Consider the following 40,782-nt stretch of genomic DNA (forward strand, 5'->3'; position numbering starts at 1 on the left):
GGAATCACAATGGGCAACTGTTACAAACTCTCCAAGGTCATAGCAGTTCGGTTAATAGCGTGGCATTTAGCCCCAACGGTCAAACCATTGCCTCTGCCAGTAGTGACAAGACGGTGAAGTTGTGGAATCACAATGGGCAACTGTTACAAACTCTCCAAGGTCATAGCAGTTCGGTTAATAGCGTGGCATTTAGCCCCGACGGTCAAATCATTGTCTCTGCCAGTAATGATAAGACGGTGATCCTGTGGAATCTCAATTTGGATGATTTAATAATTAAGGGTTGTGCTTGGGTGCGCGATTATTTGCAAAACAACCCCAATGTGAGCCAGAACGATCGCCATCTATGTGATGATATTGGCACACGCAGGTGATACCATTTTAGATTTTGGATTTTAGATTTTGGATTGGGAATTACCTTGGTGCGTCACCGAATAGTGCGTCATAGCGATCGCTTTTGCTGTAATCTGAGGAAGTGCGATCGCTTGTATGATTAGCCCATTGTTGCGTAGGCGTAGCCCGTCGTAGACATCGCTTATTAGTAATTCTGCTATACTAACTTTGATTTTGCGCTAACCAAGCTTCTAAATCGGTTAAACCCGAAAAATCAAGTAAAGCCTCTGCTAAATCATCCAACTGTGTTGAGTCTAAAGCTTGAATTTTCAATAACTGTGCAGGTGAAACAGTTCCGACCTTACGGCGAAGTAGCCGCATAACAATCGATAAAGCTTTTTCCTGCTGGATATCCTGATAAATTACAGACTTGCGCATAGCATCACTAACCTTGATTTTGCGCTAACCAAGCTTCTAAATCGGTTAAACCCGAAAAATCAAGTAAAGCCTCAGCTAAATCATCCAACTGTGTTGAGTCTAAAGCTTGAATTTTCAATAGCTGTGCAGGTGGGACAGTTCCGACTTGACGACGAAGTTGTCGCATAACAATCGATAAAGCTCCTTCCTGCAAAATATCCTGATAAATTACAGACTCGCGCATAGCATCACTCCTTGACACTCCTCGCTCTAAAGAGACGAGGATTCTTGCTTCATCCGTCCTCCCTGGAAACCTGAATACAAGTATTCAAATTTCCCCGTTTAGATACGTCCACAAGCGCACACGGACTGCCCGACCGCGTTTGAAAAGGTTTTTAATTTCTGACTTTACTCCCACATTTGTACAAGATTTAGGATTTATACTACCAGGGTTCCGGATCAGGAGTTGTCCGCTTGACCTACTTCGTTTTTGATTTGTGCGCTTTACCACTAGAGTTATACTACCACAAAAGCCGCTCGCTTATGGGCGGGGCTTTAAACCCAATTTTTCGGTAATAACCTTTTAATCAGTTCCTTGTTTAATACTAGCCCAGCTAATACTGCCGTTGACGCAGCAATATTACTTTGTGTTCGGGTATCGTTTATTTGCTCAATAGCTTCAGCAACCTATGGTGCGTCACCCAATAGCCCGTCGTTGCGATCGCTCTTGCTCTAATCTAAATACAGCATTTCATTAATTTGTAGCAAATTAAATTTTGCAATCCCCTGCAATGCCATTGTGTCGCCTGACAATGCCATTGTGTTGCCTGACAATGCCATTGTGTTGCCTGACAATGCCATTGTGTTGCCTGACAATGCCATTGTGTTGCCTGACAATGCCATTGTGTTGCCTGACAATGCCATTGTGTTGCCTGACAATGCCATTGTGTCGCCTAACAATGCCAATGCGTTCCCCTGCATTAAAAACGCTACGCTTTTACGCAAACCTGTAATAAGAAACTGCGTAGGCGTAGACATCACTCATTCATTACCAAGACTACAAATACTTCTGCAACAATAACCCTAACTTTTCCTTCGTCGCTGCTGGTGCTTTATCCAACTGAGTCAAAATCGCATGTTGCAACGCCGAATGCGCCTCACTCGGCGGTGGATTTTCACTCAAGCGCCGCACAGTTTCTTGAATCACCTTTTGAGCATTCACAGCATTCCGCAGCAAATTGCCAATCACCATCTCCACCGTCACACTGTCATGGCCTGGATGCCAACAATCGTAATCTGTCACCAGCGCTAAAGTTGAGTATGCAATTTCCGCTTCCCTTGCCAACTTCGCTTCAGGTAAATTCGTCATCCCAATGATTGTTGCATCCCAACTGCGGTAAAGATGCGATTCTGCCTTTGTGGAAAAAGCTGGCCCTTCCATGCACACATAAGTACCACCGCGATGGAGAGTAACATCTGGTAAATTGAGAGATGCGATCGCATCTGCCAATACAGCAGCTAAGTTCTTACAAATTGGATCGCCAAAGGCAATGTGAGCAACAATTCCCTCACCGAAAAACGTTGAAATTCGATTTTTCGTTCTGTCGATAAACTGATCTGGCACCACCATATCCAGTGGTTTCGCCTCTTCCTTCAAGGAACCCACAGCACTAGCTGAAATTAAATACTTCACACCCAATTGCTTCATCGCATAGATATTAGCGCGAAACGGTAACTCAGAGGGTAGAAGCGTGTGATTGCGGCCATGACGCGCCAAAAAAGCTACCCGTGTACCATCCAATGTCCCCAGAATCAAAGCATCAGATGGTGAACCAAAAGGAGTCTCGACTCGCACCTCTTCGACATCTTTGAGGGCATCCATTTTGTAAAGACCGCTACCACCAATAATTCCAATACTAGCTTGAGCCATGATTCTGAACCTGTTCTTTACCGATCTGCTCAGTTATTTTATCGAAAAGGGGAGTAGCAGAAAACAAAGCGATGTCTACGATGAGATATGCGATCGCATTTCGTACCACTAACACTATTGAATTATTACCCATTAATTGTTTGTTTAGGTGTAGATAGAAATCATCACCCAGTTATTCGAGGGTTAATTAATAATTTTTAGCAATCAAATTTCCGATAATTTTTGGAGATTAAATGGTTATGATTAGCCCTTAAGTTAATCGTCACCATAGTGTGTAATCAATGCTTAATGTATACAAATATTAAGTATAGGCACTCCTACACAGGGAAACAAAGCAAGCGTTATACTTTTGGGAAAAGGCTTATTTTAACCCCTGCTTTTAACATTTTCATAAATCAATGACTCTCAATTTTCGCTTTGCGGTAGTCAGCGACTTACACCTGGCACTTCCTCACACAATCTGGGATCATCCCAGCCGATTTCATCTGGTAGAAGTAAGTATCTCAGCATTTAAAAGTGTACTAGAACATTTAACACAACTCGATTTAGATTTCTTGTTATTGCCAGGAGATTTAACCCAGCACGGCGAACCAGAGAACCACGCCTGGTTGCAACAATGTTTAGCCCAGCTACCTTTTCCCGTCTATGTTATTCCTGGTAATCATGACGTTCCTGTGCTGTTGGCTGATCAGCAATCAATTGCTTTTGCAGATTTTCCCTACTATTACACGAAATTTGGCTACGAAGATCCACGCCAGATTTACTACATTCGTCAATTACTGCCTGGAGTTAAGCTGATTGGACTAAATTCTAACTCCTTTAATGACCAGGGAGAGCAAGTGGGGTGTTTGGATGGCAAACAGCTACGGTGGTTAGAAGAGGTGCTGGCGGCATCTGGTGATGACTTAGTTTTGGTGATGGTGCATCATAATGTAGTGGAACATTTGCCTAATCAATCGAACCATCCACTGGCAAATCGTTATATGTTGTCGAATTCAGCAGAACTGTTGCAGTTGCTGAGGCACTACGGAGTCAAGCTAGTGTTTACTGGACATTTGCACATTCAGGATATTGCTTACTCAGATGGAGTATATGATATTACCACTGGCTCTTTAGTGAGCTATCCTCACCCTTACCGAGTGCTAGAGTTTCATCGGGATAACCAAGGTAAAGAATCGTTGCAAATTTTATCCCATCGCGTAGAGTCAGTGCCAGAGTTCCCTGACTTGCAACAGTTATCACGACAGTGGATGGGTGATCGCTCTTTCCCTTTCCTAATTAAGCTACTAACTCAGTCTCCATTAAACTTACCATTATCACAGGCAAAAAAATTAGCTCCTGGTTTGCGCGACTTCTGGGCAACCATTGCCGATGGAGATGCGGTGTTAGATTACCCTCATTTTCCCCCAGAAGTGCGGCGCTACATTCAGACATATAGTGCATCACAGCCCCATCCAGGCATCGCCACTGGTGGAACTTTGACTCTGATTGATAATAACAGCACACTTATGCTGAATAAGAGTTAGGAGTGATTCAATTTTGGATTTTAGATTTTAGATTTTAGATTTTTAGTTCAATCCAAAATCCAAAATTCAAAATCTAAAATTGGTTTAGCACTGATTACTGATTTTGGCGACAAATTCCAAATGCTGAAGTGTAGGCGTGTAAAAAGGTTCTGCCACCGACAGGGCCGATTTCACCGCCACAGAAAAAGCCACCTACAGGAATATCGTTAAGGTAGCGCTGAAATAATTCAGAATCGAAGTTGGGTTTACCATAGAGTCCTTCACCTCGTCCCAGACAGGAAAACATTAAAGCAGCTACAGCAGAGGGTTCAGATTCTCGTTGGTGTTGATAACTTTGGAGGAGTAATTCGAGGTCTTCAGCAGAGGCTTGGGCATCGCGGAGGTGGAATTGCAGCCTTTGACCAGGACGGACGCGATCGCCAATTGCGATCGCCCCAGCATTTGGATCGACTCCAAGAATACCACGAATTAAAAAGTCTCCTTGCTGCAAAGCTAGCTTAAATTCATCCATTGCCACACCAACAAACAGAGAGTGCTGTGCTAAAATCCGTTCTTGTTCGCTGAGACTAGCAATCAAATCTCGCAACACCACCAAAGGCACTTTATCATCTAACTCTAGAATAATATTGCGATCGGCTTTTGTAACTTGCAATGGCTTGCCAATCGGTCGACATCCTTGGGCGACAATCGTTTCCAAAACAATATTGCCAGTCAAAGCTATACCAACAGTGCCCTCACGATATAAGTTTTGCTGTTCCTCACCGTTAGTATCGTTACAAAAAAGGGCAACACGACCACCCATACCTCCACCACTAGCCTGTCCCCCCACGATCGCCGATCCTGGATAAGCAAAATCCAGCCCCTGCAACAAATCGTTGATTCCAGAGGCAAAGGAACTAGACAGCAAGATGAACTGCGGTGTCGGTGATGGTGGCACACCGATCAAATCAAGCCAAGCATCTGGTGAACTGTCTAAGTCAGGTAATTCTTCAGCAACAACATGAAAAACTTGAATCTTCACTCCTGGAAGGTATGCTAAAGTCAAGCTAATAGCTGGTTCAGCTTCTAATTCTTGGGTTTCTCCGCTAACTGTCGTCCCAATTACGCCACCACCACTACAGCCAATTAGCACAGGCACAGAAAGTTTTTCAGCTAACAAGGGTAACAGTCGGGAATACTCACTCGTAAAAGCAGACGAAATGAATACCAGTCCTAGATCCGCAGGTGCTGTTAACGATGAAACAGCTCGTTCTACCACATCTGTAACAGCGGCTTCCAGAGAATGGCGGGTTGATAGGGCATTTGCCCACTGCATTTGGTCTGCCATGAGTTTTGAGCTTCTTTCTCTTTTTAGGCTAGTAGATTTTGACTTTTTATTTTGGGAAGAATTGCATCTTACAAGAATTGATGCCAGCCCTTTGTCTCCTCCATCCCAAGAAGCTGGGGTTGTCATTCCCTAATATAGGCATCTAAATATATTGTATGATTATTTATCTATGCTACTAATTCCACAAAATCTTAAAAAATAAAGGTAAATCCATTATAGATAGGGTAGCTTGCTGTATTGGTTATAAATCAATAGGCTAAAAACTAACTTACCATCGGCTAAATGGTTAGAATGGTTAGTAATCAAGCGAAAAACTACCATTTCTGAACATTTTCTATACTAGTATTAACAACACACAACGAGATTAAAGCAATGACCAACATCCAAGAAACAGCAAAAGGCGACATCCAAGAGAAAATCCAAGAAGAAGTGGAACAAGCGCGTACTGTCTGTGATATTAACGGTAGCAACTCACCAGAGTGTGCTGCTGCTTGGGATGCAGTAGAAGAATTGCAAGCCGAAGCTTCGCACAAGCGCCAAAGCAAGCCAAAAAATTCTTTAGAACAGTATTGTGATGACAACCCAGATGCAATTGAATGCCGGGTTTACGACGACTAGGAATTGAGGCAACTGGATTTTCTGTTGTTTGGTCAGCAAACAACCAGCATTGACTAAAGAAGACGCCTAGAGTGGAGGACGTGGAAACTCACCAATGTCCTCAACTCGCAAGCGTTTTATTTAGAGCTACCGATTTTAGTCGTGGAAACAAAAAATAAATTCCTTATTTGAATCAATATGCTTCTTCCAAAGGGATAAGTTGCGATTTTCATAAATTAAACAACCAATTAATTGGCAGTAGGGGCGTACAGATGTACGCCCCTATAAATTTTTTGTAATACTCGTGACTTCTAGTCATACGAGGTTCAATAAACTATTATCAAGAAGAATTCAGGATGAATTGCAGTCCGACTGACTCCTGAATAAAAGGGTTTAATACCCCTGCCTGATTTAGCAGTCTACAATCAAGTAGTGGTATAAAATCCCACTTTATTTATTCGGACTCCTGACTTCTTTTTATCTATTGTTTGAGAAAAAATATGGACTATGATATTTGGTTTCGACCTTTCGTCTGGATTGATTACCGACTGGCAGTATTATTCCTGGTAATTATTCCGCTAATTCTTCTGATTTGGGCATTTGTACAAAAAGCAGAAGGCATACAACGCTTATTGGCTATATACTGGCGAGTATCAAGCTTGGTGGCAATCACGATTTACTTAATGATTGCCCAGTATCCAGTTAGCTTTATCTCTGGGTTGATAGCTCAGATTTTGATCCCGATTTCGCTGTGGTTCTGGGTGGATATCAACGATGAAATTGAGTATCAAACCAGTGGATCTTTGAAATTTATTTTTACCTCTTGGCGCTGGGCGACAACTGTTTATTGTTTTTTGGGCACACTCGCCTTTATCCCTTTTTTGGGTTGTGCTTTTTCTGGCAATATGCTGAAGACTCCCTATTGTCGTGTCTGGTTCGAGGCTCCGTTGCTATTCAAAGAATATTTTCATGCTAACAGCAAGGCTGAGTTCTTAGGTTTTCTTGGCATAACTAGTTTAGTAATTTATGTGCTTTACTTGAGCTATTTTGTTCTGATTAAGCTGGGCAAGCAGGGACGTTCAGCCACACCACAGTAACTGTCGTTGCACCACCATACGCCCTACTCTTAAAAAAATGGATTCCATTGGCAAGCGACTAGAACAATACACCGCTAAACGCCCCCAAGAAGTCCTAATTGTAACGGTGGAAATTGTCGATGAGCAAGATACAATTGCTATTTTCAAAGGCTTTTCCAGTTCTTTGATGCGCCCAACGGCATTTGATGCAGATGTACCAGTTCTACCAGATGGGGCAAACATCCTCAACATTGACCGAGTAGCCAGTCCTTACAATCCTGAAGCACCCCTTTATATTCAACAAGGACTCTCTTGGGAAGCTATGGAAGCTCTATTATCAGAAGTAGGTGTTTAACTAATTACTAATTCGTAATTCGTAATAATCTTCTCCAATGAAAAGTAATTTATACGAAAAGATTGTGTATAATCACTAGCCACACCACTGAATTTATCAGTTAAAGTGGTTTCGGTTAAGTCTTCTTTACACCAAGTAGTTGGGTATAGTATCAATGTTTGAGCGTGATGCACTAGTGGCACAACTGGGCGATCCGTACACTAACCAGGTAGTTTCCCGCTTTACTCGTTTTGCATACATTCGTGATGAGTTACTTGAGAAGATAGGAGCCAGCGCGCTCAATGAGACTTGGGGCAATAACAATTTTGTGTTGAAGTTCTACCTTGCGGTTCACGTTCTCTGGAGCATCGAACAAGGTAATTTTACCCATAGTGCTAATCAACTATATGTAACGGCAGGTCATTTACAAACAAGGTACGGCACTCCGATTTATTTAGTTTTTGAGCAAAATAAAGTCAACCAACCACCTTGGTATTTAGTGACTGCTGGTTCTCAAATTTCTGCGTCTGAATTGCCAGTTCCCCCTGAAATTCCAGAACCTTTGATGATTAAACCAGGCGCGGAAATTGTGATGATGCATGATCATATCCTTACTGATCATCCAGATCGCATTCCGTTTCTTGCTAAAACACCCAGGGTTGCTCAGATGTGTGCTATTGCAGGATCTATACAATGGTCTATCAATCGCAACTTGCAGTTTTCATACTGGTACTACGGCAAGATGCACTATCTAGTACCGCTCTATCTACAGACCCGCGAAGACATAACCCATGCCCCTGATGCAATTGCGCCGATACAAATCAATGCCAATAGTCTATTAGTTCGGACTGTGCTAGAGCCACACATGGCATATGCAAAAGCTCGTGTAGCTGTCAAACGCCATGATCAACTTCCTTCTTGGTTACTATCAGCATGGCAGCAATACGCAGAGCAAACGTCTGAGGCTACGCTTGAAGATCCCGAAAATGCAGATGGAGTATCTGTTGAGAGTGCAAGCGCGGCATAACAACCTCAATGCGGCGGACTGACGAAACTTGTTGATGCTGACTTCAAGACTATTTGTCGCCGCTGATTGGGAACGTTAGCCCAGTAACTCTTCTGTTGGGGCGTAGTGAGAGGTTATCTGTAAGTTGCAATGCCTAAATCGTGCTTATCCCCTCGAAACCTTGGGATCAGCAGACCAAGGTTTGCTACTATCAAAGCAATGAATTGAAAGGCGTTCATGACACTATCAATTATTGCCGAACCTGCTCCTCTAAAATCGAATGAGGATGGTGTAGTTCTTGTCGGCAAAACCCGCGTCACATTGGACACTGTGGTTGCTGTCTTTAAGCAAGGCGCGACAGCAGAGGAAATTGTTTATCGCTATCCGTCGCTCAATTTAGCTGACATTTACGCTACGATCGCCTTCTACCTCAATCATCAACCGGAAGTAGAAGCCTACTTGCAACAGCGATGGCAGCAATCACAAGAGATTCGGGCAATAAATCAAGCGAATTTTGACCCACAAGGCTTACGCGATCGCTTGCTTGCGCGCAAAGCAGCACAGGAAGCATGTTAAAATTCCTTGCGGATGAAAATTTCGATAATACGGTTGTTAGAGGATTATTCCGCCGTAGCCCGGAAATCGACGTCGTTCGTGTACAAGACCTTGGGTTATCAGGCAAAGATGATCCAACTATCCTGGATTGGGCAGCCCAAGAAGGACGTATCCTGCTTACCCATGACGTTTCTACAATTACTCGCTATGCATACGAGCGAGTTAGGCAAGGTCAGACCATGCCAGGAGTTATCGAAGTCAGCCTAGATACACCGGTCGGACGGGTCATTGAAGATATTCTTGTACTTGTAGAGTGTAGCCAGGAGGGAGAACTAGAAGGTCAAGTTCAGTATCTACCCTGGTAAAGCGGTCTAACAAAGCGATGAAGCGGACACCAAAAGCCGTTGGTGTGGATGCAAAGAATATCTGCTGCCGATCATCTTAGCCGTTATTCTGAAGAAAGCAAGCTATCTGAAACTATCTTCTCTACGAGACGCTGCGCGAACAATTTTAAATAATTATTTTGACTTTTAAATTTACAAAATGTCCCGTTCTGGATACACACTCCCAGTATTTGCCTGCGCTGCGGCCGTTGCAGCTTTACATTGGTTACGCGATCGCCAACCCCTAACTTTAGCATCTATAGATTTGATTGAACCCGCTCAAATCGCAGAAATCCCCATTGAACAGGTAGCAGGACTATCTGAGAATACAGCTTTAGCGATCACTCGCAGCGATCCTGGTGATAATCTCGATTTAACTAAAGATACACCGATTTGGGCATTGGTGGAATGGCGAGAACAGGGTGATGATGCAGTAATTATTAAAGGTGGGGAAGGAATTGGCAGACAAATGAATGCTGACGACAAGCCTGCTATTTATGCATACGCTCAAAGGCTTTTGCAAGAGAATTTGCAACGGATGCTAGCACCTGGGGAAAAAATCACGGTGACAATTATTTTACCCGAAGGGCGATCGCTTGCTGTTCGGACTTCAAATTCTGCTTTTGGTGTGGTTGAAGGACTTTCTCTTTTAGGCACAACCGGTATTTCTCAACCTTTAAGTACACCAGATCAGCTTGCAGTTTTTCGGGCGGAATTACAAAATAAAGCCAGTCGTTTTGAGAGTTTAGTATTTTGTATCGGAGAGAATGGCCTAGATTTGGCGCGTAAACTAGGGATTAATCCTGAACAATTAGTCAAAACTGCTAACTGGCTTGGCCCAATGTTAGTAGAAGCTGATGTGCTGGGTGTAAAAGAAATCTTATTATTTGGCTATCACGGTAAGCTGATGAAGCTAGCTGGGGGGATTTTTCACACCCATCATTACTTAGCTGATGGACGGCGGGAAATTTTAGCAGCCCACTGTGCGATCGCAGGTTTAAAATCACTAGATATCCAAGCTGTGTTTAACAGTGCAACCGCTGAAGCAGCACTAACACACCTAAAATCCCTAGATGCTGCAACTGGTAGTGATTGGGTAAATAAAGTTTACAGTGCGATCGCCGAAACTATCGATGTTCGTTCCCAAGAATACATCCAAAGTCATAGCGAAAGCGGCACAAGAGTAACAGTCTGTGGCTCTATTCTCTTTGATCGCGATCGCAAAATTATCGTGAAGAGTAAAACTGCTGGTCTGTTGATGGGAAAATTATGTTAATTTATTATGAATAATCGTAAACAATCCAAAAAAATAATCCTTTAAGTAACCACTCTCGGGTAGATTTATCGTTTTAATACCATCTCCAACTTCGGGGTTTGACAAATGCACGTAAACGAGCGTTTGTCAACGCTTTCTATACTATTGTCAGCCTATCCAGGCTGGATAATAGCATCACCATAGACCACAAAGCATCTATTTATCCTTAACAGATATAACACTCCCGTCATGAATACAGCGGTGACTCTACCAACAGAACAAGCGCCCCAAACATTAGAAACTTTTGGGCGGCTTGATCGCCAATTGATTGTAATTCTGGATTTTGGCTCTCAATATTCTGAGCTGATTGCCCGTCGCATCCGCGAAACTCAAGTATACTCTGAAGTTTTGTCCTATCGCACTACTTCTGAACATTTGCGCCAACTCAATCCTAAAGGAATCATCCTCTCAGGTGGTCCAAGTTCAGTTTATGGTGATAAAGCTCCCCATTGCGATCCAGAAATCTGGAATTTGGGAATACCCGTTTTGGGTGTTTGCTATGGGATGCAGTTGATGGTAAACCAACTCGGTGGGGAAGTGGCAAAGGCCGATCGAGGTGAATACGGCAAAGCCTCATTATATATCGACGATCCCACAGATTTGCTCACTAATGTTGAAGATGGCACTACCATGTGGATGAGTCATGGAGACTCAGTTATCCAAATGCCATCAGGGTTTGAATTGCTGGCACATACAGAAAATACTCCTTGTGCTGCCATTGCTGACCATAAAAGGAAACTTTACGGCGTTCAGTTCCATCCAGAGGTGGTACATTCTGTTGGTGGTATAGCATTAATCCGTAATTTTGTCTACCATATCTGCGATTGCGAACCCACTTGGACAACAGCGGCTTTTGTCGAAGAGGCAATTCGAGAAATTCGCGCCAGAGTTGGTGAAAAGCGGGTGCTGTTGGCGCTGTCTGGTGGAGTGGATTCTTCTACCCTGGCTTTCTTACTATACAAAGCAATTGGCGAGCAACTGACTTGCGTGTTTATAGATCAAGGCTTTATGCGAAAATATGAGCCAGAGCGATTAGTAAAGCTGTTTCAAGAGCAGTTTCACATTCCTGTTGAATATGTTAACGCCCGCGATCGCTTTTTGGCTAAAGTTGCTGGGATCACAGATCCTGAAGAAAAACGCCGCCGCATCGGACACGAATTTATCAGTGTATTTGAGGAAACATCCAAGCGCCTCGGTCACTTTGACTATCTAGCTCAAGGAACTCTTTATCCAGATGTGATCGAATCTGCGGACACCAATGTTGATCCCCAAACTGGTGAGCGGGTAGCGGTGAAAATTAAGAGTCATCACAATGTTGGTGGTTTGCCCAAAGACTTAAGATTTAAATTAGTGGAACCTCTGCGGAAACTATTTAAAGATGAAGTCCGCAAACTTGGGCGTTCCATTGGTTTACCAGAAGAAATTGTTCAACGGCAGCCTTTTCCTGGGCCTGGTTTAGCAATTCGTATTCTGGGGGAAGTTACATCTGAGCGGTTAAATATTTTGCGTGATGCCGATTTGATTGTGCGGCAAGAAATTAACCAACGCGGTATGTATCATGATTTCTGGCAAGCATTTGCTGTATTGCTGCCAATTCGTAGTGTTGGCGTTATGGGGGATCAACGTACTTACGCTTACCCCATTGTTTTGCGGATTGTTACCAGTGAAGATGGCATGACTGCTGATTGGGCGAGAGTGCCTTATGATGTCCTGGAAGTGATTTCCACACGAATTGTGAATGAGGTGAAAGGGGTGAATCGGGTGGTTTATGACATCACCTCTAAGCCACCTGGAACCATTGAATGGGAGTAATCAAGTTTTGATTGGACTTAACTAAAAGCTCATTACTTTTTGCTATGGTTCGGATTACTTGCAGGAGTTTAGATTCACATACAGCAGTTTGCAAGTTAATAGTTAGGTGTATTACTTCTGACTCATAATTCCTGACTGGATCTGGAGCGTCTTCGTCTCCGTTTCAATAAGCTTGCGTTAAGGGTTATTGGTGTAGATAATTGGTCTTTCAAGACGCGCTTGATCGCGTCTCTACATCTAGGTTTTGAACTTATCTGAACTATATTCATTTAAAAATGACAATGCTGACCTGACTCGTTTTAAGACTCGGCATTGTCTATTTTTTTTTACTTTTTTCAAGCTCCATCAAAATCCAAACCTGTTAGTAATAAAGCAGTCAGTAGTTAGCAAGATTATTTTTGAACTTAAACTATTCGTTAAAGTTCATTTTTTAATGTAAAGGAATTTAAACATTAACATAATTTTATCCAGTCAATAATTATAAATGCCAGTGAATAATTAAGCATCAATTGGATGGTGACTAGACAAATTGAGTTATTTTCTAGGAAAATCGGCGCGATCGCAGTAAAATTACCAATGGTATGGTGACAGAGAAAAAACAAGCAGCTCAAAATTAGAAATACATTTCATTCGATCAACATTAATGGAGGTGTTATGGAACCTGCCCTTCCCCTTGCTAGCTTAAACATCCTCGTAGTTGATGATGATGATGATAGCCGCTTTTACATTACTACTGTGTTGGAAGCTGATGGAGCCACCATTATGGCAGTTGAATCGGCAGCGGTAGCATTGAAAGTATTAGCTGAGTTGCAACCAGATGTCTTGATTTGTGATATTGCTATGCCTGATGAAGATGGCTACACCCTTATCCGCAAGATCCGGGCACTAAAGCCTGATATTTATGGAAAACTTCCAGCGATCGCCTTAACTGCTTATGGTGATAGCGAGTATCGTAGCCGCGCTTTGGAAGCGGGTTTTCAGACTCATGTGGCTAAACCAGTCGATCCAGGAGAACTAGTTGCGATCATCGCAGATTTGGTTGCTTCTTATAAGAATTAACACAAAGATGCAGTTATTTGTTGGTCGTTATTTGTTATTTACCTCATCTCTTATTATCGTATTTTTTAAACGAAGAAATCAAGGTTATAAAACATCACTTTTGGCAAGGTATTGGTTTGTGAAAAAAATGTCAGTAATAATACAATATGCTTGGGTTCAGGCTAGATCCCCCCTAATCCTTCTTTTTAATGAGCGAATTAGAGCAAGTCTTTTTTATTCTCTAAAAGGGGCTGTTTTACACTTAAACAAGGCGTGATTTAGAATTTATAAGACTACTTTGCTTCAGTTTCAAAGCTAATTTGCTCAGACTTATATGCTGGTGGCTCGACGTGAATTAAAATTCTCACTGGACGAAATCGTTCTTCTAATCGGCTTTCTACTTCTTCGGTGATGTGGTGGGCGGTTTCTACGTCTGATGCATCCACTATTAAATGCATTTCAATGAATACTTGACGACCAAGAACGCCGCGAGAAGCGATCGCATGACAGTTAATTACGCCTGGAACAGAAGTAGCGATCGCATGTATTGCTTCTGGTGCGATCGCCATTTGATCCACAAGCCAAGGCAAATTCTCTTTTAAAACTGACCAGCCACTCCAAAATACCAATAAGGCGACAGGAAAAGCTAACACCAAATCCATCCATTGATAACCTAGCCAAACTCCTATCAAGCCACCAATTACAGAGATTGTTACCCAAATGTCGCTCATGGTATGTGTCGCATCAGCTATAAGAATTGAGCTACCTACCCGCTTACCCACAGCACGTTCATAAAAGGCCACAAAAATATTCACACCCAGCACAATTAGTAATAACCACAACTCAGGTGGCGATATTTTTATCGGTTCACCACCACCTTTGAGAATTCGTTCGATTGCTCCTTGCAGAATTTCAAAACAGGCTATTCCTAAAAATGAGGCTATTCCTAGAGCGCCCACAGCTTCAAACTTGCTGTGTCCATAGGGATGCTCGCGATCGGGTTGTGGAGAAGAAAATTTACTCGCAATTAATCCTAAAACGTTGTTGGCGCTATCTGTCACACTATGCAAGGCATCAGCTAGCAAACTCAAAGAACCTGTCCAGTAGCCCACAAGTGCTTTCAATCCCATTACAAACAGGTTGAGCAATAGAGTAATAATTAAAACCTTTTTTACTTCAGCGCGGTTATCGTAAGTCATAGATAATTTATCACATCAAGTTCTATGACTTCTAATGTAGACCTCAAAATCCAAATAAACACAAATAAAGTGTATCAAAGTCTTACGCAGTAAGAGCTAAGTCTCTCTATAGCCTCTATGTTTTAGATCGATTTCTTGAGATTCTTTTTAACTAACAACAGCTACAAGTTGGATAGACATTAGTAATGGCTTTATAAATAACCGCGTATTTTTAGCATTAATTTTTAAGTAATATTTTAATGAACTTTGTTATTAATACATCAACTGAGATCGTATTGAATTGTCTTCAAAGATATTATGACGATCATGGCATCACTGTGCCATTTAACTGAGATTTTGCGAGATTTACTGAAAACTGGATATTTAATTACTCGTGAAGATGTAGCGGCGTTAAGTCCTTACATGACGAGTCATATCAAGCGTTTCGGCGACTATCTGATAGATATGGAGACTGTGCCCAAAATGTTGGATGAGGTTGGGTTTTTTGCTCTGGCTTGGAGTGTGAAAGGCAAAGACGGTAGGTTCGCAGTTTTCAACTTGAATACGCCTGATGTCTGTGGTGCTTTGGGATGTCTGTATACTGGTTACTGGCTCAGAAAGGACAAACCAATTACTCAGGTATTCTTGAGTTACTTGAATCCCAACCTGCCACCAGATAAGCATTTGTTGTCAGTGGGAGAGAACCGAGGTCAGGCATTACCGTGCATTAAGGTACTACAAACCGAGCAAGAGCAGCTACGCCAATTGAATTTTTGTTTCAATGGCACCGGCTATCAACTTGCTGATAGTCAGCTTTTCACTAATAGTAAAAATTCTCAAATAGGTGCGCCTGGGTCTGGTAAAACCTACTCAACCATAGACTGGATGTTAGAAAGTGCTATGCAGCAAGGTTTTCCGATTTTACTCTACGACAAGAAGGGCGACCAACTACGACTCCATGCACCCCTAGCTGCACGTTATGGCTATAAAGTACGAGTATTTGCCCCCGGTGAATCCTTTAGCGGTGTGATCAATCCTTTGGATTATATGCGTGATGCACGCGATGGGGTAATGGCAGGAGAAATTGGACAAGTGATTAACCGCAATGTTTCCAGTGGTGGTAAAAGTGATGAGTTCTTTGCTAAAGCCGGGGACTTGTTAGCTAAAGCACTTTTACAGTTAGTCAAGGGTTCACCTTACCCAGATATGGTGATGCTTTATGCTGTGCTGCGGTTGCCAAAACTTGTACAGCGCCTTGACCATGCGGTACAGTCCAAAAGGTTGGATGAATGGGTGGCGACTTCATTTATTCAATTTTTGAGTGCCAAGGATGCAGAGAAGACTATTTCGGGGATTTTGACCACAACAGCAGGTACTTTCTCATCTTTCATCCAAGCTGATTTGCTGAGGGCATTTATAGGGAAATCGGATATTCCCACTAAGCTTGAAGGTAGAGAGATGGTGGTGTTCAAGCTAGATGATGAACGCCGCAGTGTGGTTGGGCCTCTGCTGGCGGCGGCAATGCACTTGATGATTGTCGGTAATTTAAGCCGTCCCCGCAAAGACCCGTTGATTATTTCTTTGGATGAATTGCCATCAATTAAGCTGGACAGATTACCGCAGTGGATTAATGAATATCGTTCCAACGGTGCCTGCTTTATTCTGGGTATCCAAAGTTTAGAGCAACTTTACGATATTTATGGGGATAAGATGGGGAGTGCGATCGCTTCTGCGTGTAGTACTCATGTTTTGTTCAATCCTGGTAACTACAAAACGGCTGAGGATTACTCAAAGCGTTACGGTGAGAAGGAAGTGCTGATTAAAAATCGTACCACTGGGCGATCGCTTGGCGGACAAATGAGCCGTTCAATTAGCTGGAGTGAGAATTTACAAAAAATGCCCGTAATCAGTGCTGACGAAATTTTGAAATTTCCTCAAGGTAAGTGCGTAATTACCAGTCCTGGTTATAGTTCCGAGGGACAAGCTTCTATTCCTTATCCTTTAATTATTCCCGTGTCCAAAGCCGATGAAAAACGGGCGCATGATAGTGAGGCTCTTTGGGATACACAAGTTAAACCTGCTTTAGAAAGTCAGGTGATAATTCCTGATATTAAAACGCTAACACAAGCATTACATGAACGGATTGAGTCAGCAGCGCGGATGTTGCCATTACCAGAGGAAGATGTAGCACCTGCACAGGAGTCTAGTAGCAGTGAAACTGATGTTTTAGAAAATTTCCCAACACGAGTTTATCAAACACCCGGATTGCAAGGATAAGAGGCTGGTAGCTTTTAATAAGCGAAATATTGTTGGATATCTTGTTGCTCACTGCGTATAATCTTCAGTTGTTTGCTGGTAGATTTAGGCAGCCTTCCTTAGCTTTTTTAGGTTGTGTTAACCCCGTTTAACTAAGTATTATAAAGTGCCGCGGCTGTAATTTTCTAGAGCATTAAAGAGTTACAATGTTGCAGAGCCTAAAAAGTGTAATTTATACGCGCAACAGCTTACTCCTTCGGAAATTGACGAATGTATTGAAATTAATTTGTAAAAAATTAATGCTGAATCTTAGCAAGACAATATCACCTTTTACCCTTAACTTTTTTCAATGCCGCTTGTCGTACTTCTGCATTGAGCAAATAACCAAAACCCACCTTTTCTAAACGCAGCACAAATTCCTCTCGTGTATTGCCCAATTTCCTAGCTGTAGCATCCAAATTCCAATTATGATCTGCTAACTGACTCAGCAAATAAACTCGGCGAGTCTGCATTCCTGATAAGCGATAAGTCTTCAAATACTCCAATTCACCATTCTCTCGAATAATCGCTTCCCCAATATGATTTTCTTCGTTGGGGTTGAGGTCAGTAATAAATCTTTGTAACATGAACGAACCAGCAGTATAGACTTTTTGGGAAATTAACTTGCGTCCTAACAGTCCCTCTGCCATGAAACCCTGAAACGATGCCCAATCTGAACGCATATTTTGTACTGCTGCTCTCAAAGCTGTTAAATCATTAATTTTTGACTCATCTAAAGATACACTCATAGTCAAAGTAGTATCGTGCAGTAAAGCGTATTGGTACAATAACTCACCATAGAAATCTTCTAACAAGCTATTGTGCAAAAGTCGATAGTCCTCTGGTGTCGGTACTACAAAAGCTGATGCTAATGCTTCGGCAACAAATACCAATACCCCAACCTGTCGAGAGTGAATTTCAAATACCCGCAAAGCATCTTCAAGTCCAGCAATGTAACGTCCACTAAAAGAGCTTTCCATTCGGCTACCCAGCCCATGAGAAAGGGCATACTTAGAATATTCACTCCAGGCGATATCAGGGCCAGAGAAAAACATTGATAAAAAGCCTTCCATTGCCAAGTGCAGTGGCAAAAATCTCAGTTGATTACTAGATTCCCGCTTCACCATCCGGTGCATTAAGCGGACACTGGCGCAACCATAGTTTAGCTGTTTACCATCTGTTTTAAAAAGCTGTCCCCCAAAAGCCCCCACAGGACTGCCGTCATTAGTCCAAGACAACACTAGTCCGTGAGGAACATAGGAAAAATATTTCATTCCTGGTGCTGTCATTTCTCCTGTTAAGGAAACAACTGTTAAATCCTCATCGTAGCTACGACGCAGCAAGCGCAAGTCGTTACGTACTTGATGGCGCAATAATGGCACAATCCGCACTGCTCCCCGTATTTGAGAAGGAGCAATTTCTAGTCCTTTAAGTGATATGTCTGCTAACAGATTGCTTTTGGATGCCATAAGATGGTGTGTCTATTTTTATTAACTTTAAGCAACACCGTATTTGGTATAAGGACGTTTGTATGGGGGATGCAAGCCTAAAACAATATCTGAAGCTGGAACTCCTCTTTCCACTAGCTCTTGAGCAATATCGGCTTCTGTCATGTTGTGCTGAATCCAAATTTTATTATCTTTAATGTCTAAATGAATGTAACAGGCATAAATACGATTAAACTCTTGCCAACCAATATCTAGAATTTGATAGTGATCGTGTTCTGTATCAAAAATGAGTTGACATTCAATATTTGGTTCGTTTGGGGGGTTTGGGGTGGCGTGGGCGATTAATAATTCGCGCACAATTTGGCGATATTTGGCTAGTTTTTCCATTCGATTATCTCCTCTGTATTCGGTTTATATGCTATTATTTTTAGGGCATAATGTGATATTGCCGCTTGAGTAAAACGCTCCTGAAAAAAAGTATTAAAAATATCAATAGGAACAGCTAAATAGAGGATGCGATCGGGTTCAGTCATTTCTAAGGCAAGGCGATAGTTGAGAAACTGGCCTAGTGCATTATGAAAGTCAGTAATGACGGAGGGATTGATAAAGCTTTTAACTTCTACAGCAATTTTCTGCTCATCTTTTTCAGCAGCAAATACTTTTTCAGCAGCAAGATCAATCTCTAGTTTAACGCGCTCGATGCGAATGATTAATGGATCGCTAGTAATTGTCCATCCGTCTTTGATTAAGGCTTGCTTGACGGCTTGGTGGAATAGGTCTTTGGCCATAGTGGAATATTGACAACGGTTTTCAACTATATGAGGTACACCTATACCTTACAGCCTACACCCTTAACATTTGCTTGACTCGCTCTGCTAAATATGCTTCCAGTTCAGCTAAAGATGCAGAACCTTCAGCAAACCGGGCAAAGCCCAACATCGTAGGTAAATCTTCTGCATCTCGTAATCCTACTGTGGGAATTGCGGGACTCAGGGGGTGTAAAGAAAAGTCATCGGCGTTGTAAACAGGATTGCAATGAATAATGGAAGTTTTTTGTTTCGGGTCTAAACGATCGCGATATACACGTAGAATTTCCGATGCTCCACAGGGGGGGTCGTTTTCCCAACCATCGGTGACAAGTACTACTAAATCTGCGCCCCAGTCCAAAGCATCCAGTAGGGGAGTAGCTAGGTCTGTTTGTCCACGAGGTAGAATCAGCAGTGGATCGCTGGTTGATGCTGTCCAAAAAGCTTGGTATTCCTGGGATGCTGCTTTTAGTAAGTAATGAGTAGCTAAGGCTACCCCTAAAGGACGACGATGTTTTTCGGCTGAACCGGAACTGGAGTAGCTGCAATCTAGGATTGCGGCTACTCGTCCTAGTTTTAGAGGTGATTTTCTTAATGTGAAGGCAGCAGATTTCTCTAATGCTTGGTTTAAAATATCCCACTGCTGTTTGCGAGTCTCCAATGGCAAAGATAGGATATATAGTGCCAAACGAGTTAGGGGGAGACGACCTAAATTAATGTCGATTTCTACTTCTGTGCGGTTGGCTGAACTTTGAAATCGCAATTTTTCATTCAAGGTCATTTGTTCTTGAATACGGGATAAAAAGACCTCTCGTTTAATTCCGTGTTTTGCTGCTAAACCTTCGGCAACTGTAAAGGGTAACTGATAAACTGCTTGAGCGCTATAGTGTGCTTGGCGAAATGTCTCGAATAGCTCTGTTTGATAAACTTGCTGTTTCCATTTACCAAAGAGAAAATTACCTAATTCCCCTGGTAGGGTGAGGTGAGCATGGGAGGCTATAGCTCGAAATTTAGAGCGATACTTCACAGCATCAAAGTTAATATCACGTTTTTGCTGGAGATAATCACGAGCGATCGCTCTGCTACGACGATTATTAATACTTCTTTTCCGTAATTGTTGCAATACTTCCCAACCCCGTTGTGGTGGTAAGGCTGTTAATGCTGCGGCAATTAATGCACCTTCTTCTTGTCGATGTTCAGGGGGTGTATGTTTTCCTGTTGCTAGTAATTTGAGGATAATCTGCGCTTGGTTGAAGTGGTTAATTCCTGCTGCCAATGTCCGGGTATAGAGTAAGCGGTAATTACCTAAAATATAGTCGTGCAAAAAGTCAATAGATACGCGCTGCCCGTAACCATCACCATAGAATTCACGCTGTCCTGTGCAGGAGAGGCAGGCATTAATAAACATGACTAAATCTTCCCTTGCCACTTGCTGATGCTGGTTCGCCCGATTAATGTCCATTGTTGGCATAGTGGCTTTTTTGAAGGGGGTACTGTTCGGGGAATGACGACACGACAAGCTAGGATAGCGTTACAGGCTAGGTTCGGAAGTCGCACCAAAGTCCCGCAAACAGTATTAACGACTATTTTAAGTTCTAGATTAGAAAATAGCTAGAGAAATCCGACTTAAATCTTACTCAGTATACTGAGGCTCTAACCTCTATGACGTAAAGCTTCGATTTTCTCAGCTTTTCAAAAATTAAATAGGAATCCTATAGTAGTTAAAGTAAGTCTGCAAATTCATGAGACACGTCCTGAATTTCCTTATATACAACTTGCATAGGTAACTTTGATGGCGCTAATAGACAGCAAGTGCTATTTATCGACATTATTTTGCCATACCTCTTTGATAAACTTTTTGAACTCTTCTAGAATCAGAGGTAAATCACTATCAATTTCTTGGGTTTGTTGCCCATTTGTAATTGAACGAAACAGACGACGACCTCGACTATCAAAACCAATTTTATTCGCAACTGCCATAAAGATTGAGTAATCTTCTGGTACTGGTAAATCTCCACCTTTGCGCTGAAGAATCAAAAAGCTGGTGATAATTCCCAACCCACATTCTACCTGAAAGTTTTCTGTAGGTAACTGAATGGAAGCAATTAGCAAAGCCATATCTTTTAATAGCCATTGGCGAAAGTGTGCTTGGTTAGATGAAGACAGAATTCCATTAGATACCAAGATACAGACTATTTCACCAGGTTGCAATTGATTTAAACACTGTTCTACAAATAAGCACTCTTGTTCTACTTGGGTTTTCAACTTGGATGTAATCACGTAGTTTCCATCTCCGTGTTTTATCCATTTATAAGCCATCTCAAATCGGGCTAGTTCTGAATCGGAAGTGAGATTAATTTTGCAATAGGGAGGATTGGCAATGGCTACAGTAGGCAAGGAAATTGGCAGAGGAGGATTACTGACACAATTTTGAAATAGTTGTTGCCATTCAGCAATTTGAATTTTCATCAAAATAAACTTCCTTGCAACATATTTTCTGCTTTAGTATTTTCGTATTTGATACCATTAATTAGCAAACTATTATTTAGCTTCGGTTTAGGTGTTGATGCGGGAGTTTCATACTTTAAATTTGGTCGGATAAAAGAAATCCCCTTGCCAGTCAGGGTGTCTCCGATGACTAAATCTCCGCCCAAACTAGGAATAGGCAATGCCAAGTAGGGAGCGTAAAGCATGAAGTTTAAACTTGCTATTTTTATTAGTAGTGAATCCCACTCCCAGCCTGTTAAACTGATAGCATAATTGGACATTTCCAATGCTAATCGTCCTGTACCAAGTGCTGGTTCATATATATGAAATGGTGCTATTGCAGCAGAACTCTCAACTACTGCAATAGCCATTATCCTGGCTGTCCAAGTAGGAGTAGGATAGAATTTAGCTCTTTGCCCGTAACGATTAGCAGCTAACAAATGACCAAAGTAATCGAAGGGACAAGAAATCAAAAGCTTCAGTTCTAGTTCTTGAATAAGACGATTACTCGCACCGTTACATCCCTCTGGCTCATAAGGCAATTTAGCAATGCTGGGATGCCCTAGAGCATAAAGTAACCAGTCAGTGAAATAGGGAATAAATCTGGAAGGACTGCCACATCCACCTGTAGGAATAGATTGCAGACAGCTTGAGAGCATCTGTAAAACTTGAGGATGTCCTAAGTCTAAAAAGTCAGTTTGTGGTATTTCTTTAGGTAGCTCTCCAGTTTCCATTGTCCATCGCCATTGCTCCCACCTACCTTGATATTCATCATCTAATTTCAGTAGTTTTGATAATAGCCATCCATGTTCAAAATTTGATTTTAGTACCATTGGGATTATCTGTAACAAGCATTTACCAATGGCAGAGGCATTAGCCTCTTAAATCTTGACTTCTGGAATAGCTTCTAAATTGACCATTGACGATAACTCAGGAATGACTATGTTTGATTGTGATTTTTCATCTTGAGGTTTAGTCAGTAGTTTAATTAACCATTTTTCAGTCTGCATCTGATCCTTTTTATTCCAGCGTACATTTAATCTTTGGGCTGGTTTAACAGGATGTAATGCTAAAACTACGAGTTGTATTTGGTTAGGAGTAACTGAGTATTGTCTAGCCGTAGTCCACAACTTTACCCGGTCTTGCCAGCTTAAATATGGATGGCGTATAGCCCATTCATAAAGCCTGGGAATACCTTGCTTAAATGCTATATTTGTTAATACTTGAATAAAGTGCTTGTTGTCATTAATTGCAAGAGGTGCAATAACTGGATTATCGACTAGTAACTTTTTCCGAGATTTAAAAAGTTCCGGTGCAAGTTCCTGTATTTGATCAACCCACTGAGCAATTTGAGGATAGGCATTTAATAAAGGTTCTATAGTCAGTCCTAAAAATAGTTGTTTCATCACCAAAGAGAAGTTATCTGCAACTATAGAGTCAAAGCCAGAGCGATTTGGATGATATTTTTGACTGGGTAATAGGAGTTGTTGCTGTGTTTTAGTAATTTGTTGAATATCGGCAAGATTAATTACTGGCATGGTGGAGAGAATATAACATCTCTCCCATGCAGCGGTAAGCTGCAAATTAATTATACGTACAGCCAAGATACAAGAATTAGCTGTCAATCAAGGACATACATCTATTCGTCAGGCAGTCATTGATTACAGTATATTATATTTAGAGATCGATCAGATTGTTCGGCGGTTGATTGCTATGCACTCAGCGATAGTACGGCTAATATCAGGTAAATAAAGCACATCTAATAATAACTGTAAAATTACTGCACTAAATCTGAAGCAGTATTGTATTGTCACTTTGGATATTATTCAGTCTATTAGAGCAACAATTATCGTTAGCCAAAGGCTTTGGCGTACCCTTACAGGGAAGCAAGCTACACGTAGCGTCTCTAAGAGTTGCCATCGCTCCGTTTTATTTTTATTGCTCTCATTACTTCTTTATTTGTTACAAATGTTGTTTTTCTGCGAAAGGCGATCGCCAACTCCATATCTTGAGGAAGATATTGTGGATGGAGTGTCAATATGATCAATCCTCTACTTCCGGCTCACCAATTGTCTTCTGTGCGCCATGACGAATATGGAGAATTCTCACCGTTGGAACAGGCTGATCTTCAAGAACCGTAAATAGAATACGATAGGTTTGTTTTCCTTGCCCGTAAAGAAGCTGACGAATTTCTTGACTAAAGAAGGCATCCTCTCGAGCGATTGGACAGCGCCGAGGCATTTCTTGCAGAGAGACGATTGCTTTAATCAGCCCTTGATACCAGAGTTGGGCGCGTTCATCTGTGGTAAACTGAGAAAAACTTAAGAATGCAGCATCCGCTTCGGCTTTCGCAATGCTAGAGAAATCAATGCGGTACGTCATGCTTCAAGAGACAACCCATATTTCTGATTTTGTTCAGCAATGAAGTCCTCTAAACTCGAAAATTGTCCTTGCTCAAAATCATCAAGCCCACGTTGGATTCCCTTTAAAGCCTCAAAAAAATCTTGATCGTCCAAACTCAGTCCTAAAGTCAGCACCGCTAGCGCCATTTGCGAAATATCTTGTCCAGTACTTTCAGCACGCTGTCGCAGCAGTGCCTCAACTTTCGGTGGCAGATCAAGTGTAATGGACATTGTGAGTTTTCCGAGCGTGATACTGGTTTTATTATAGCGATGCCTGCGGCGGGCGTAGCTGCGGCATCTCATAGATTGGGTAAAGCGGACTGCTTCTTATTAAAACATTAATCGTTCAATGAAAATTATAGACGTTAAGATTAAACAAATTGTGTCCCAAATTCTTATGGAGTTTCTGGGATGAATAGTGGCTTAACTTATGAGCAAGAAACCTTTGTGCAAGATAGTATTCCTGTTAGATTGGGAAAATTGGCAACTAATTTAGCACGGATAAGTCAACTTTTCAGTGACTCTACGGATGAGGATGTGGTCAAAAGCCTGATTAGAGAGACTATGTATTTTATTGAGTGGATAGGCCCAGATATAGATATTGACAATGCTTTTGAGTTAGCAAACTACTCTAGCCACCAGCTGTAACGCTCTCATAATTTGATGCCCAAAACTGTGGATAGCAATCAAGGGACTGGAATATTCCCACAACTGTTGATAGCCTGGTGGAATTGGTTCTCCACTGCGGGTTAAATTGGTTCTAGTTTCCAAGGCATTGTGCTGGAGGTATTGCCGCGCACTTGAGTTAATCGCTACTTTTACCATTGGTGCTGAAAATTGAGTACGGAAAGGCTGCTCAAACTTTTCTTCTGAGAGGGTTTTCACAATTACAGCTTTGCGTGTGAGTTTGCTACAAAGTGGACAACGACGTTCTTTAGGTAGCGGCTCTTTGTAGTTAAGACACCGTTTGTTCAAACAAGTCTGCTCATAGATTTGGGTCATTAAACTGTAACCACTGGTAATATGTTTAACTTCACCAAAACTAAGTTCTAGGGTTAAGTATTCCTGACAGTCATCAACTTCACTGACTTGAGAAAACAGCAATGGTAACTTCACCGGATCTGTTAGCACTGTTAGGCTGCTGGTTTCTGATTCTGTAACTGCAACTGTAAACAGTGGGCTATCTGCTGTCTGTTTTAAAATTGCTTGCTTGCTGTTCAAGTCAAGGGAGATGCACTGATAAGTCAGCATTCGTCCATTGGCATCTTGTCGTTTATAGATGGCTTGGGGATGGACTTCCCGGTGAGCAATATCCTCTGAGATTTCCTCTAGTTCTTCCCCAGATTCTGCATCTACTAGCTTGATGGTAGTTTGGGATAAGCCACCCCGAAAGTTAACATCTTTATGGGGATAACCCTTTGCCCACAGCCCATTACGACCTTTATTTAGATGCCCTTGGGCTAACAGGAGTTTTGCTACCTCGTAAGCTGCTGTGCCAAAGTAGTGCTTGATTTTATTAGTAGGAATACCAGTTTCTGCGGCTGCACACATCAAATGTTTAGCAGCAAAGATGGGATATTCGTCATTAAAGAAGACTTCCTCAGCTTCTGGCGATACCAGCATTTCTGGATGTTCTGCTACATAGCAGTCTATGGGATTGAGAGCATTGGGAAGCAGCACTGTCAGTCCAGACTGAGAACGTCCGGCGCGACCACTGCTTTACTGGCTTCGATTACTGGTTTTAGTTTCTACATCCATGTAATCGATACAAGCAACTCTGACTCACGGTCAACGACTATAAAGATAGGAGTTGACCTGACACTGAGAGGAGGTTTACCTAAGTCTAAATAAGTAGTTACGCCCTTAACTGTTGGATACAACAGTTAAGGGTTTATTTTATTGTTTATCGCAACGCCGAGATGAAGAAAGGTTAACGCCCATCTCTCCCAAACTTTTTCGTTCTCCTGTACCATTAAAGCCAAAAAGACCTTTGCTGTAAATAAACCAAAGTTTGTCAATCTTGACTGTTGGAACATCACTTTTGTTACCCAGCAGCGCGAATAGCAGCAGACAATTTCGCCTCCCCGTAAATATACTGCCCTAAAGCATTAGCTTGACGAGACGGTGCAGCTAAATAGGAATTAATTCTAGCTTCCTTGAGCAGACGTTGAACATCGTCCCAGAAGAATTCACCACCCCCACCTGTAATAATTACATCTGTCACTCGCTCTGGCAACAAAGCTAGTACGCGACGACAAATTTCCCTAGAAAACATCTCTGTGAGATTGGGGAGAAAATCGTCTAAGTTAGTGGGTTTGCTTGCGCCTTTAGGAAGATAAAAACGCTCACCTCTGGGTTTGTTTACAGCAGAAATCAGTCCTAATGATTGACTATCAGCGTCTTCTATTTCTGCCGCAATAAGCTTATAAAAAAAGTTCATACCAAAGTATTCGCTCTTAGAAGCATCTTTAACAAACCGGAAGTTATCTACCATGACCATATTAATGTTTTGATGACCAATATCAAAAATAGCCACGGGAATTTTTGTAAAATCGGGACTGACTCTTGCTTTCTTTGGTTGAGCTTCAGTCCAGAGCAAACTACCATAACCTTCTGGCATTACGCATACCTTAGTAATATTCAAATATATGGATTCACCACGAAAGGTTATTAAATGGGGACCAGCAATCATACTAATTAACTGTGCTTTATCTAGCTCAAATTCTTTTAAGGAGAAGAAAGGTAAACCTATCACTACGGATATTTCATCTTTAAGTTTAAAATAGGCAGCACTTGCCAAAACTTTGATCAATGCAGATTCAAGCTTATATTGTCCAACACAGAGATTTGCACCAAAGTCAGATGCTAATTGACCAACAGCATAACCACTACCTTGATGTTCCATCCACAAATCCATTAAGGGGTCAGTAGCTTTAGGTTCAAAAAGACCCCCACGAGTTTGTTCAAATGAGATTTGCTTCACATTGGCAGGAATAAACACCACATTATTAGGTTCGCGGCTCACACAAGTCTTTGTGCTGGTTCTGCCTAAATCAACACTGAGAACACTGAGAATAGTTTTATTTTCAACATCGTTGGGTTTTACAGTGTTGATTTGTTTAGTTGCTTCTATTGCTTTTAAAAGACGTGCATAGTAGTCATCAGGAACAAGAATTAACTCCTCTTTTAATTGGTAGAGAACTTGGTTAGTTTGTTCCACTGCTGTTTGAAATCTATTTAAAGCATCTGCTGTTGATTCTCTATCAATCTCCCACATTAAGGAAATGAGATTTTGTTGCAATCGCACTGCCAAACGCAAACAGTCTTTTTCTACTTCATTTAATGCGTGTTGACGAGTTAAATCATTAATATGCCTTTTGCTTTCATCAGCAAATTCATAATATTTCTTCTCTAAATTTGCGTATTTATCCGTTAATTCATTTGCAACTTGTCTATGATGCTTGGCTGCTTGTCTGTCTTTTTCGCCAGTAGCATGAGCAGTAAAAGCACCTGCAACAGCACCAACCGCCGCCCCTAAAGCACCGAATAGAAGAGGAATTATAAAAATCATATAATTTTTGACTAATTATCTAGGAATGAGGAGGAAGGCAAGGAAGTTGAGAATTAGGCAACAACTTACTATCTGCTGATGTGAGTCCTAAAGATTGAGCAATAGCCACTGATTCACGTAACCGTTGCATAGCCCCTTCTATCCCCGGTGCAATTGGACGATTGCTAATTTCTTGATTAATTGCTTCTGCTTCGGACAAAAATTCTAGATTTTTCTGATGTTCATAAATCAGTTCATTTTCAATTGCTTGCAAATTCGCTAGTTCTTGCTGAGTTAAAGACTCGAAATATACTCTTACATCCTGTTTATGGTCATCAAGGATTTTGAAAAACTCGTAAACCATACCCACAGCACCAACAACACCTAAAACTGGTGCTGCTGCGGTTAAAGCGATCGCAATTGGTGGACAAGCTGCTACTACTGCTGTAGTTGCAAATGCCGTTGCACCCCCAACTGCACCACCCATGACGGTATCTTTTAATGTTGCTGTAGTCGCTTCCTGTGCAGAAATTTCGCCTCGGACTACACGCAGTGCATTAGCTAGAAGCGAAAAAGGTGCGGCTGTCACTGCACCAACAGCAGCCCCCAAAGGTGCAGCTTGAAAACCTGCTTTAACAGCACCTGCCAGGTTGTCAAACTGCAATTTGGCATTCAGTCTCATTTGTTCCTGCCAACTCATGGTTTTATCACCACGAGTGATGTTGTCTTTGGCATTCTCCCATTTGATATTGTTGGGGTTATTAGACCCTCCTTTGCTGTGGGGTTTGATATGACTAGCGTGTTTATCAGATAGATATTGTTCGGCATTACTAGCCGCAGATTTGCCGTCAACACCTGCGCGTTGAGATGGGGGAATTTTCTCTAACATTTCTTGGGCTTGCACCCTGCTTCTTGTCGGTTCACCAGGTCGAATCCCACCTTTATATAATCTACGCGCCGCACTTAAAGGTAAATCCTGTAAATTAGCGTGGTGAATGTTGGTTGTAGCAGCAGCGTTGACAGCAGAATTAGGGTGGGAATCGTCAGACATGAGTGATTACCTTTCGTATCTAGTTTATTCTTTGAAATTTGCTAATACGCTTCCATCCAATTTGACAGAAGCGTTTAGTAACATAAATTATACTCAAGACTGAAAGTTTCTACTAATACTGAGAATTGTTGGCAGTAAATTTTTACCTGACGCTCGATTACTTGAAGAGGTTGCGCTATCAACACCTTTCTTGATAGACATCTCTAAATCCAGCACCATAATCACTGCTTTAGCTAAAGCGTTAATGCTTGTATTTGCTACCTCCTGACGCAAGTAGTAAATGCGATTAGGATTGCTGATACTGCACAGTTGAGCTAATTCACTATCTTTCTTAACCCCAGAAACAATCGCAGACTTAACCCACAGCCAAGTTCTAAACTGTGTTAAGAGAGTAGCAACAATCACCATTAATGGTTCCGAGCGTGACAGTAAATCATCCAGCAGGTGCAAAACTTGATTGCTTTCTCCTTGGCGAATAGCAGATGCCAGTTGTAGGCTATTCTGAGTCTGACATGGCACTAACTCTTTTACTTCTGCAAGTTCAAGTTGTCTGCCAGTACCATAAATATACAGTTTGCGTAACTCTGTGGCTGCACGAGTCATGTCGTTACCAATTGCTTCTGCTAGATATTCCACTGCATCCTTTGACAGCACCAGCTTGATTTTTTTAGCCTGAGTAGCGATCGCCTTCTCAATCAAATCAGTACGCCAAGGTGGTATCAATGAAAACTCAAAGAACTTGGCATACTTGACAAGATGTTTGTAAATCTTCAGGCGCTTATCTACATTAGTGGCGACAAACACCAGAATTGTGAATTCAGGCACTTGAACAAGCTGCTGCAAAGTTTCCAGCTCAGTATCACCCCACTGCTTGAGGTGGCAATTTTCCACAATCACCAGTTTTTTACCACCTGTCAGGGAACGAGTGCGAGCTACACTGATAGCTTGGTCAAGGTGAGCGGCTGGAAATCGGTGATAGCAAAGTGTGAGCCATTGGGCATCAATCTCTGCTTTGTATTGGTTCAGTCGTTCCTGAATAGCGTGTTGGTCGTCGCCTGTCAGCAAGACAATCATGCTTTTACCCTCCCATTACTGCTCTTGTTGGCAGTTTTAATTAATACAGTCATTGGTTGTTGACTTTGGGTAGCTCGTTGCAGCATTTTAGCGATCGCCTCTTTACTACTCTCAAACTTCTTGAGGTAAGCTGGTGTAACCTCTAAAATTGCCTTGTCACCTTGCAATTTAACGAGATTTGCATGAGCCAACAGCTTTTGATTGCTGGGTTTAGCTGTATCCATCACAGAAAGCCAAATTTGAGCCAGGTTAGTAGTCTGGGGTGCAACTGTTGGTAACAATTTGTCATCTACAGGTTTAGCTGTCACCTTGTTTGTAGTGTATACTCCAACTGTCGGTAGCAACTTGCCGTCATGGACAGGTTTAGCAGTTAGCGTCTTGGTTGCACTGACAGGCAATAAACTGGGTATCAAGTTCAGTAAGCAAACTTCTAGCCACACAGCAGCATTTACTGTGTACCGCAGATAGTTTTCTGCTTTTTGTAACTCTGCTAGAGACAAATTCAGCGTCTCGAAATTCCAGTGATTTGCTAAAACCTTGAGTTGAGCATAGTTAATACAACCAGTTAGCAGGGATTGCTCTTGGGGTGCAGACTTGATAATCAGTAAATCTCGGTATGTTTGCAGTAAGTTGGAGAGAATCAATTTGGGCGTTTTTCCAGAATCTACTAAAACTTTTGCTACTCGCAGCAAGTTAAAGGTGTTGTTAGTGGATATTGCCTGTAAAATTGACATTAATTCTGTTTCTGTCACACCACCAGCGATTTCCATGACATGATTGGCAGTGATATCTTCATCTAAAAGACTCACCTGACCCAGTAATTGCAGTGCATCCCGTAGTCCACCATCGCTGAGTCGTGCGATCGCGGTCAGTGCCTCATCATCAATAGAAATAGATTCTGCATCTGCTACAATACTGAGGTGCTGCACAATTGCCTGAACAGACAAAGTGCGGAAATTAAACACCTGACAACGGCTGACAATGGTAGGTAACACCTTGTGCAGTTCTGTTGTGCAGAGAATGAAAACAACATGAGGTGGCGGTTCTTCAATACACTTAAGTAAGGCATTGAAGGCGTTACCAGTTAGACAATGGCACTCATCGAGAATAAAAATTCGATAACGTCCTGCAACAGGTGCTAAGGTACTGCGCTCAATTAAAGCACGGGCATCATCTACACCATTATTAGAAGCAGCATCAATTTCACTGACATCTAGGCTATTACTGGTTTCAATTGAACGGCAGGATTGACAAATACCACAAGGTTGGTCAGTTGGTTTTTTAGTGTTGAGGCAATTAAGGGATTTAGCAAATATCCGAGCAGTTGAGGTTTTACCTGTGCCTCTAGAACCTGTGAATAAATAAGCTGGTGCAATTTGCAGGTATTTGACAGCATTAGTCAGAGCAGTTTTGATGTAGGGCTGTCCAACTAATTCGGCTATTGTCTGGGGTCTATATTTTTGATGTAGGGCGATTGTAGACATAGGATTCATTAACCTTAAGTTGTCGCCCTTACCCCTGTTAAGGGGGTGTAATTTTGACTCTAAAATAGGCTGATTGGAGTCACCGTGGTCGGGTAGCAGGATTTACCATACTCAGTGCTGAGTCCTGAGTGAATTAAAAAGTACGACTGACTTATGTATTTGGTAAGAGCAACTCCCCTTGTGGGCGGAATCTTTTTATCAGGAGAAGGTTGATACTTCCCGAATTGTGAACGGTCTTTCAACTCAGCACTTGGAACGGGCTAAACGCCCCGCTACCGCTAACAGCACTCTTCATTTGCCTCCTTAAGCAGTAGCGAATTCTGTTAAACCTCGTTTACTGGGATGATGGAAACCCAAAACAATATCGGCTTGGGGTATTCCGGCTGATAGCAAATCATCAACAACGCATAAATTAGTTGCATCTTCTTCCACCCAAACTTTGCCGTTTTTAATGCAGAGATAGATGATAATATACTGTATCTGCTTTTTGTCATCCCAGCCAAACCGAAACCAAAGATATTGATCCCTTGTTTCATCAAAAGCCAAGCGATCGCTTACTTCAATTCCCGTATCTTTTATAACTTGAGTATTAGTAGTTTCGTAATACTCAGTCAATATCTTCTTGATAGCATTGCGGTATTGTTCTAGCTTATCCATTGCCGAATTTCCTCTTTTTAGATTCTAAACACACTTTTCTCATTTCTCGCATTTTTTGATAACGTTGTTTAATGTTCAATAATTTCTGTAAATTATTTGTATAAACCATTTTCTCATTTCTCGCATTTTTTGATAGAGTTGTTTAATGTTCGATAATCTGTGTAAATTCCTTGTAGAAAATTTTTCCAGCGACTTCGCTACTTGGTTGTTAGGTGAACCAATAGCCCTAACAGAGTTAAGTCCCAAAGAACTATCCATAGAATCAATTCGTGCTGATGCTCTCATCCTACGGCAGTCCGAAGAAATAGTCCTGCATATCGAGTTTCAAACTCAACCAGACAAGAATATTCCCTTTCGGATGACAGATTATCGTTTGCGGGTGTATCGTCGTTTTCCGGGCAAGCGAATGCGTCAAGTAGTAGTTTATTTACAAAAGACTGATTCAGAACTGGTTCAGCAAACTACATTTACTCTGGAAGAAACATTTCACCGTTTCCAAGTAATTCGCTTGTGGGAACAACCAACGGAAATATTTTTGCAAACTCCCGGCTTATTGCCATTTGCCGTTTTAAGTAACACTAGTAATAAAACCAACACCTTACAGAAAGTCGCAGCCCAGATAGATAATATTAGCGACAAAAGAACCCAAAGTAACCTTGCGGCATCTACATTTATTCTGGCTGGGCTAGTATTAGAAGAGGAGGAAATTCAGCGTTGACTACGGAGAGATATTATGCGCGAGTCAGTAACTTATCAATCAATCAAAGATGAAGGAAGTCAGGAAACTACTCAGAAAATTGCTGTTAAGATGCTCCAAGAAGGACTTTCCCCAGAAATGGTGGCGAAAGTGACTAGTTTGACGCTTGATGTGGTACAACAATTGCAAATTACAGAAGCGGAAAATCAAGGGGATTGAACACCAACCTTATGCAAAACACGTTACAAGAATTAAGCGGGATGTATGAAAGCCACTTGATTGACGTGAAAAGTAAAATCCAATAAAGTCCTTTTTATACCGTTTATTTATGAGGCTGCGCCAAATAAATCGGTCAAATAAGGCTTGGCACTTTCCTCAAAACCGATTATCTTTTTGGCGCATCTTCACACAGAATTTGTATCAGAAATTGGCTGTATTTTCAGCAACCAATCCTACTTTAGTTAAGTATTTAGAGTATATAGTGGCAATAAGAATTGACGCATGGACATTTGCAGTTCTGGATTTGGTCTATCTCCATAAGGAACCAACATGGCAGGATGATCTGATTGTTGCAAGTGCATTTTGATAGCAGAACTGGGAATTGCCTTGGCTGCTTCTACTAAATACTTGAGGTTAAACTGAATATTCAATGACATTTCTGATGGTAAATGAGCAGCAATAACCTGATCGCCTTTGCCAAACTCCCGTTCAATTGATAATCGTAACTGCTGCAAACTTCCATCAAACTGTAAGTAAATACCTTTCTCTTTTTTATCTGTTAATACAGATAAGCGTTCTAATGCTTTGACTAAGAATGCTTTTTCTAGGATTACTTCTCGGTCAAAGCTAAATCTTGCCAATAGCTGTTCGCAGTCAGGGTAAGTTCCTTCGAGACATTGACATCTAAGGATAATATCTTGCCAAGCAAAACCCAAGCGATTACTTTGGGCATCATACAACAAATTAATGAATTCGACAGAATCATCCAAGTTACGCGCTAGTTCCTTGAGGACTCGACCGGGAATAGTAAATTGTATCTCTGAAGATTCTACTTGTTTGCGGGGTTTTCTACCAATTCCTTGAGTTGAAAGTTCAGTGGTTGCGACTCGATGCCCATCAGTACCAATAAACTTTAACCTCTCCTGTGCAATTTGAATATGAACTCCGGTCAAGATATATTTATTTTCATCAGTGCTTACAGCATAAATTACACCTTTCAAACCATCTTTGAAAACTGTTGTTGGCAGAGGAATGGGAGTAGCATCAATTGTAGAAGTAGGTGGAAATTCTTCAGCACTAATGCCTCTAATTTCATATTTTCCATCAGCATCAGATAAACTGAGAGAGCAGACTTTTGTTTGCTTCTCTTCATCAATAAGCTGTATAATCTGAGTCTGACTACTGAGAGTAATATTACCATTAGGGCAATGCTTAACTATTTCAAATAGCATTTCTACTGGCACAGTGATTTCACCCTTGAGCAACACCTGGGCTTCAAAACTTGCCTGAATTGTTAATGCTAAATCAGTAACAGTTAAATGTATCTGTTGTGTTTCGATATCTGCAATGATTAGAGCATTAGCAAGAATAGGATGGGTAGGTTTAGCTGGGGTAGCACAACTAACTAGAGAGAGTGCATCGTGAAATTTAGTTTGTGAGCAGATTACCTCCATTCCTGATTCTATAAGTGGTTGAGAGTTTAACTCTGATTTGGCAGAACGTTTATTAGTACGCTTATTTGAGATAGGCTCAGTTGAAGTACCAGCATCTGGAGATGTAGGTTTTTTCTTTTTACCTGTGGATATTTCTGGGATATTTGCTGATACTTCATTTTCGCCTTTAGGAGTAGCTACACTTGTTTTCTTGGTCTGATTGGCAGGCTTTACCCTTTGTTTCGATGCTGTTTGAGTCATGATAATTTATTTCTGGTTGCGTCATTGTTAGAAAGGTGACTGCGATAGCAGAAAATGAAGGATGTGAAGTTTTGAATCAGATGCTTTTACTCTGTGAGACATACGGAAGTTTATTGATATATCCCATTTAACCGCTCTCAGGTAAGGTTAGGGGAAACGCATCTTATTTGCTACTAAAAACTAAGAGAAATTTCAAAATGACATAGATAATTGTAAAATTGATTCAAAAATAAAAAGTTAGGTTCTTTAACAGGCAGCCGACAGCTGCCTTTACCCCCCTATACAATGATTATCATTACCATATAAGTGAATATTTAATTTTCTCAAAGCCTTATTTGATTAGGGTTTTGCTCAATTACACTCTGCAAAAAGGCTCGTCAATATTTAGATGCGTTTGCCCTGAACATCTGTGCCGATTTCAACCGCTTCACGGAGACGTTCCACATCACGCATCGGCGTGACACCAAAGAGGCGTTTGTACTCGCGATTGAACTGCGAAGCGTCATCATATCCGACACGATAACCCGCCGTCGCCGCGTCCAACGCTTCCCCAATCATCAGGCGCTGCGCTTCTTGGAGCCGCAACTGCTTCTGAAACTGTAAGGGACTCATGGCAGTGACTTCCTTGAAGTGGTGGTGAAAGCCGGAAACACTCATGCCGATCCCGCGTGCTATCTCCTCGACATAAAGCGGCTGATTGAACTCCCGGCAAATCTTCTCAACGGCCTGAGCAATCCGATGGGTGTGTCCGCCCAATATCGTCATCTGGCGGAGCCGGTGGCCTTGTTCTCCGACGAGGAGTCGGTAGACGATCTCCCGCGTGATAAGGGGTAAGAGAACTCGTGCTTCGCCCTGAGAATCAAGCAGCCTGACCAGTCTCACAGTCGCGTCCAGCAGGGTGGAATCGAGCGGGCTAACTTCGATGGCCTTCACAGCCTTCTGATTTTGCGGCGGGACTTGGCCGATTTCCACCATGACAGCGCCGACCACAGAGGCATCGAGACACAGTTGCAGCCCCAGATACGGCTGCTCCTCGGACGCTTCGAGAACCCAACTCACGATGGGAAGTTCCGCTGTGGCGAGAAGGTAGTTGTGAGGGTCGTACTGATAAGGATTCCCGCCGAGATAAACCTCTTTGCGACCCTGAGCAATCACGCAGAAGGTGGGGTCTGACACTCCGTACACCTTCTGTCTCATTTTGGAGGAACGGGCCAGACGAAGACCCTGAAGAGGTTGGATTACCCCATCTGCGGGAATGGCTCGCGCCATCCGCTCTGCCAGTTCCGCTCGCTGGTGCTGCTCCTGTTGTGTTTGTAACTCTTTCTGGTTCATAGAGTTCATCTTATCTGTTGGACGCGACGCTACACAATTAATTTCTAAAAGTTTGGAGAATTTACCTATCGTTTTCCAGAATCTTCATATCGCCATCCGTTTCATGAATCATAGAATATTTGTTGTAAGCAGAAGTTACTCTCGACGGTTTAACGCACCTAGCAATTCAACCGCAAGGGAATGCAAGGAGATATTTGTGAACAAGAACAAACGGGAAACCGGATCGAATCTTAGGGATCACCTAGTAATCGGTCGTCGTGACCTTTTGGCTACTACTGCCCTTTTCGGGGCAGGATTGGCCGTCGCGCCATTGACGCGAGCCGCATCAGCGCAACAGCCGCGCGTTGGAGGAGAAAACAAAATGAAAGCACGAAAACTCGGGCAGTTGGAAGTCTCGGAATTAGGCTTCGGCTGTATGAGCATTAGTGCCAACTACGGCCCCGCCGCAGACCGAAATCAGGGCATTAAAGTCATTCGCACAGCCTATGAAAAAGGCGTCAGGTTCTTCGATACAGCCGAAGTTTATGGCCCCTTTACGAACGAAGAACTGGTTGGAGAAGCGCTCGCGCCTTTCCGCGACAAGGTAGCTATCGCAACCAAATTCGGTTTTGACGTTGCAAATGGTTCAGGTGGTCTGAATAGTCGACCGGAGCACATCAAAAAAGTGGTTGAAGCCTCGCTCAAGCGGCTCCAAACCGACCGCATTGATCTTTATTACCAGCACCGAGTCGATCCCAAAGTGCCCATCGAAGATGTGGCTGGTGTGATTAAAGAACTCATTCAAGCGGGAAAAGTTCTGCATTTCGGTCTCTCTGAGGCGAGCGCACAAACAATCCGTCGGGCACACGCGGTTCAGCCGGTCGCAGCCACCCAAAGCGAGTACTCGTTCATGGAAAGAAGTCCCGAAAAAAACGGCGTCCTGAAAGCCTGTGAGGAGTTGGGAATTGGCTTTGTTCCGTGGGGGCCGGTTGGCATGGGCTATTTGACCGGGCAAATCGACGCTCTCAAAAAGTTCGACCCGAAAGCCGACCTTCGATTCGCGATGGAGCGCTTCTCTCCAGAAAACTTGGCGGCCAATGCTCCGATTGTGGACGTACTCCGAACCTTTGCGGATAAAAAATACGCGACACCGGCGCAAATTGCCTTGGCTTGGCTCCTCGCGCAGAAACCCTTTATTGTTTCTATTCCAGGCACACGCAACCTCAATCACTTGGAAGAGAATATGGGAGCTATCAATGTTGATCTGACGCCTGCGGATATTCGTGAACTCGAAGCAGCTTTCGCCAAAATCAAAGTGCATGGTGGCCGACTGAATGAAATGCATAGGCAGATCATTGAGCTGTGACCAGTCGTTGAGCAGCAAAATGAGGATGCAAGGGCGCTTGATTCAATCGCTTGCGCCCTTGTAGTTCAACTTGACCACCCGCGACAGAACAAGGCGCTGCACTCGACCGCCTACAGTCCGCTCGTTCCTCGCTCCCTTTCGGCGGCGGGTGAGCTTGATCGTTGTGCAGCAGCGCGCGGCTTGGCTGTGTGCGGGAGAATCGTGCAAGATGAGACGAGCGACTTAACAGGAGAAACGATGCTGGTAAACTTGCTTTAGACTAAACTTTCCTTTAGCGTCGCAAATAGAGAAGCAGCAGCAACCAGCAGCAAGAATGCACCTCGGATGAGGTTGAATATCAAACCAACAACGTTGGCATCCAAAGTGCCAGTGGAACCGCCTCCTGCTTGGGAACTTTGTTGGGCTAAATTGTTGAAGAAGCTTTCCAACCCGCTTAAGAAAATAGCTTGGGCTGGAGTTGTAAAGGTATCGAGAAAAGCGGTAACAGTGATAATGGCGGCAACAATATGCCAGAAGCGAATTTTTCTACCTAAATACTTTTCTAGAATTGGTACTGTCCGAATTACGTACCCAATACTCAAGAAAACAATGGTGGCACATCCCAAAATAGTGACGAATATGGGTTTGGTAGCCAACAAATAAATTCCAATCGCAAGACATAGGAAAATGAAAAGTAAGTCTGTGCTGTTGATTTTCAGGTTTCTCAAGTTGGTTGAAAATTTCCGAGATGACAGCAGTTTTAACTGAGAAATGTGAGATTTTGTGTTGTTCATTTTTCTGTTCTTGTTTGTAGAATTAAACTTGCATTTCTGGTTTGCTGGCTTTTCTTTGAGTTTGTTTCTGGCGTTGCCTTGCAGTATCTTTATCAGTCTGGGCTTGGGTAGAGCGAGTTGATTGCTGATTGTCCAGTCGCGTTTCTATCTCACGCAGGGGGATGCTACACTGCAAAACCTTCGGGGGCTGCTCTGGTACTAAAACGGCATCAAGCACTTGTTCATCGTTACGATTAGGGTTAAATCCTTGAAGTAGGCGTGTACCATTGGGCAGTTTTACTACTTCAAACTCGTACTTGACTTTGCCCTTTTCAGTCCAGGTGAATGTCGGTTCATCGTCACTGTTAAATCGATTAGGTAGTTGTTCTTGAAATTTTTGAATTAATGCTTGGGTACTGGCTTTAAGGGCGTATTCTTCTTTCGACTGTGGCAGTTTTCTTGAGACTTTTGAGACTCTGGTGAGTCCGGCTTTGCTTCTTGCAAGCGACTGGCTATGTTATCTACGCGGTCATTCTGCTGTTGCAGTTCTTTGATAATTCGTTCAAGCCGCTTGGAATCAGCTTCGGCTGCTAGCTGTTCCAAAACACCTTGTCCCACCGCAATTCCCAGAGATGCCAGTTGTCCTGTTAAGCCTGCCAAATTCACCCCATTCACTTCTCGTCCGTTGGTGGCAGCTGTGGCACTTAAACGCGAAGCTTCGTCTAGAGGCTCTCTGGATTTGGAGTTTTTGGCAGCAGTTTTATTGGTCTTAGCTCTGTCCTGAGTTTTAGCTTGTGTTTTAGGCTGAGAATTATTTTGGGTTTTAGTTGAAGTTTTGGCTTGAGTTTTAGTTTGGGCTGCGCTAACACGACTAACAGATGGCTCGTCTTCTTCACCTAAGTCATCTAGGTCGTCTAGGTTAGGGTTGAAATCGTCATTTAATAGGTCGTCTAGTTCGTCGTTTGTATCATCTATTCCTTCATTTTCTTCATCTAAATCGAGCAGATCATCTTCTAATTCATCATCGAGATCGTCTAGTTCTGTTTCATCAAAACCGCAAATTTCAGCAATGTTAGAAGGGGTGAAGTAGTTTTCATCTTTGTTGGTAATTCCTTCGAGGTTTTTAATCAGGTACTTACCACTAGTTCTGTGGTTGGGATCATTAGTGAGGTAGAAGCGATAGCCTCTAATCTCGTCATCATCCCCACCTCCAACACAGAGTTCTACTGTGATGGGGGCTTTACCCGATTCCTGGCTGTAGTTTTCTACATAGGCTTTAGAGTCTTCGTGGGACTGGATAGAATCATCCTGAATTGAGGATGCGATCGCTTTATCTAATGTGTTTTCAATATGGCGGAGTTTGCGGCGATCTGTCAGGTTTTCCCATGAGCGATTTTGAGAATTTTGTCTTTGCTTAGGTTTGGTCAGTGTTTTGGTAGCCATAGGTACTCAAAGCTGATTGCCGATTGAGTTAACCTAACAAGACATTATCTGGAAACAGCTAGACCAAATGGCGATTTATAAGTTGTCCAGTTGGCTAATGTTGACAGTTCGCAGTTTTATGAACAAATATCCTCAAGCTAATTTTCTCACATGACTCAGAATAAACAACATTTGGGAAAATCATAAATCATTAAGTATTTCATGTTTTTGTATAACTACTTCATTTCTTATTAAAAATATAAACTGAAGCAGAAGCTAGGCAAGCAGCAATTGCATTAAGGAATTTCCGCCTATAATGTTCTAGTAAACTTTACTAGAATAATTTGGTCTACTACCAACTGTGAGATGAACAGTACAACACAACCATTACCACCCCCAGGTGGGATTGATCCTCTCTCACTACCATCTGTCTCATTAGGAAATCGGGCGACACTTCCAGCAGTGCCAGCAGTCTACTTCTGCATAGGGGCAGACAACAAAATACTGTATATAGATTCCACACTAAATCTAAATCAAAAGTGGATTGCCAATAGTCAATACAGTCATCTCGCGGCAATGTCCGATGTTCGGATCGCGTGGTTGTTAGTAGATGAGCCTGAAAACTTGGAAGGTATAAAACAAGCCATGATTGAGTATTGGGAAGCAACACTTAATGACTGGCGCTACAAACTACAGCTGATTCAAGATTTAACTATCGACGGGTGGCATGATTTCCAAAAGGTGAACTTGGAAATTTGGGCTATGTATAGAGATGCTGTGATGCCCACGCCTGCGCCTGAAAATATTGCTAAGACTTGTCTACCCAATAATAGAATAAACTGCTTACTTTTTGTCCCTCTCCGTAGGCGCAGCCTGCCGTAGGCATCGCTCGTCTCAATTATCCTTCTTGGGTTAGAGATGGCGAAGCTATCATGAAGTGCAAATTAAACTGTTTTGATAGAATTGCATGTCTCCACCAGGTCGATAACGCTAGATGTTCACTCCTCCAAAATAGCCGAAAATCAATCTTCTGATTTTGATACATTTCATTGATAGGATTAGAAGAAAGACTGTTTTTAGGATCAAAGCTTTCGGTAAAGTAGTTGTTGTCAACAGGATTTGACAAGAACAAGAAGAGTAAAACCGAAACATATTTTACACCCAGCATAGACAGCTTTGACATTACTGGTGGTCTGTCCCATTAATTCTGATGGGTTGGATAAATCTTTGACAGCTTAACTCT

Annotated in this window: 40 protein-coding genes and 3 pseudogenes; 17 read left to right on the plus strand and 26 right to left on the minus strand. The window is 42.3% G+C overall.

Features of this window, described 5'->3' with window-relative positions; translation table 11 throughout:
- A pseudogene (locus tag HWQ40_RS14280) lies at nucleotides 1-371 on the plus strand (hypothetical protein); the annotation flags it as partial.
- Between the two features lie 181 nt (nucleotides 372-552).
- Here HWQ40_RS14280 and HWQ40_RS14285 read toward each other — a convergent pair.
- The 4 genes from HWQ40_RS14285 to HWQ40_RS14300 all read right to left on the minus strand — a co-directional run bounded on the left by HWQ40_RS14285 (nucleotide 553) and on the right by HWQ40_RS14300 (nucleotide 2,677).
- Nucleotides 553-768, minus strand: a complete 216-nt coding sequence (locus HWQ40_RS14285) for a DUF4351 domain-containing protein (protein ID WP_292778766.1) — start codon at nucleotides 766-768, stop codon at nucleotides 553-555.
- Between the two features lie 7 nt (nucleotides 769-775).
- Complete coding sequence (locus HWQ40_RS14290; protein WP_292778767.1) at nucleotides 776-991, minus strand: DUF4351 domain-containing protein; 216 nt, start codon at nucleotides 989-991, stop codon at nucleotides 776-778.
- A 488-nt stretch (nucleotides 992-1,479) separates the two neighbouring features.
- Nucleotides 1,480-1,785 carry a hypothetical protein gene (locus HWQ40_RS14295; protein WP_292778769.1) on the minus strand — a complete coding sequence of 102 codons (306 nt, stop codon included), beginning with the start codon at nucleotides 1,783-1,785 and terminating at the stop codon, nucleotides 1,480-1,482.
- A 19-nt stretch (nucleotides 1,786-1,804) separates the two neighbouring features.
- On the minus strand, nucleotides 1,805-2,677 hold the full coding sequence (locus tag HWQ40_RS14300) for an S-methyl-5'-thioadenosine phosphorylase (protein ID WP_292778770.1): 873 nt from the start codon (nucleotides 2,675-2,677) through the stop codon (nucleotides 1,805-1,807).
- A 398-nt stretch (nucleotides 2,678-3,075) separates the two neighbouring features.
- On the opposite strand from HWQ40_RS14300, the gene HWQ40_RS14305 reads away from it, so the two are divergent.
- The gene (locus HWQ40_RS14305; protein WP_292778772.1) at nucleotides 3,076-4,203 is read left to right on the plus strand and encodes a metallophosphoesterase; all 1,128 of its coding nucleotides are present in this window, start codon (nucleotides 3,076-3,078) and stop codon (nucleotides 4,201-4,203) included.
- 94 nt (nucleotides 4,204-4,297) lie between these two features.
- Here the strand turns inward: HWQ40_RS14305 and HWQ40_RS14310 are convergent, their stop codons facing one another.
- Entirely contained in the window at nucleotides 4,298-5,530 is a 1,233-nt protein-coding gene (locus HWQ40_RS14310; protein WP_292778774.1) for an FIST N-terminal domain-containing protein, read from the minus strand.
- A 372-nt stretch (nucleotides 5,531-5,902) separates the two neighbouring features.
- On the opposite strand from HWQ40_RS14310, the gene HWQ40_RS14315 reads away from it, so the two are divergent.
- The 9 genes from HWQ40_RS14315 to HWQ40_RS14355 all read left to right on the plus strand — a co-directional run bounded on the left by HWQ40_RS14315 (nucleotide 5,903) and on the right by HWQ40_RS14355 (nucleotide 13,667).
- The gene (locus tag HWQ40_RS14315; protein WP_069074399.1) at nucleotides 5,903-6,148 is read left to right on the plus strand and encodes a Calvin cycle protein CP12; all 246 of its coding nucleotides are present in this window, start codon (nucleotides 5,903-5,905) and stop codon (nucleotides 6,146-6,148) included.
- A 479-nt stretch (nucleotides 6,149-6,627) separates the two neighbouring features.
- Nucleotides 6,628-7,224: a DUF3177 family protein gene (locus tag HWQ40_RS14320; RefSeq protein WP_292778776.1), complete on the plus strand. Its 597-nt coding sequence runs from the start codon at nucleotides 6,628-6,630 to the stop codon at nucleotides 7,222-7,224.
- 37 nt (nucleotides 7,225-7,261) lie between these two features.
- Nucleotides 7,262-7,558 carry a hypothetical protein gene (locus HWQ40_RS14325; RefSeq protein ID WP_292778777.1) on the plus strand — a complete coding sequence of 99 codons (297 nt, stop codon included), beginning with the start codon at nucleotides 7,262-7,264 and terminating at the stop codon, nucleotides 7,556-7,558.
- A gap of 154 nt (nucleotides 7,559-7,712) precedes the next feature.
- Nucleotides 7,713-8,564 (plus strand): DUF3825 domain-containing protein, encoded by an 852-nt coding sequence (locus HWQ40_RS14330; protein ID WP_292778779.1) that lies wholly within the window; start codon nucleotides 7,713-7,715, stop codon nucleotides 8,562-8,564.
- Nucleotides 8,565-8,780: 216 nt separating this feature from the next.
- The gene (locus HWQ40_RS14335) at nucleotides 8,781-9,119 is read left to right on the plus strand and encodes a DUF433 domain-containing protein (protein WP_292778781.1); all 339 of its coding nucleotides are present in this window, start codon (nucleotides 8,781-8,783) and stop codon (nucleotides 9,117-9,119) included.
- Nucleotides 9,113-9,463, plus strand: coding sequence for a DUF5615 family PIN-like protein (locus HWQ40_RS14340; protein WP_292778783.1), 351 nt, complete (start codon nucleotides 9,113-9,115; stop codon nucleotides 9,461-9,463). The genes HWQ40_RS14335 and HWQ40_RS14340 overlap by 7 nt, the downstream gene beginning before the upstream one ends.
- Nucleotides 9,464-9,641: 178 nt before the next feature.
- Nucleotides 9,642-10,757: a cobalt-precorrin-5B (C(1))-methyltransferase CbiD gene (gene cbiD / locus HWQ40_RS14345; protein ID WP_292778784.1), complete on the plus strand. Its 1,116-nt coding sequence runs from the start codon at nucleotides 9,642-9,644 to the stop codon at nucleotides 10,755-10,757.
- A 228-nt stretch (nucleotides 10,758-10,985) separates the two neighbouring features.
- Nucleotides 10,986-12,608, plus strand: coding sequence for a glutamine-hydrolyzing GMP synthase (gene guaA, locus HWQ40_RS14350; protein ID WP_292778785.1), 1,623 nt, complete (start codon nucleotides 10,986-10,988; stop codon nucleotides 12,606-12,608).
- 654 nt (nucleotides 12,609-13,262) lie between these two features.
- Nucleotides 13,263-13,667, plus strand: a complete 405-nt coding sequence (locus HWQ40_RS14355; protein WP_292778786.1) for a response regulator — start codon at nucleotides 13,263-13,265, stop codon at nucleotides 13,665-13,667.
- A gap of 272 nt (nucleotides 13,668-13,939) precedes the next feature.
- Here HWQ40_RS14355 and HWQ40_RS14360 read toward each other — a convergent pair whose 3' ends face one another.
- Entirely contained in the window at nucleotides 13,940-14,845 is a 906-nt protein-coding gene (locus HWQ40_RS14360; RefSeq protein ID WP_292778787.1) for a cation diffusion facilitator family transporter, read from the minus strand.
- A gap of 327 nt (nucleotides 14,846-15,172) precedes the next feature.
- Here HWQ40_RS14360 and HWQ40_RS14365 point away from each other — a divergent pair.
- Both HWQ40_RS14365 and HWQ40_RS14370 read left to right on the plus strand, forming a co-directional pair.
- A pseudogene (locus tag HWQ40_RS14365) lies at nucleotides 15,173-15,307 on the plus strand (Tn3 family transposase); the annotation flags it as partial.
- Complete coding sequence (locus tag HWQ40_RS14370; protein WP_292778814.1) at nucleotides 15,290-17,101, plus strand: type IV secretion system DNA-binding domain-containing protein; 1,812 nt, start codon at nucleotides 15,290-15,292, stop codon at nucleotides 17,099-17,101. The pseudogene HWQ40_RS14365 and the gene HWQ40_RS14370, both read left to right, overlap by 18 nt.
- Before the next feature lie 302 nt (nucleotides 17,102-17,403).
- Here HWQ40_RS14370 and HWQ40_RS14375 read toward each other — a convergent pair whose 3' ends face one another.
- From HWQ40_RS14375 to HWQ40_RS14415, 9 genes are all read right to left on the minus strand, one after another.
- A complete protein-coding gene (locus tag HWQ40_RS14375) occupies nucleotides 17,404-18,588 on the minus strand; it encodes a hypothetical protein (RefSeq protein ID WP_292778788.1) in 1,185 nt (394 codons plus the stop codon).
- Between the two features lie 27 nt (nucleotides 18,589-18,615).
- Entirely contained in the window at nucleotides 18,616-18,954 is a 339-nt protein-coding gene (locus HWQ40_RS14380) for a XisI protein (RefSeq protein WP_094333515.1), read from the minus strand.
- On the minus strand, nucleotides 18,942-19,355 hold the full coding sequence (locus tag HWQ40_RS14385) for a XisH family protein (RefSeq protein ID WP_094333514.1): 414 nt from the start codon (nucleotides 19,353-19,355) through the stop codon (nucleotides 18,942-18,944). Before HWQ40_RS14385 ends, HWQ40_RS14380 begins: the two co-directional genes overlap by 13 nt.
- A gap of 55 nt (nucleotides 19,356-19,410) precedes the next feature.
- Nucleotides 19,411-20,835, minus strand: a complete 1,425-nt coding sequence (locus HWQ40_RS14390) for a hypothetical protein (protein WP_292778816.1) — start codon at nucleotides 20,833-20,835, stop codon at nucleotides 19,411-19,413.
- 353 nt (nucleotides 20,836-21,188) lie between these two features.
- Entirely contained in the window at nucleotides 21,189-21,842 is a 654-nt protein-coding gene (locus tag HWQ40_RS14395; protein ID WP_292778789.1) for an N-6 DNA methylase, read from the minus strand.
- Nucleotides 21,842-22,693, minus strand: coding sequence for a hypothetical protein (locus HWQ40_RS14400; RefSeq protein WP_292778790.1), 852 nt, complete (start codon nucleotides 22,691-22,693; stop codon nucleotides 21,842-21,844). Before HWQ40_RS14400 ends, HWQ40_RS14395 begins: the two co-directional genes overlap by 1 nt.
- A gap of 48 nt (nucleotides 22,694-22,741) precedes the next feature.
- On the minus strand, nucleotides 22,742-23,485 hold the full coding sequence (locus tag HWQ40_RS14405) for a hypothetical protein (RefSeq protein ID WP_292778791.1): 744 nt from the start codon (nucleotides 23,483-23,485) through the stop codon (nucleotides 22,742-22,744).
- 418 nt (nucleotides 23,486-23,903) lie between these two features.
- Nucleotides 23,904-24,242, minus strand: a complete 339-nt coding sequence (locus HWQ40_RS14410; protein WP_094344623.1) for a type II toxin-antitoxin system RelE/ParE family toxin — start codon at nucleotides 24,240-24,242, stop codon at nucleotides 23,904-23,906.
- Nucleotides 24,239-24,493 (minus strand): hypothetical protein, encoded by a 255-nt coding sequence (locus HWQ40_RS14415; protein WP_094333544.1) that lies wholly within the window; start codon nucleotides 24,491-24,493, stop codon nucleotides 24,239-24,241. The genes HWQ40_RS14410 and HWQ40_RS14415 overlap by 4 nt, the downstream gene beginning before the upstream one ends.
- A gap of 180 nt (nucleotides 24,494-24,673) precedes the next feature.
- Here HWQ40_RS14415 and HWQ40_RS14420 point away from each other — a divergent pair, with 180 nt between their 5' ends.
- Entirely contained in the window at nucleotides 24,674-24,910 is a 237-nt protein-coding gene (locus HWQ40_RS14420; protein ID WP_292778792.1) for a hypothetical protein, read from the plus strand.
- Here HWQ40_RS14420 and HWQ40_RS14425 read toward each other — a convergent pair.
- The 6 genes from HWQ40_RS14425 to HWQ40_RS14450 form a co-directional block, all read right to left on the minus strand.
- On the minus strand, nucleotides 24,881-25,942 hold the full coding sequence (locus HWQ40_RS14425) for a hypothetical protein (protein ID WP_292778793.1): 1,062 nt from the start codon (nucleotides 25,940-25,942) through the stop codon (nucleotides 24,881-24,883). The genes HWQ40_RS14420 and HWQ40_RS14425 overlap by 30 nt on opposite strands.
- A 364-nt stretch (nucleotides 25,943-26,306) precedes the next feature.
- Nucleotides 26,307-27,377 (minus strand): ParM/StbA family protein, encoded by a 1,071-nt coding sequence (locus tag HWQ40_RS14430; protein ID WP_292778818.1) that lies wholly within the window; start codon nucleotides 27,375-27,377, stop codon nucleotides 26,307-26,309.
- 475 nt (nucleotides 27,378-27,852) lie between these two features.
- On the minus strand, nucleotides 27,853-28,863 hold the full coding sequence (locus tag HWQ40_RS14435; protein WP_292778794.1) for a hypothetical protein: 1,011 nt from the start codon (nucleotides 28,861-28,863) through the stop codon (nucleotides 27,853-27,855).
- A gap of 93 nt (nucleotides 28,864-28,956) precedes the next feature.
- The gene (gene holA, locus HWQ40_RS14440) at nucleotides 28,957-29,937 is read right to left on the minus strand and encodes a DNA polymerase III subunit delta (RefSeq protein WP_292778795.1); all 981 of its coding nucleotides are present in this window, start codon (nucleotides 29,935-29,937) and stop codon (nucleotides 28,957-28,959) included.
- Complete coding sequence (dnaX, locus tag HWQ40_RS14445; RefSeq protein WP_292778796.1) at nucleotides 29,934-31,421, minus strand: DNA polymerase III subunit gamma/tau; 1,488 nt, start codon at nucleotides 31,419-31,421, stop codon at nucleotides 29,934-29,936. The genes holA and dnaX overlap by 4 nt, the downstream gene beginning before the upstream one ends.
- Before the next feature lie 303 nt (nucleotides 31,422-31,724).
- Nucleotides 31,725-32,078, minus strand: coding sequence for a XisI protein (locus tag HWQ40_RS14450; RefSeq protein WP_292778798.1), 354 nt, complete (start codon nucleotides 32,076-32,078; stop codon nucleotides 31,725-31,727).
- Between the two features lie 145 nt (nucleotides 32,079-32,223).
- Here HWQ40_RS14450 and HWQ40_RS14455 point away from each other — a divergent pair.
- Nucleotides 32,224-32,994 (plus strand): annotated as a pseudogene (locus HWQ40_RS14455) (Rpn family recombination-promoting nuclease/putative transposase).
- Between the two features lie 242 nt (nucleotides 32,995-33,236).
- Here HWQ40_RS14455 and dnaN read toward each other — a convergent pair.
- Both dnaN and HWQ40_RS14465 read right to left on the minus strand, forming a co-directional pair.
- A complete protein-coding gene (dnaN, locus tag HWQ40_RS14460) occupies nucleotides 33,237-34,688 on the minus strand; it encodes a DNA polymerase III subunit beta (RefSeq protein WP_292778800.1) in 1,452 nt (483 codons plus the stop codon).
- A gap of 384 nt (nucleotides 34,689-35,072) precedes the next feature.
- Nucleotides 35,073-36,020: an AraC family transcriptional regulator gene (locus HWQ40_RS14465; RefSeq protein WP_292778802.1), complete on the minus strand. Its 948-nt coding sequence runs from the start codon at nucleotides 36,018-36,020 to the stop codon at nucleotides 35,073-35,075.
- A gap of 196 nt (nucleotides 36,021-36,216) precedes the next feature.
- Here HWQ40_RS14465 and HWQ40_RS14470 point away from each other — a divergent pair, with 196 nt between their 5' ends.
- Nucleotides 36,217-37,365, plus strand: coding sequence for an aldo/keto reductase (locus tag HWQ40_RS14470; protein ID WP_292778804.1), 1,149 nt, complete (start codon nucleotides 36,217-36,219; stop codon nucleotides 37,363-37,365).
- A 254-nt stretch (nucleotides 37,366-37,619) separates the two neighbouring features.
- Here HWQ40_RS14470 and HWQ40_RS14475 read toward each other — a convergent pair whose 3' ends face one another.
- From HWQ40_RS14475 to HWQ40_RS14485, 3 genes are all read right to left on the minus strand, one after another.
- Nucleotides 37,620-38,138, minus strand: a complete 519-nt coding sequence (locus tag HWQ40_RS14475; protein ID WP_292778806.1) for a hypothetical protein — start codon at nucleotides 38,136-38,138, stop codon at nucleotides 37,620-37,622.
- Nucleotides 38,139-38,160: 22 nt separating this feature from the next.
- Nucleotides 38,161-38,355, minus strand: coding sequence for a hypothetical protein (locus tag HWQ40_RS14480; RefSeq protein ID WP_292778808.1), 195 nt, complete (start codon nucleotides 38,353-38,355; stop codon nucleotides 38,161-38,163).
- Nucleotides 38,356-38,519: 164 nt separating this feature from the next.
- A complete protein-coding gene (locus HWQ40_RS14485; RefSeq protein ID WP_292778810.1) occupies nucleotides 38,520-39,560 on the minus strand; it encodes a hypothetical protein in 1,041 nt (346 codons plus the stop codon).
- Between the two features lie 345 nt (nucleotides 39,561-39,905).
- On the opposite strand from HWQ40_RS14485, the gene HWQ40_RS14490 reads away from it, so the two are divergent.
- Nucleotides 39,906-40,421, plus strand: a complete 516-nt coding sequence (locus HWQ40_RS14490) for a hypothetical protein (RefSeq protein ID WP_292778812.1) — start codon at nucleotides 39,906-39,908, stop codon at nucleotides 40,419-40,421.
- The last annotated feature ends 361 nt before the right edge of the window (nucleotides 40,422-40,782 follow it).

Origin of the sequence: Nostoc sp. NMS9 (assembly GCF_017114995.1) — a bacterium.
Lineage (GTDB): Bacteria > Cyanobacteriota > Cyanobacteriia > Cyanobacteriales > Nostocaceae > Nostoc.

Excerpts from the sequence above, each read along its gene's own strand:
- HWQ40_RS14285 (WP_292778766.1), bottom strand. The coding sequence starts at position 768 with ATGCGCAAGTCTGTAATTTATCAGGATATCCAGCAGGAAAAAGCTTTA.
- HWQ40_RS14290 (WP_292778767.1), bottom strand. The coding sequence starts at position 991 with ATGCGCGAGTCTGTAATTTATCAGGATATTTTGCAGGAAGGAGCTTTA.
- HWQ40_RS14295 (WP_292778769.1), bottom strand. The coding sequence starts at position 1,785 with ATGTCTACGCCTACGCAGTTTCTTATTACAGGTTTGCGTAAAAGCGTA.
- HWQ40_RS14300 (WP_292778770.1), bottom strand. The coding sequence starts at position 2,677 with ATGGCTCAAGCTAGTATTGGAATTATTGGTGGTAGCGGTCTTTACAAA.
- HWQ40_RS14305 (WP_292778772.1), top strand. The coding sequence starts at position 3,076 with ATGACTCTCAATTTTCGCTTTGCGGTAGTCAGCGACTTACACCTGGCA.
- HWQ40_RS14310 (WP_292778774.1), bottom strand. The coding sequence starts at position 5,530 with ATGGCAGACCAAATGCAGTGGGCAAATGCCCTATCAACCCGCCATTCT.
- HWQ40_RS14315 (WP_069074399.1), top strand. The coding sequence starts at position 5,903 with ATGACCAACATCCAAGAAACAGCAAAAGGCGACATCCAAGAGAAAATC.
- HWQ40_RS14320 (WP_292778776.1), top strand. The coding sequence starts at position 6,628 with ATGGACTATGATATTTGGTTTCGACCTTTCGTCTGGATTGATTACCGA.
- HWQ40_RS14325 (WP_292778777.1), top strand. The coding sequence starts at position 7,262 with ATGGATTCCATTGGCAAGCGACTAGAACAATACACCGCTAAACGCCCC.
- HWQ40_RS14330 (WP_292778779.1), top strand. The coding sequence starts at position 7,713 with ATGTTTGAGCGTGATGCACTAGTGGCACAACTGGGCGATCCGTACACT.
- HWQ40_RS14335 (WP_292778781.1), top strand. The coding sequence starts at position 8,781 with ATGACACTATCAATTATTGCCGAACCTGCTCCTCTAAAATCGAATGAG.
- HWQ40_RS14340 (WP_292778783.1), top strand. The coding sequence starts at position 9,113 with ATGTTAAAATTCCTTGCGGATGAAAATTTCGATAATACGGTTGTTAGA.
- cbiD (WP_292778784.1), top strand. The coding sequence starts at position 9,642 with ATGTCCCGTTCTGGATACACACTCCCAGTATTTGCCTGCGCTGCGGCC.
- guaA (WP_292778785.1), top strand. The coding sequence starts at position 10,986 with ATGAATACAGCGGTGACTCTACCAACAGAACAAGCGCCCCAAACATTA.
- HWQ40_RS14355 (WP_292778786.1), top strand. The coding sequence starts at position 13,263 with ATGGAACCTGCCCTTCCCCTTGCTAGCTTAAACATCCTCGTAGTTGAT.
- HWQ40_RS14360 (WP_292778787.1), bottom strand. The coding sequence starts at position 14,845 with ATGACTTACGATAACCGCGCTGAAGTAAAAAAGGTTTTAATTATTACT.
- HWQ40_RS14370 (WP_292778814.1), top strand. The coding sequence starts at position 15,290 with ATGGAGACTGTGCCCAAAATGTTGGATGAGGTTGGGTTTTTTGCTCTG.
- HWQ40_RS14375 (WP_292778788.1), bottom strand. The coding sequence starts at position 18,588 with ATGGCATCCAAAAGCAATCTGTTAGCAGACATATCACTTAAAGGACTA.
- HWQ40_RS14380 (WP_094333515.1), bottom strand. The coding sequence starts at position 18,954 with ATGGAAAAACTAGCCAAATATCGCCAAATTGTGCGCGAATTATTAATC.
- HWQ40_RS14385 (WP_094333514.1), bottom strand. The coding sequence starts at position 19,355 with ATGGCCAAAGACCTATTCCACCAAGCCGTCAAGCAAGCCTTAATCAAA.
- HWQ40_RS14390 (WP_292778816.1), bottom strand. The coding sequence starts at position 20,835 with ATGGACATTAATCGGGCGAACCAGCATCAGCAAGTGGCAAGGGAAGAT.
- HWQ40_RS14395 (WP_292778789.1), bottom strand. The coding sequence starts at position 21,842 with ATGAAAATTCAAATTGCTGAATGGCAACAACTATTTCAAAATTGTGTC.
- HWQ40_RS14400 (WP_292778790.1), bottom strand. The coding sequence starts at position 22,693 with ATGGTACTAAAATCAAATTTTGAACATGGATGGCTATTATCAAAACTA.
- HWQ40_RS14410 (WP_094344623.1), bottom strand. The coding sequence starts at position 24,242 with ATGACGTACCGCATTGATTTCTCTAGCATTGCGAAAGCCGAAGCGGAT.
- HWQ40_RS14415 (WP_094333544.1), bottom strand. The coding sequence starts at position 24,493 with ATGTCCATTACACTTGATCTGCCACCGAAAGTTGAGGCACTGCTGCGA.
- HWQ40_RS14420 (WP_292778792.1), top strand. The coding sequence starts at position 24,674 with ATGAATAGTGGCTTAACTTATGAGCAAGAAACCTTTGTGCAAGATAGT.
- HWQ40_RS14435 (WP_292778794.1), bottom strand. The coding sequence starts at position 28,863 with ATGTCTGACGATTCCCACCCTAATTCTGCTGTCAACGCTGCTGCTACA.
- holA (WP_292778795.1), bottom strand. The coding sequence starts at position 29,937 with ATGATTGTCTTGCTGACAGGCGACGACCAACACGCTATTCAGGAACGA.
- dnaX (WP_292778796.1), bottom strand. The coding sequence starts at position 31,421 with ATGTCTACAATCGCCCTACATCAAAAATATAGACCCCAGACAATAGCC.
- HWQ40_RS14450 (WP_292778798.1), bottom strand. The coding sequence starts at position 32,078 with ATGGATAAGCTAGAACAATACCGCAATGCTATCAAGAAGATATTGACT.
- dnaN (WP_292778800.1), bottom strand. The coding sequence starts at position 34,688 with ATGACTCAAACAGCATCGAAACAAAGGGTAAAGCCTGCCAATCAGACC.
- HWQ40_RS14465 (WP_292778802.1), bottom strand. The coding sequence starts at position 36,020 with ATGAACCAGAAAGAGTTACAAACACAACAGGAGCAGCACCAGCGAGCG.
- HWQ40_RS14475 (WP_292778806.1), bottom strand. The coding sequence starts at position 38,138 with ATGAACAACACAAAATCTCACATTTCTCAGTTAAAACTGCTGTCATCT.
- HWQ40_RS14485 (WP_292778810.1), bottom strand. The coding sequence starts at position 39,560 with ATGGCTACCAAAACACTGACCAAACCTAAGCAAAGACAAAATTCTCAA.
- HWQ40_RS14490 (WP_292778812.1), top strand. The coding sequence starts at position 39,906 with ATGAACAGTACAACACAACCATTACCACCCCCAGGTGGGATTGATCCT.